This is a genomic window from Nocardia sp. NPDC059180, assembly GCF_042754945.1.
In the GTDB taxonomy this organism is placed as follows: Bacteria; Actinomycetota; Actinomycetes; order Mycobacteriales; family Mycobacteriaceae; genus Nocardia.
The window spans coordinates 1-57,671 of record NZ_JBHZBU010000005.1 but is presented as its reverse complement, the minus strand read 5'-3'; the positions used below and the strand labels follow the sequence as shown (position 1 = coordinate 57,671).

Here is a 57,671-nt window from a genome sequence, read left to right as displayed (position 1 = left end):
CGTCACCATCCCGACCCGCATGTGCACGCCGGAGAAGGTGACGGCGCTCAAACGGGTCCTGTCGAGTCATCCCGGCACCTCCGACGTGCACCTGCGCCATGTGGGTTCGCGAGATAAGACCACGCTGCTGAAACTTGATGACAGTCTGCGGGTTTCGCCGTCGTCGGCGTTGATGGGTGATCTGAAGGCGCTGCTCGGGCCTGGGTGTTTGACTGTTTAGTGCCGTCCGCCCGGGTCTCGGTGCCTGACTGCGGCCGAGGCCCGGGCGGTGGTACGTACTGCGCGAGAACCGGATTCGGGTTGGTCGCGTCAGGGCGGAGGGTAGCTCAGGAGGAGAACAGCATTCTGCCGAAGCCGCGCTGATGATGGTGATGCCCATGGCCGTAGTGCGGCGCGGGCGCACCCCATGCCGGGGCCGGTGCGGCGGGAGGGGGCGCCGGCGCCGCATAGCCCGCCTCGAGCCGGGTCAGATTCTCGAGCTCGCCATAGTCCAGGAAGATCCCCCGGCAATTACCGCACTGCTCGATGTGCACCCCGCTGCGGTTGTAAGTCTGCATCATTCCACGACATTTCGGACACTGCATTCGGGTCACGTTACCGGTTTCGGTGGTGTCATGCAGACATGACTATCTGTGCGTCCGATGGGATCGACCGCCGGTTCTCGACGATTGTGCGGCACCGGAACTCAGCCCGTCGCGGACGAGATCTGCTCGGCGATGGGGATATCGGCGATGCGCAGGCAGGCGTCGACCAGTGCCGCGTCCAGCTCGTCCAGTGGCCGTCCCGTCGCCACCACCAGGGCCGCCGCCTGGACGACGACGGCGCGAGCCGGCAGATCGAGGGTCGCCCACACGTCACCGCCGGGTGCGATGGCAGCTCCGCCCGCCGCGCGGTAGGCGGTGAGGAAGCGTGTCCAGGCGGCCGGTTCCAGGATGCCCGCGGCGTAAAAGGCGGCGGGTCGAGCCAAGTCCCATACGGGATCACCGAGACCGAGATCGTCGAGGTCGATCAGCCGCCACTCGCCGGCGCCTGTGTGGACCAGCTGACCCAGGTGGAAGTCGCCATGGACGAGTGCCGCTGGTGCGCAGACCAACTCGGGCAGACTGTCGAATGCGCGCCACACCACTGCCGCTGCGGTCGCGTCGGCGATGTGGCCCGCGTCGCGAAGTCGGCTCATCGCCCTTCGCACACGGGCCGGGCCACCGGCGGCGGGCAAGTCGCGGCAGTGGGTAACCGGTGTCGCATGCAGGGTCGCCAGCAGCTGTGCCGCCGACTCCCACGGCGCAGCATCGGGATCGTCCGGGTCGACCGGTCTGCCGTACGGCCATACCGTGATCGGCCTACCCGCTTGCGACCGCACCACCTCACCCTCGACCGGCAGCGGGCCGAGCGCCACCGAGCGCAGCTCCGGTGAACCCGCGACCCGCAGCCGAGCGCGCAGGGCGGCGAGGTCGGACTCGGCCGGGTGCGCCTTGACGACGACCTCGCCCACCCGGACCACCAGTACGTCCACTCGATCGGCGAGCACATCGGCCGGACCGGACGCGCCGACCCGCCAACCGATTTCGGTCAGCACCGCCACCAGCTCGCGAGTCTGCGCCGATCGGTCGGCATTGGTTTCCAGCACCACTGACTCCTCCCCCGACCGGTCGGCGGCTCATCGGCCGGACATTCGGCGCCGCCTACGTCCGCTGCGGCTACCACCGCCTCCGGCCGGACTGCTGATGAAGGCTACCCAGGAGCTGCGTTGCCGACGCAGGCCCCGGTAACCTGCCCACCGGATTCGAAGCCGCTCACGCTCGAGCTGATTGACGACAACCTCAGGTGCCTGCCGGCGTGTTGAGGAAAGAGACCCAGGGAATCGTGTCGCCGAGGCAGAGAGCGGTGACCTGTGTGCCGGGGACAAAGCCGCTCTCGAAAGCTAATGGCGTGGAGGCGCGGCCCACTTTCCACTGCCCCCACAGGGTGCAGTTCCAGTTCTCCGTGGCGGTCGGTTCCAGGATTATGACCTCACCCGGGTTAGGACTGGGGCCCATGATCGGCCCCGCTGACGCGGCGCCCGCACCGAGAACGACCATCGGAGCTACGGCCGCCGCAGCAATTGCCGCACGCAATGCAATCTTGTTCATGGTGTTCACCTTCTGCTGGTCCGACCGGTATCCGTGCCGGGCGAGTGTTGTTATCGATCCGGTTGGACCGTGCAATAAGGTTCATTCACCTCGAGCTCGGAAAGCTTCCCCACCAGGGTGGAATTCAGCCACACCCTTTGTTGCGGGGGTGAGGAATTCCCACCCTGCCGGGGATGCTCAGCACCCACTGGAACGGCAAGACTTTGACGAATCATCAGCGCGGTTCTCGCGCCCCGACCAAACGAAAGATTCGTCATGAAATCCCTATCGCTCCGTGCCGCTGCTCTGATCGGCGCCGTTGTCCCCGCCGCTGTGCTCCTGTCGGGAACCGCTGTGGCGGGACCTGCTGCGGCGGACAGCCAAGCGGCAGTTGTCCGAGAGGTCGACAAGACCGGATGGTATGGCGGATTCGCGATCACCGTCGACGAGGTCAGCGCGAAAGAAGCTGACAGCGGGGCGACCGAGGTCGAGGTGAAACTCGGGTATGAGAACCTCATCGGCGCAACGCTGGCCCCGCCCGACAAGGCCTACCTCGAGGTAGACGGTGGTGAGGTGGTGGACCTACGTTTCGACAGCAAGAAGATCGCCGGCTACGGCAAGGGGAAAGGCACCGCCACCGGCACTCTCGGCACCACCGATGGCTCCCTCGACGACGTCCTCGACGATGTGGTCCTGGTCTACGGCAAGACCGATGGCAACCTGACCAAGATTCCGTTCGCCCAGAAGGAGAAGGTCGAGAGCATCGAACCGAAGGGGATCTCCGTCGGCCAGACGATCGGGAGCAACCCGGTCGCGGTCACCCTGTCCAAGGCGTTTCTCTGGCCGAGTTACGAGCCGGGCGAAAAAGGTAAGTACGAACTGTGGGTCGAAACCGATCTGGCACTGAGTGCCGATTACAAGGGATACGGCTACAACGTCTACCCCAAGAATTTCACTGTGACCTCACCGTCCGGTGAAACCGACAGCGCGGACAAGCGCAGCAGCTTCTACTCCGAACTGTTGACCAACGGTGGCTCTATCGAAGGTGAATGGCTGGTATTCCTCATCGACGGGCCCGCCAAGGGCGATTACCGGTTCGACGTCGATATGAACAGCACCCCCACCTCAGACAAGAGCAAGGTGGATCTGACCACCACGATCGCGCTGTGAACTCGCCCTTGTGAGTCGCATGACGCGATAGTCCGAGACCAGATCGAGCCGTCCCACCCGGGACGGCTCGATCTGCCGTTTCCGTCCTGACCTGCACGTATGCGCGGATCTAGAATATGAGTAGCTCGCCGCCAGCTGCACTGCAGAAAGGGGGTGGACCGTGACCGGCAATGTCGCCGAGGAACCGCGGCTGATCTACACCGACGACGCAGGGCATCGCCGGGAGGTGACACTCGGCCCAGGGACGGTCCGGATCACGATCGGGCGGTCATCGCAGGCCGATATCTCGCTCGGCACCGACGGGAAGGTGTCGCGGCTGCATGCCACGGTCGAATGGTTGAGCGGGCACTGGACGATCGTCGACGACGGGCTCTCCCGCAACGGCACCTTTGTCAACGGGCATCGGCTCACCGGGCGGCACCGCTTGCAGCCGGGTGACAGCATTCGCATCGGATCGACGAGGTTGACCTACGTGGACCTGAGCCGGGCCAGTGGCGCCCACACCATCGTCTCGGCCACCATGCCGACACCGCAATCGATGACGCAAGCGCAGATGGCTGTATTGATCGCGCTGTGCAGGCCATACAAGGACAACGCCGCGTTCGCCGCTCCGGCGTCGAATCAGCAGATCGCGCAGGAGCTTTTCCTTGCCGCTGAGACGGTGAAGACGCATATGCGGGCGCTGTTCATCAAGTTCGGCGTGGAGGATCTTCCGCAGAATCAGAAGCGATTACGGTTGGCGGAGCGAGCTATGCACAGCGGGATTGTCTCCGAGCGCGATTTGTGAAACACATGGATACGGCCCCGCCGAATTATCAGCGGGGCCGTGGGTTGGCGAAGGGCTCGGGTTGTACGGCGTGGCTTGAATTCATCACCGCCGATCCGTCAGGGAAACGTTCAGACTCCTATCGCAGCTCAGAAGAACCGTGGAGTGACCACGTTGTCGGCAACGTAGGCACCGTCGCAGTACAGCTCGACGTTGATCGGAATCATCGGGAGAGCCGGATACCTCGTCGGAAGGTTGACCGGGACAGGCGCACTGAGTGGGCCGACCCGGATCTGGCAGGCTGACGGATGCGCTGGAATGCTTGCCACTGTGACGGTGTAGCCCCACGCCTCGGGGACAACGGAATACCCGATGACCCCGGCCTGAGCGGTGCCCATTCCGGCCATCAGCGCGGCCGAAGCCAGTGCGCCGCTCGCAGCCGTTGCCGCTGCCACGCGTAGTGCAGTTCTTTTCATTTTCGTTCTCCTTGACTTTCGCCCGGCGCGCGAGCACATGGCCGATCATTGATGGTGTATTCGAGGTATCCCTCGTATTTGCAATCGCCGTTCTGCGATCACTGATAATCATGTTCGAACCGGAGGTCGGAATCATCACCTGCAGGGTGGGAATCGATCACCCCATTGGCATAGCGTCACGCGATACGTCGCCCCCGCAGAGGGGGCGGGCTCATCGCTGCCCCACCGCCGCGCCGCCCGCGCGGCGAATCCACCCGATAGCCACCCATCGCACTGGTAGGGTCGCCCCGCAGCAGGCGTGATCCCATCCATGACAAGCCCTTCGAGGTGGTCGATGATGACAAGCAAGCTCGCTTTCGCCGTTCCGGCGGCTTCCGCTCTTGCCGTGGCCGCGCTGGCCGTGACGGCGGCGCCGGCGGCGGCAGTGAACGGCGGCAAGTTCCAAACCGTGTACTCGCTGACCGAAGGTCTGTGCGTCGCGCAGATCGAGGCGTCGGTGAACGGGGACGGTTATCCCGAACACGCGGCGTTCACGGTCGGGTCGACCATGTGGGGCGTCGGTGAGTGCCAGCTGCCGGTCACGCTGAACTGGCGCAATCTCGAGACCGGCGAGACGGGCAGCAAGACCCAGACGCCGCACGGACCCGGTTACTGGATGAACGACGGTAAGTCGGCGCTGTTCGCGCCGGGCATCGGGAAGTTCTCGGCGACCATCACCATCGGACCGGCGCATATCCCCGAGCCGGGGACCATCGAGTTCACCGTCGCCGAATACCAGGGCTGAGCGGCACCGGCTGCCAGGCCAACGCATGACCACCACGATCGTCGCGGTCGCGGTCACCGTCGCGGTGCTCGTGGTGGCACTGCTGATCTGGTCACGAACGCGCCGCGTCGTGACGACTCCGGCCGAGCGTGCTGTGCATTCGGCGCTGCACACCGCTTCACTAGCCGCACGGCCGTTGCGGCGCGGGCTCGATGAGAAGTCCGCAGCCGAGGCCGCACCGCATCTGCGTGCGCTGACCGGGGCGGAAGCGCTTGGGGTAGCCGATGCGGGAGCGTCGCTGCTGGCCTGGGACGGCCCCCATGCCGATCTGGCCGATCGGTTCGCGGAGGCTGCGCAGCGCGCCATGTCGGGTGAACGCCCGGTGCTCGTCGGCGGACCCGGTGGGCAGGCGCGCGCACGGGGCGGCGATCATGCCGGGCGCACGCTCATCGCGCAGCCGTTGATCATCGAGGGCACCGGTGTGGTGGGCGCGCTCGGCGTCGTCACCATCGGCACCCCGGGCCCCGGCACGCTCGGCGCCGTCGCGGAGGTCGCCCGCTATGCCTGCGGTCAGCTGGAGCTGGCCGAACTCGACGCGTCGCGGGCGCGGCTGGACCGGGCCGAGGTGCGTGCGCTGCGGGCGCAGATCAGCCCGCATTTCATCTACAACGCGCTCAACACCATCGCCTCGTTCGTGCGCACCGATCCGGCCAGGGCCCGCGAACTCATCCTCGAATTCGCCGACTTCACCCGCTACTCGTTCCGCGCCGCGGGCGAATACACGGTGCTGGCCGATGAATTGCGCAATATCGAACGCTATCTGGCGCTCGAGCGAGCCCGGTTCGGTGACGCGCTACAGGTCAGGTTGCAGATCGCGCCGGAGGTCCTCGGCGTGGTGCTGCCGTTCCTCGCGTTGCAACCGCTGGTGGAAAACGCTGTGCGCCACGGCTTGGCCGGATCATCGGAGGGCGGCACCGTCAGTATCGCGGCCGCCGATGCGGGGACCGACTGTGTGATCAGCGTCGAAGACGACGGGGCGGGCATGGATCCGGAGCTGCTACGCTCCGGTGAGCTCGACGCCGTCGAATCCGGTTCCGGCGCCACCGCTTCCAGCGAATCGGCACACGTCGGTCTCGCCAATGTGGACGACCGCCTGCGCGCGGCGTTCGGCAACGACTACGGGCTGGTGGTCGAGACCGCCCCCGGCGCGGGCACCAAGGTCAGCATGCGTGTGCCGAAATTCCGCGCCGGAATCCAAGCGTGAGCCGGCTGTGCTGAGATAACCTCGGTGCCGTCGAGGTCGGGCACCCGAGCCAATCCGACGATGTCTCGGCGCACGGGCGTCCTCGGTACGCATCGTCCGGCACGCCACGGATCGGCACTCGGACGGGCTCTGCCTGGTGCTGATCCGTCGCCTCGATCTGGCCGATCAGCAGACTGCGGCCTACAGCAGCATCCCACCCGCCCGCCGCACACTGTCTACGATGGGTGGGCTGTGATGTAGGACACCGAAAGGGGCTGGCGATGCTGCGGGTGCTGGCCGTCGACGACGAGAAGCCTGCCCTGGACGAGCTGGTCTACCTGCTGAGGGCGCAGCCGGCGGTGACCGAGATCCACGCCGCGAGTGACGCCACCAGCGCGCTGCGGCTGCTGCGGGCCAACCCGGTCGACGCGGTGTTCCTCGATATCAATATGCCGGGGCTGGACGGGATGGAACTCGCCGGAATCCTGTCGGAATTCGCCGCTCCCCCCGCGGTGGTCTTCGTGACCGCACACGATGACAAAGCTGTCGCCGCTTTCGACCTCGGCGCGGTGGACTATCTACTCAAACCGTTGCGAGAGGCGCGCCTGGCCGAGGCCGTGCGTCGCATTGCCGCCGCCCGAACCACCACCGCCACGCCCGCCGAATCCGATCCCGAATCGGCCGACACCAACGAGGTCATCCCGGTGGAACTCGGCGGGGTCACCACGCTGGTGCACCGATCCAGCGTCAGCTGGGTGGAGGCCGACGGCGACTACGCCAGACTGCACACCAGCGCCGGATCACATCTGGTCCGCATCCCGCTCTCGGCGCTCGAGGCGCGCTGGCAGGACGCCGGATTCCTGCGGGTGCACCGCTCGTATCTGGTGGCATTGCGGCAGGTGACGGGCCTGCGCACGGTCGGTAGCGGCACCGTGGTGTGCCTGCGCGGTGAAGGGGCAGCGGCGGCAGTGGAACTACCCGTCAGCCGGCGTCAGGTGCGTGAGCTCAAACAGCGCCTGGTTCGCGGCCCGCGCCAGACCTGGACCGGCCGATGACGAGCCCGCAGCCGCGCCCGCCCCGCGAACGCGTGGTGCTGGCCGAGCGGCGCGGCGCCCGCCGGGTGCACACCAGGATGGAGGTGGCCGAGCAGACCGAAATCGGCGCCGCCATGATCGGCGGGCTCATTCGCGCCCAGCTAGGGCTCGCCCTGCGCCTGGCCCTGGTGACGGTGGCGGCGCTCGGCGCGCTACCGCTGCTGTTCGGGATCGAGTCCCTGGCAGGCGCGCACGTTCTCGGCATCCGGCTACCGTGGCTGCTGCTCGGTGTCGCCGCCTATCCGGCGCTGTATGTGATCGGCCGCCTCTATGTGCGGCTGGCCGAACGCAACGAGCACGATTTCCTCGAACTGGCCGAGGACTGAGATGGCCGACGCGTCGACGGCCGGAACCTGGCTGACGGTGGCGGCGCTACTGCTCGCGGCGGCGGCCACGGTGATCATCGGCGGGTACGGGGTCCGGTTGGCGCGCACCACCTCCGACTTCCTGGTGGCTTCGCGCAGCGTTGGCCCGCGCTGGAACGCGGCGGCAGTGTCGGGTGAATACCTGTCGGCGGCTTCGTTTCTCGGTGTCGCCGGGCTGATCGCCAAGTACGGTGCCGACGCCCTGTGGTATCCGGTCGGGTTCACCGCGGGTTATGTCGGGTTGCTGCTGTTCGTCGCGGCGCCGCTGCGCCGATCGGGCGCCTACACGGTGCCCGATTTCGCCGAGTTCCGGCTCGGCTCATTGCGTTTGCGGCGGCTCGCGGCGCTGGTGGTGGTGCTGATCTGCGGGGTGTATCTGATCCCCCAGTTCCAGGGCGCGGGCCTGACGCTGCGCATCCTGCTCGGTGTTCCGGGCTGGGTGGGTGCGGTGGCGGTCGGTGCGATCGTGATCGCCAATGTGGTCGGCGGCGGCATGCGCTCCATCACGCTGGTGCAGGCCTTCCAGTACTGGCTGAAACTCACCGCGGTCGCGCTGCCCGCGCTGGTACTGCTCGGACATTTTCTCGGCGCGCAACAGCCCGTGGGCTCCCCTGCCCCGCCGACGGTCACCCAGCCCACCACCGTCGAAGTCACCACACCGGTAATCGTGCAGGTCGACGCACCGCAGCGGGTGACGATCACCGGCACGGTCGACGGCCGCAGCGTCGACGGTCCGGTCTCGCTCGGTCCCGGCGAACACGAGCTGGCCGCCGATACCCGGCTCGTGCTGGACGCGGGCGCCACAGTGCCGGTAGTCGCAGGCGCACCCGCCGACGGCGCGGCCTGGCTGCTGCCCGGCGGCGGCTTCGGCGATCCGCATCCGCTGTATCAGGTGTATTCGCTGATCATCGCCACCTTCCTCGGCACCATGGGCCTGCCGCATGTGCTGGTGCGCTTCTACACCAACCCCGACGGTCGCACCGCCCGCGCCACCGCGCTGGCCGTGATCGGGCTGGTCGGCGGGTTCTATCTGTTCCCGATCCTGCTCGGGGTGTTCGCGCGCCTGTATGTGCCGCAGCTGCTCATCACCGGCACTTCCGATGCGGCGGTGCTGCTGCTTCCGGGTTCGGTGCTCGACGGCCTGCCCGGTCAGCTGCTGGCCGCGCTGGTCGCCGCAGGCGCGATCGCGGCGTTCCTCGCGACCTCGTCCGGTCTGCTGGTCAGCATCGCGGGCGTGCTCAGCACCGATGTGCTGCGCGGGCGTATCCGTGATTTCCGTGCGGCGGCGCTGGTGGCCGGTGCGGTACCGCTCGGGCTGTCGCTGACGGTGGTCTCGCTGGACCTGTCCCGAACGGTGGGCCTGGCCTTCGCGGTCGCGGCCTCCACGCTGTGCCCGCTGCTGGTGCTCGGCATCTGGTGGCGTGGGCTCACCGCCTCCGGTGCTGTCGCCGGGCTGATCATCGGCGGGCTGGCCTCCGGCGGGGCGACCGTGGTGTCGGTGCTCGGTGGGGTGTCCGCCGAGCCGGCCGGTGGCTGGCCCGCCGCGCTGCTCGGCTATCCGGCGGCGATCAGCGTGCCGCTGGCGTTCGCGACGATGATCGCGGTCAGCATGCTGACCCGGCGTCAGGACGCGCTGACCGTGGCGCGCATCTTCGTCCGCATGCACGCGCCCGAACGCCTCGGCATGGGCGCCGATCGCGAAGGCGGGCTGTCGGCGGGCTGACCGTTCGTCGCGCCCATCCGACCGTTCACCGCACGGTCGACTACGCCTGCCGAGTGACCCAGGCCACAGCATTTTCCGCAGCTGACTCCGGTCGTAACTTCGATACACACCGTAAGCCACGTCACAGGTAGGGACCGGGTGATGACCACAACCGATACCGACGCCGCACCGCCGCGGCGCACCCCGACTCCGGAGGAATTCGTCCGGATGCAGGCCAGCCCGGAATTCCAGGAACTACGAACCCGATTGCGGCGCTTCGTGTTCCCGATGACCGCACTGTTCCTCACCTGGTACCTGGTGTACGTGCTGCTCGGCGCGTACGCGCACGACTTCATGGCCACCAGGCTGTTCGGCAATATCAATGTCGGGCTGGTACTCGGCCTCGGACAGTTCGTGTCCACCTTCGTCATCACCGGGCTCTATGTCCGGTTCGCCAACCGGGAACTCGACCCGCGTGCCGCGGCCATCCGCGAGGAACTCGAAGGGGTCAAGGCATGAACCTGCACTATCTGGCCGCCGACGCCACCGTCGGCAATCCGGTCGCCAACATCAGCATTTTCGCGCTGTTCGTCGCGGTCACCATGATCGTGGTCATTCGCGCCAGCCGCAAGAACACCACCGCCGCCGACTATTTCACCGGTGGACGTGGCTTCTCCGGCCCGCAGAACGGCATCGCCATCGCAGGCGACTACCTGTCCGCGGCCAGCTTCCTCGGTATCGCGGGCGCCATCGCCGTCTACGGCTACGACGGGTTCCTCTACTCCATCGGCTTCCTGGTGGCATGGCTGGTCGCGCTCTTGCTGGTGGCCGAAATGCTGCGCAACACCGGCAAGTTCACCATGGCCGATGTGTTGAGCTTTCGGTTGAAGCAGGGGCCGGTGCGCACCGCGGCGGCACTGACCACCCTGACTGTGTCGCTGTTCTATCTGCTGGCGCAGATGGCGGGCGCGGGCGGCCTGGTGGCGCTGCTGCTCGATATCTCCAGCAAGACCGGACAGGCCATCGTGATCGCGGTGGTCGGCGTGCTGATGATCGTCTACGTGCTCGTCGGCGGGATGAAGGGCACCACCTGGGTGCAGATCATCAAGGCGGTGCTGCTGATCACCGGCGCCGCGGTGATGACCGTCGTGGTGTTCGCCAAGTACGGGTTCGACCTGTCGGAGATCCTCGGTTCCGCGCAGGCCGCGGTGAGCGGTTCGGCCAATGACGCCGTCGCCGCACGCGATGTGCTCGCCCCCGGCGCCCAGTACGGCGGCAGCGAGATGTCGAAGCTGAACTTCCTGTCCCTCGGTCTCGCACTGGTCCTGGGTACCGCGGGTCTGCCGCATGTGCTGATGCGGTTCTACACCGTGCCAACGGCCAAGGAAGCGCGGCGTTCGGTGGTCTGGGCGATCGCTCTGATCGGCGCGTTCTACCTGTTCACCCTGGTACTCGGCTACGGCGCGGCGGCCATCGTCGGCCCGGACAAGATCCTCGCCGCGGCCGGTGGCCAGAACTCGGCGGCCCCGCTGCTGGCCTTCGAACTCGGCGGTGTGCTGCTGCTCGGTGTGATCTCCGCGGTCGCGTTCGCCACCATCCTCGCGGTGGTGGCCGGCCTGACGATCACCGCATCGGCGTCGTTCGCCCACGACATCTATGCCAGCGTGCTCAAGCGCGGCAAGGCCGATGAGGCCAGCCAGGTGCGGGTCTCGCGCTACACCGCCGTAGTGATCGGCCTGCTGGCCATCGGGCTCGGCATCCTGGCCAACGGACAGAACATCGCCTTCCTGGTGGCGCTGGCCTTCGCGGTCGCGGCGGCGGCGAACCTGCCGACCATCCTGTACTCGCTGTTCTGGCGGCGATTCAACACCACCGGCGCGTTGTGGAGCATGTACGGCGGCCTGATCTCGACCATCGTGCTGATCGTGTTCTCCCCTGCGGTATCGGGTTCCAAGTCGGCGATGATCCCCGGATCCGACTTCTCCTGGTTCCCGCTGTCCAACCCCGGCATCGTGTCCATCCCGCTGGCCTTCGCGCTCGGCATCGCCGGCACCCTCGTCGGCGGCCGCGACCGCGAGGACCCGGACAAGGCCGCCGAGATGGAGGTGCGCTCGCTGACCGGTGTGGGCGCGGAGAAGGCGGTGGTGCACTGATCACTGACCGCTCCCCGTTGTCCCCCTTGCTCATTCGTTAGGAGTTAGCGCGTTGACCACCGTCACCGTCGACCATCTCGACAGCCCCGCCGCCTACCCGCCCGCACCCGAATTCGCCGCCGACGCCAATGCCGGTGCCGCCCTGTACGACCGGGCAGCCGCGGATCGGCTCGAATTCTGGGCCGAGCAGGCCCGGCGGCTGCACTGGGACCGGCCGTGGAGTCAGGTGCTGGATTGGAGCAACGCGCCGTACGCGGAGTGGTTCGTCGGCGGCACGCTCAATGTGGCCTACAACTGCGTCGACCGGCATGTGCTCGACGGCCACGGCGAGCAGGTCGCCATCCACTGGGAGGGTGAGCCGGGCGATTCCCGGTCCATCACCTACCGGGAGCTGCTCGCGGAGGTCAGCCGTGCGGCGAACCACTTCACCGAGCTCGGGCTGGTCGCCGGTGACCGGGTGGCGATCTATATGCCGATGGTGCCGGAGGCCATCGTGGCCATGCTCGCCTGTGCACGCCTGGGCCTGACGCATTCGGTGGTGTTCGCCGGGTTCTCGCCCACCGCGCTGCGGCAGCGGGTCGACGATGCCGGTGCCCGCCTGGTGGTCACCACCGACGGGCAGTGGCGCCGCGGAACGGCGGCGCCACTGAAGGCGGCGGTGGACGAGGCGCTGGGTGCACCAGGCGATACCACGGTGGAGCACGTGCTGGTGGTGCGCCGCACCGAGATCGAGGTGCCCTGGACCGAGGGCCGCGACCTGTGGTGGCACGAAACCGTCGCCCAAGCCTCCCCCCAACACCACGCCCAAGCCTTCGACGCCGAACACCCCCTGTTCATCCTCTACACCTCCGGCACCACCGGAAAACCCAAAGGCATCCTGCACACCAGCGGCGGCTACCTCACCCAAACCGCCTACACCCACCACAACGTCTTCGACCACAAACCCGGCGCCGACGTCTACTGGTGCACCGCCGACATCGGCTGGGTCACCGGCCACAGCTACATCGTCTACGGCCCCCTCGCCAACCGCGCCACCCAAGTCGTCTACGAAGGCACCCCCAACTCCCCCGACGAGCACCGGCATTTCGAGATCATCGAAAAGTACGGCGTGACGATCTATTACACCGCACCCACCTTGATCCGCACGTTCATGAAGTGGGGCAGGCAGATTCCGGATGCGCACGATCTGTCGTCGCTGCGAGTGCTCGGTTCGGTCGGTGAGCCGATCAATCCGGAGGCGTGGCGCTGGTACCGCGAGGTCATCGGCGCGGGCAAGGCGCCCATCGTCGACACCTGGTGGCAGACCGAGACCGGGTCCATCATGATTTCGCCGCTGCCGGGCGTCACCGCGGCCAAACCCGGTGCCGCCATGACCCCGCTGCCCGGTATCTCGGCGCGCGTCGTCGATGACGACGGCACCGAACTCGACCGCGACAAGTCGGGACTGCTGGTGCTGGATCAGCCGTGGCCGTCGATGCTGCGCGGCATATGGAACGATCCGCAGCGCTTCCAGGAAACCTACTGGGACCGGTTCGGGGTCTCCGGCTGGTACTTCGCCGGAGACGGCGCCCGGCTCGACGCCGACGGTGATCTGTGGGTGCTCGGCCGGGTCGATGACGTCATGAACGTCTCCGGCCACCGCATCTCCACCGCCGAGGTGGAATCGGCCCTTGTCGCCCACGGGGCCGTCGCCGAAGCCGCCGTGGTGGGTGCCACCGACGCCACCACCGGACAGGCCATCGTCGCCTTCACCATCCTCACCGCCGAGGCAGGCGCGGCCGACGACGACCGCGCCGGATTGGTCACCCAACTGAAAGCCGAAGTTGCTCAGCAGATCAGCCCGATCGCCCGCCCCCGCGATATCCATATCGTGCCGGAGCTGCCGAAAACTCGCAGCGGCAAGATCATGCGCCGCCTGCTGCGCGACGTCGCCGAGGGCCGCGAGCTCGGCGACACCTCGACGTTGGTCGACCCGACAGTGTTCGAGTCCATAGCCCGCGGGTAATCCCCGTGCATGCGGCGGACCCGGTCCGTGAGGGGGACCGGGTCCGCCGTTGGGTATTTCGGACCGGCCGCCGCGCAGGACAACCATACCCAAGTGGACGCATGACCTGGCGCGCTCCGAGATACCTTGCGCGGAGCGGTTATTCAGAGTTGGAGTACCTTCTTGCGCATGGAGGTTTTGCTGCACCAGATCGACGCGTTCACCGACGCACCGTTCTCGGGTAATCCGGCTGCGGTGATGCCGTTACCGTCCTGGCTGCCCGATGCGCTGTTGCAACAACTGGCCGAGGAGAACAACCTCGCCGAGACGGCCTTCTACACCCCGGAGTTACCCGCTGACGTGGGGCCGCCACCCGGCGATTGGCCCGCCTTCCACCTGCGCTGGTTCACCCCGCGGGTGGAGGTGGAAATGTGCGGGCACGCGACGCTGGCGAGTGCGGCGCAGATCCTGACCGATATCCAGCCCGGCGCCGACCGGGTCAGTTTCTACACCCACAGTGGGTGGCTGCACGTCGATCGGACCGATGACGACGAGTATGTGCTCGACCTGCCCGTGGTGCCGTCGATCGAGACCGATCCCGATCCGGTGCTGGTCGCGGCGCTCGGCGTGCGGCCGGTGCGTGCGTACACCGGTGCCGATGCGGTGATCGTGGTGGCCACCGAGCAGGAGGTGCGTACCCTGCGGCCCGCGCTGGATCGGTTCCCGCCACTGCCACGCGGCGCCGTCGTCACCGCCCGCGGCGACGAGGTGGACTTCGTCTCCCGATTCTTCGGGCCCGGCGTCGGCGTCCCCGAAGACCCGGTGACCGGGTCCGCGCACGCGCAATTGGTCCCGCTGTGGAGCCGGGAGCTGGGCCGCAACCTGCTGACGGCCCGGCAGCTGTCGCGCCGCGGAGGATCGCTTCGCACCGAGCTGATCGGCGACCGAGTGCTGCTGATCGGGCGCTGTCGCCGGTATCTGGACGGGGTGGTCACATTGCCGGACGAGTGGTGAGGTAACCGCTGAGCTGCCGTGCCCGAGGTCAGAAGTCGGGGACCGGGCCGTCGTCGGGCGTCGTCGTCACGACATCGGTGGCGTCGGGTAGCAGCGGGGCGATCGCGAAAGCGCCCGCGACCGCGTCGGCGGGCAGTGCCTCGACAGCGCGGATTCCGTTCTGGGCAGCGAGGTTTCGCAGCTGATCCAGGCGGCCGCGCACGATCAGGCCGACCGCGCACGCGCATCCGGTACGCAGCCGGGCGACCGAGACTTCCGTGACCTTCCGCATGCGCTCGTCGACGTATCCGGACCGACGCAGCTGATCCAGCAGCAGCCAGGCGGCGTCCTCGGCCGACCGCAGCACCACCTCGTCACCGGCCGGGACCTGCACCGTCAACAACTGGGTCTGCACGCGTGGCAGCGGCACCTGATACAGCACCCGGCCGATCCGGAGACCACGCGCGCGTTCCGGAAGTTGTTGCGGGGTCTGATATTCGGTGAACGACACCAGCGCCCAGTGCTCATCGGAATCGGTGCCGGTCAGCGAATCCTGCGCCCGCGCCAGATAGTCCGCGACGGCCTCGCCCTGCTCCGGGCCCAGCCGATCGGTGGACACACCGTCCGAACGTTGCGGTTGCATCGCACCCACCACGATCAGCACGACCACGGCCACCGCGACGACCGCCGCAAACGCTACCCGCATCGCGCGCGTGGTCCGGAAACCGCCGCTGTCCTCGTCCGGCTCGGCGTCGAATCGGCCGGGTTCGCCGGACACCGTCAACACCTGTTCCGGGACGCCTGGCCTCGAAGACAACGCTCAGGCATTGCGCAGCACGTCGAGCGCGTTGGTCAGATCGGCCGGGTACTCGCTGGTGATCTCCAGGTACCGGCCGTCGGCCGGATGCTGGAAGCCGAGCGAGCGCGCGTGCAACCACTGCCGTTGCAGGCCGAGGCGTTCGGCCAGGCGGGGGTCGGCGCCGTAGGTGAGATCACCGCAGCAAGGGTGGCGGATCGCGGAGAAATGCACCCGGATCTGATGGGTGCGGCCGGTTTCCAGGTGGATGTCGAGCAGGCTCGCCGCCTGGAACGCCTCCACGGTGTCGTAGTGAGTGACGCTGGGGCGGCCGTCGGCGACGACCGCGAACTTCCAGTCGTTGCCACGGGCACGGCCGATCGGGGCATCGATCGTGCCGCTGCTGGGATCCGGATGCCCCTGCACCAGTGCGTGATACCGCTTGTCGACGGTCCGCTGTTTGAACGCACGCTTGAGCATCGTGTAGGCGTGCTCGGACTGCGCGACCACCATCACCCCGGACGTGCCGACATCGAGCCGGTGCACGATACCCTGACGTTCATGCGCGCCGGAGGTGGAGATGCGGTAGCCGGCCGCGGCCAGCCCGCCGACCACCGTCGGCCCGGTCCAGCCGACACCGGTGTGCGCGGCGACGCCGACCGGTTTGTCGACCGCGACGATGTCGTCGTCGGCGTAGAGGATCCGCATCCCCTCCACCGGTTCGGCCTCTATGGTGAGTTCGCGCTTCGGCTCGGGGAAGATCACCTCGAGCCAGGCGCCGGCGGTCAGCCGATCCGATTTGCCTGCGGCCACACCGTCCAGCTGCACCGAACCTTCTTCGGCCAGCGTCGCGACTGCCGTGCGCGAGAGGCCGAGCAGCCGGGAAAGGCCCGCATCGACTCGCATGCCGTCGAGCCCGTCGGGCACCGGCATGGTCCTTGTTTCCCTCATGCCGCGCTCCCCTCGCCGGCCTTCGCCGATTCGCCGTCGGTAGTGGTGTCGCTCGGGTCTGCAGCGCTGGTCGCGCCCGTCTTCGAGTCGGCGTCCTTCGCATCGCTCGACGGGCCTTTGGCACCGGGCTCGCCATCGGCGTCACGATCGACGGTTGCTGAATCGGCGGAGTCAGAGGCAACCGCCCCTGTGCCGGCGGCGTCGGACTCGTCCGAATCTTCACCGCGCCCGATGCGGTTTCCGTTGGGCTCGAACCCGAACACCGTCAACACGACGAGCAAGATCGCACCGCAGACGATGGCCGAGTCGGCGACATTGAACACCGGCCACCAGCCGACCGCGACGAAATCGACCACATGGCCCTGCAACGGCCCGGGCGATCGGAACAAACGGTCCACCAAGTTGCCGAGCGCACCGCCGAGCACCATGCCGAGGCCGATGGCCCACCACATGGAGCGCAGCGTGCGGCCGATGCGGATCACGCCGATCACCACGGCGGCCGCGACCAGCGTCAGCAGCCACGTCATGCTGGTCGCCATCGAGAACGCCGCGCCCGGATTGCGCACCAGGCTCAGCCGCGCGAAATCGCCGATGAGATACACCGGCTCGCCGGGGGTCAGCGTGGCAACCACGATGACCTTGCTGAGCAGGTCGAGCGCGAAGAGCACCGCCGCGATCACCAGCAACAGCCGCAGTCGCTGCGGTGGGCGCGCCGAGCCCTCGGGGGGCTGGTCGGCGGTGCTTGGCTCGGGTGGCCGGTCGTCACTCACGCCGACCATCATCTCTCGAGGCACGATCGGCGCTGTGCTGCGGTCACCGCATGTCCCAGCAGATCCTCAGGATCCGGGCGCCGCATGTCCCAGCTGACACTCAGGAAGCGGTCGTAGTCTGTTGCTCGTGACGGTGTTGTCTTCTCCCCACGCACCCCGGATCGCCCGTTCCGGAGTGCTGATCATGGTGCTCGCGGTCGGGTTGTCGGCGTTCGGTGTCGGTTGCAGCGACGGCGCCGAGCCGTCGTCGGAGGCCGAGGGCACCGAGCCGCTCGGCATCGGGCGTGAAGTGACGGTGCCGATCGCCGCCTCGGTGGCCACGGTCGAATCGCCGGGCAGCGAACCGCGCAGCTCGCTGCGTGCGGGTTTCCCGGACGGCACCGTGCAGGAGGTGACGCTGCGCACCGATCACCGCATCCAGCAGCAGATCAACGATCAGCCCGCGCGGGACTTCTCCAATCCGGCGCTGACCATCCCGTTGACGGCGCGCACCGGTACCGCGGGCGTCGATCTCACCCTCGGCGCCGTCACCACCCCCGATCCGTCGTTATCGCAGGCGCTGACCGCCGCCGACGGTTCGCACGCGGGCCTGGATATGAGCGAGTTCGGCGCGATCACCGCGCTGCGCCTCGCCCCCTCACCGGACACCTCCAACTCGGCGCGCGCGGCGATCGAGCAGGCGTTCTATCAGGCGGTGTACCAGTCGATCACGTTCCCGGACGAGCCCGTGGGCGTCGGCGCGGTGTGGACGGTGCGGCAGGAGGTGACCGGCGGTGTGTCACTCGATCAGGTGACCACCGCGACGTTGACCGAACGCGACGGCAACCGGCTCACCATCGACCTGACGGTCGCTCAGACACCGAAGTCACGGACCTGGAACCTGCCCAATGACGCGGGCACCCTCCAGATCGAGGACTACGCAATGACCGGTGCGGGCACCATCATCGTCGATCTCGGACTGCCACTGCCGGTGTCGGGTGCGATCGATATCGGCGGGCACCAGTCCTACCTCGATCCGCGCACCGATACGCGGCTGCGGCAGACGATCAGCACCAGGGTGTCCTGGAGCGAGTGAGGCCCCCGGTTGTCGCGATCGGTGTTGTTTGTCGGTGCCCGGGCCTAGGCTCGGAACCGTCCGACAACCGATCGAGACCCAGGAGGTCTTGCGATGTCCGATGTCTCCCCGATTCCCGAGGGTTATCCCCGCATCTGTCCCGGCCTCGCCATAGACGGCGCCGCCGAGGCGATCGAGTTCTACAAGAAGATTTTGGGCGCCACCGAGCGCATGCGCATGCCGGGCCAGGACGGCAAGATCGCCCACTGTGAACTTCAGGTCGGCGACTCCGTGCTAATGCTCGGTGATCCGGCTCCGGAACTGGACTTCCGCGATCCGAAGACCGTGGGCGGCACCCCGGTCAACTTCAACGTCTACGTGCCCGATTCCGATGCCGCCTACAACGCGGCCATCGCCGCGGGCGCCACCGCGATCAGGCCCGTGGAAACCCAGTTCTACGGCGATCGTTCGGGCACCTTCGCCGACCCGTGGGGTCACCAGTGGACGGTGGCCACCCACGTCGAAGACGTCGCCCCGGACGAAATGGAACGACGCATGGCCCAGTTCACCTGAGCGTCCCGACCGCTACGCGTGCCCTGGCTGGGGCATCCACCCTCAGCCAGGTGCCGCACGTCGCTCAGGCGGCGCCGCCGGGGGACGCGGGGATGAGCTTGTGCTCCTCATCGCGCAGTGAGGCGGTGACCCACCAGGCCGCCTCGACCAACACGATGCCCACCGCACCGCAGATCAACGCGGCGGTGGTCAGCGAAACGTTGGACGGGTCGAGCTTGAAGAACTCCCTGGTGAACGGAATGCTGAACAGCAGCAGGTAGGCCAGCACCGACGTCGCGAGCAGCACCACCTTCCACCACACGTAGGGCCGCGCCACGATGGCAAGCACCCAGACCGCGATCATGATCAGCGTGATGAGCGCGGTGGTGCCCGCCTGCACGGTCTGCTCCTCGGTGGCCTCCGGCCCCGCGTAGGCGATCAGATAGGCCACGAACGTGGCCACACCGATCACCACACCCGACGGGATCGCCAACCGCATCACCCGGCCGACGAAACCGGTGCGCGCCCGCTCGTTGTTCGGTGCCAGCGACAGGATGAACGCCGGAATGCCGATGGTGAACCAGGCGGCGATGGTGACGTGGCGCGGCAGGAACGGGTACCCGATCGGCTCGTAATCGAAGATCTGCGAGCCGATACCGGCCAGGCCGACCAGGAATGCCAGCAGCACCGAGTACACGGTCTTGGTGAGGAACAGATTCGAGACCCGCTCGATATTGCCGATCACCCGGCGGCCCTCACCCACCACATATGGCAGGGTCGCGAACTTGTTGTCCAGCAGCACGATCTGGGCCACCGCGCGGGTGGCGGGGCTACCCGAGCCCATCGCGACGCCGATATCGGCGTCCTTGAGCGCGAGCACATCGTTCACGCCGTCACCGGTCATGGCGACGGTATGCCCGCGTGATTGCAGCGCGCCGACCATGGCACGTTTCTGATCGGGGCGCACTCGGCCGAAGGTGGTCTGTTCATCGAGCACGTCGGCGAGCGCCGCACGGTCCTCCGGCAGTCCGCGCGCATCGACCGCATGGTCGCCGCCGGGCAGGTCGAGCGAGGAGGCCACCGCACCGACCGACACCGCGTTATCGCCGGAGATGACCTTGATCGACACGTTCTGGCTCGCGAAATAGTCCAGCGTCTCGCGGGCGTCCGGGCGCACCTTCTGCTCCAGCACCACCAGCGCGGCCGGAGTCACGGTGCCGGGCGCGTCCGGCGCGTCGACGGGACGGTCCCCGCGCGCGAGCAACAGGATGCGCAGCCCGGACGCGCCGAGATCCTCGGCCATCCGCGCATCCTCCGAACCAGGATCCAGCAGCACATCCGGCGCGCCGAGCAGCCAGTCACCGTGCTCGCCGTAGGAGAACCCGCTCCATTTCTTGGCCGAGGAGAACGGCGCGACCGCGGTGTACTGCCAGTTCGGCCGGTCGGGCAGTCCCTCGGCGATCGCCTGCACGCTGGCATTGGGCCGCGGATCGTCGCCGGCCATGGCGGCCAGCGCCCGGCGCACCTCGGCGTCGTCGGCCGAGCCCAGCACCTTGATATCGGCCAGGCGCATACCGTTCTCGGTCAGGGTGCCGGTCTTGTCCGCACACACCACATCGACCCGGGCCAGACCCTCGATCGCGGGCAATTCCTGCACCAGGCATTGGCGCCGGCCGAGCCGCACCACACCGACGGCGAACGCGATCGAGGTCATCAGCACCAGGCCCTCGGGGACCATCGGCACCAGCGCCGCCACCATGCCGCTGACCGCCGGCCGCCACGGCTGACCACTGGAGAACAGCTGGTTGTAGATGATCAACGCACCGGCTGGGATCAGCAGGTAGGTGATGACCTTGAGAATGGTGTTGATGCCATTGCGCAGTTCGGAATTGACCAGGGTGAATTTGCTGGCCTCCTCGGCCAGTTTGGCCGCGTAGGCATCCCGGCCGACCTTGGTGGCCCGGTAGGCACCGGATCCCGACACCACATAGCTGCCCGAGAGGACCTGCGCGCCCAGCTCCTTGTGCACCGCGTCGGCTTCACCGGTGAGCAGCGATTCGTCGACCTCGAGCAGCTCGGATTCGGTGACCTCACCATCGACCACGATCTGATCGCCGGGGCCGAGCTCGATCAGCTCGTCGAGCACCACATCCTTCGGCGCGATCTGCTCGGAACTGCCGTCGCGGCGCACCGTCGGCTTGGCCTGGCTGACGATGGCCAGCTGATCGAGGGTGCGTTTGGCGCGGATCTCCTGAATGATGCCGACCGCGCTGTTGGCGACGATGAGCAGACCGAACATGCCGTCGATCACCGACCCGGTGGCCATCACCAGCACGAACAGCACGCCGAGGATGGCGTTGATCCTGGTGAAGACATTGGCGCGGACGATGTCGCGCACCGAGCGGCTGGCCCGGTCGGGCACATCGTTGGTGCGGCCGTCACGACGGCGCTCGGCCACCTCGGCAGCGGTCAGCCCGGTCGAACGCGGCGCCTGCACGGATATCGACATGGCTGCCAGCCTAAGCGACGGCCGATCGCGCAGCCCGCCATCGGCGGTGTGCCCGGCCCGGTCGGCGCGCACCGCCGGACATGATGCGGCGGTACAGGTCAGGGCGAAGTACCGTCGGACGAGTGCGGCGGACCGAGTCGATCCCAGGTGTTGGCTTCGGTATCGGGGCGTATGCGTCCTGGGGCGCGTTCCCTGCCTTCTTCGGTCTGCTGGCCTTCGCCCCCGCCACCGAAGTGCTCGCCCAACGCATTCTGTGGACCCTGGTGGTGGTGCTGATCGTGTTGGTCGCGGTGGGCAGGCTGGGTGAGCTGCGTCAGATCTCGGCAAGCACCTGGCGTTACGCGGCGGTGGCGTCGGCGGCGATCTCGCTGAACTGGGGTGTGTACGTCTACGGCGTCATCTCCGAACAGGTCGTGCAATGCGCCCTCGGCTACTTCATCAATCCGCTGGTGACGGTGGCGTTCGGGGTGATCATCTTCCGGGAGCGGCTGGCCGGCGCGCAGTGGGTGGCACTCGGGCTCGGCGCTGCGGCGGTCGCGGTGCTCACCGTCGATTACGGCAGGCCGCCGCTCATCGCGATCACGCTGGCGTGTTCGTTCGCCATCTACGGCTTGGTCAAGAAGGTGATCCCCCTGGACGCGCTGCGCGGGGTGGCGGCCGAAGGCCTGATCGCGGCGCCGTTCGCGCTGATGTTCGTGATCGTGCTCGCCGTCACCGGACGGGGCACCTTCGGCGGTGACTTCTCCGATACCGCGCTGCTGATGTCGACCGGGCCGGTCACACTGGTCCCGTTGCTGCTGTTCGCGGTTGCCGCGCAACGGGTCCCGCTGTCGACGATGGGCCTCCTGCAATACCTCACCCCCGCTTTACAGTTGGCATGGGGCGTCGCCGTCGCCGGTGAACCGATGCCGGCCTCGCGATGGGCCGGTTTCGCACTCATCTGGGCAGCGCTGGCGGTATTCACCGTGCACGCGCTGGTCCGCGGCCGCGGACGTTCCACCCCGCCCGAACCGGCCGAACCGGCAGTCGGCGGCCCCGACCTGGGCCCGACTCCGCGCTGAGGTTCGTCAGGGCAACGATCGCTCCGGCCGCCATACCGACTGTGAAACCGCACAGAAAAGGGGCGCGACGAGCTCGTTTCGGTTAGATTCTGCGCGATTCGATCCCGGCATCGGCGGCGGGATCACCATGGAACGCACTGATATCGGAGGTCGAGACGGCTGTGAACGACGAGATCCTGGACCGGGCCGCGGGAGCACTAGTTGGCAGCGCCGCCGGTGACGCGCTAGGCGCAGGCTATGAATTCACCCATCCCGGCCCCGACTCGGAGATCGGCATGGTCGGCGGCGGCGTCTTCGACTGGGCGCCGGGCCAATGGACCGACGACACCTCGATGGCGATGGCGATCGCGCTGGCCGCCGACAAGTCCGAGGGGGGCATCGATCTGGACGAGGTGGCGGCGGGGTTCATGCGATGGTGGGATTCGCAGCCGCCGGACGTCGGGGTGCAGACCTCGAAGGTGCTCGGTGCGGGACCGGCATCCGCACGCGATATGCAAGCAGTCGCCATGTCCTTGCCCGGGCTGACCGGCGGCAACGGCTCCCTCATGCGCACCGGGCCGGTCGCGCTGGCCTTCCTCACCCGGCCGGAGGAATGCACCCGGGCGGCGGGCGCGATCGGCCTGCTCACCCATCATGACCAACAGGCCATCGAAGCCTGCAAAATGTGGAGCCATGCCATCCGGCACGCCATCCTGGAGGCGAGCTTCGACGGCGTTCGCCAGTACGCCGCAACCTGCGCCGCCGCCGACTATTGGATGCCGCTGCTCGAACAGGCCGAAACCGGGGCCCCGCAAGACTTCCCGAAGAACGGCTGGGTGGTGCACGCTTTACAGACCGCGTGGTGGGCGATCAGCACCACCGAACAGTCGGGGCCCGAACATCTTCCGCGCGCGCTGGAACAGTGTGTGCGGGCCGGCGGCGATACCGACACCACCGCCGCCATCGCCGGTGCGCTGCTCGGTGCGCGCTGGGGTGCGTCGGCGGTGCCGTCGGGGTGGCGCGAGATCTTGCACGGGTACCCGGGGTTGACCGGCGACGATCTGGTTGCGCTTGCACATCGGATCGTGCTGAAGAACGCGGGACAGCCGACACGCGCATAAACCTGGGGTCGGTGCGCGATGGCCTTGGTCGTCGGTCACCGAGCACTGTCCACCGAACCCCGGGGCGCCAAGCGGTGCCCCGGGGTTCGGGATCAGCGGCTATCGGTCGGGGTCGGCGGCATGCACGTACCAGGCGACCGAGCCCGGCGGGGTTGCGGTGGGGGCAACGCGCCGCCCTCCGCAACCGGCCTCAGTACGAGGTGATGATGTGGCCCGGCGTCCAGGTACCCGAGCGCCTGACCTGCTCGACCGAAATCCGCGCGGCTTCGGCGTCGGAGTCCATCGGGATGAACTGCTCGATCGAGCCCCAGTCCTTGTCCCAGTCGTGGTTCAGGTAGGCGGGCAAAGTCCGTGCGGTGAACAGCAGCTGGGTCCAGCCGAGCGGCCCGCCACCGTCGTGGGCCTGCCACATATTGGTGATGGAGGCGCCGCCGCGGTCGGGCAGGATCCGGTACTGCGGCAGTTCGGAGACGCCGTAGCGGGTGGGCAGATGGTTCTGGCAGGGGAAGTTCAGCCCCACCGACCAGTCCAGCAGCACCGGGGTCTGCGCGCCGAGCAGCTCATTGATCGTGGTCGTCTGCGGTACCCGCGGCGGGGTGACGGCCAGCCACTGGTCACCGCCGAGATCCTTGTCCTCGGCGACAAGGCGCACCACATCGGCGTCACCGGGCAGCTGATCCAGCGGGACGCGCACATTGCGCCACACCGGCGCGGGGCCGATATCGAGCGGCAGGATCATGCCACGCGGTGCCACGCTGCCGTCGGGCTGGGTGGCCCCGTATTCGAGTTCGAGCCGTTGGCCCGGGCGCTCCACACCGTCGGCGTCCACCGAACGGATCCGGCCCGCCACCGCGACGGCGATGATGTCGCCGCGGCTGCCGTCGACGGCAGCTGGTAGCTGATACCAGCCGGTGGTCAGTGCGGCCGGAACCTGGTCGGCGGCGCTGAAGGTACCGAGCACCGGGGTGGTGGCCGGTTCGAGTCCGAACGGCAACGGGACGCTGCTGCCGTTCACACCGCTACCGGTCGAGGTATCGGAGGTCGACCCCGCCGATGCTTGTGCATCGCGGATCTCGTCCGGATCCGAGGACACCGTATTGGCCCGGCCGGTGCTGGTTTCGACCTCCTCGGAGACCAGCACCGGGGCAACGCCGTTGGGCGTGAACCCGGCCGATTCGCTGCCCGCCAGCGCGGTGGCGGGATCACCGGAGAGCGGACGCAGCATCGACGCGTTCGGATCCGGTTCGACGAGCACATCGTCGGCGAGCCCGCAGCCGCCCGAGAAGGTCGCGGCCAGATTCGATTTCGCCAGCGAGTACGCCGGGTACTGGGAGACGGCGGCCTTGGCGAACGAGGCCACTTCGAACACCACCATCGCGGCGGCCACGATCATCAGCACCGGCACCCGGGCGAAGCGTCCGGGCACCGAATCCGGCGCCGGTTCGGTACTCGGCCGGATATGGAACCAGGCGGCCACCGCCAGTGCGAGCACCGTCAGGCCCATCAGGAACGTCGAGAGGCCGAAGCCCGCGACCGTTGGTGGCTTGTCCCACCACGGGATGCCCCACGACGACACGTACCAATAGCCGTTGGCGGCAACGAAACTCATGGCAAGGGTGAAGAAAACCGCAGCCGCGAACAACGCCCGGTTGCGCACCGGGCGCATGACCTTCGCGCTCACGGCGACAGCGGTCAGCGCCGCGGCGCAGGCAGCAAGGCCTGCGAACACGCCGAACTGGTGATTCCACTTGGTCGGCGCGAACATCATCAGCAGCATGGCCCCGAAGGTGATGCCGATGATGCGGCGCGACGGCCCGGCCGCCGTGCCGGGGATGTGCCCGCCGCGGCGCAGCATGGTGACCACACAGACCAGCAGGCACAGCAACATCAGGAACACACCGAAACGGCGCGTGAGCCAGCCGTCACCGCTGGGCTGGATCAGGTACTGATAGCGCAGGTATTCGAAGAACCAGGATTCGCCGGGACCGATCCGGTCGTGCACGTACAGCATCTCGGTGAACGCGGTGAAGGTCCGGTCGGCGAAGATCACGGTCAGCACGACCACACCGACCGCAAGCAACGGCAGCAGCTGCGCCAGGTAGCCGACGGTCTTGGCGCGATGCACGATCACCGCCGTCATGGCGCGCGCACCGGCGATCAAGGCGGCCACACAGATCACGCCCGATGGTGCGGCGGTCAAGGTCATCGCCGCGATGAGAATCGCCAGCGCCGCGGGCAGCAGCCGCCGGGTGGCGATGGCCCGCTCGACCGACGCCCAGGTGAGGATCACGCCGGTCGCCACCACGAACTCCGCGCGCAGACCGTTGTTGTAGGGCAGCCAGAACGCCAGGAACACCAGCGCCGAGGTCCAGACCGCGATCTTGCTGCCACGCACCGCCGCGCCGAGGCGCGGTATCACCTCACGGCTGATCACCCACCAGCAGACCAGCGCCGACAGCAGCACCGGCAGCCGCACCCACGTGCTGGCGACCGACACGTTCGTCATCCAGCCGATGATGTCGGTGTAGGGCGTGTAGAACGGCGCCTCGTCGACGGAGAACCAGCGGTAGTAGTTCGACATATAGCCCGAACTCTGGGCGCCGCGCGCCATCCCGAGGATATAGCCGTCGTCGGAGGTGTTGGCGCCGATGAAATGCCACACCAGCAGCGTCGCGAACACGACCCAGTCGACCGGCTTCAGCCGCCACCAGCGCGACGGCAGGAACCGCCGGGACGAGCGCCCGTCGGTGCGGTCGAGCCGGTGCAATGCCACCAGCGATACCAGCGTCGCCAGCACAGCGAGCACGATGACGACGAGCTTGATCGGGGTCGGCGACGTGGCATACCGCGAGTCGACCTCGACGTCGACGCGCATGCCCTCTGGAGCGGCGCCGGCCAAATCGCTGAAAACACCGACGACCTGCGGTCGCACATCGCGCTCGGTGACCGCGCCCGCCGGCCCCGCACCGGTCACCGCGATCTCGGACCGGGTATTCGAGACGTTGATCGCTAGTGCGCAGCCCTGGTCGCGGACCTCGGCCAGCGGCGCCGACCACAGCAGCGTGTTGCGCGAGACGGCATCGACGCGGCCGGGGCGTTCGGGCGTATCGGCGACCACCTTGAGGACGAAGCCATAGCGCTCCATATCCGCCGACTGGCGCGGAATGGTCGAGAACACGACACCGCCGGATCCGGCCAGCTGCGAGATCGCGGCGCACGGGATCTCGGCGGTCAGCCCGATCGGGGCGTAGGACACCAGCGGAGCTTCGATACTGCGCGCTGCCTCGTCCTGCGGCCAGCTGACGGTGGCCGCATCCATGCGCACCGGCAGGAACGGCACGGCAAGCGCGCACAGCGCGCCGATGAGTGCGGCGACAATGGCGACCGGCCGAGCCCAGCCACCACGATCGGGTTGCGCCGGACGGGGTTCGGTCGTCTCGCCGGGCCGCTCGCCCGCCCACACCATCGTGTCAGCCACGGAGCCCGATACTAGCGGGTAGTGCTGTGGGGCAGTCTCGGTGCCGAGAGGTGGTGCAGCACGCTATCGGCCACCAGCGCATTCAGCTGAGCCGGGTGGGAGCCGTGCACCTGCGATCGGGGGCGCGCCGTAACTCCTTGGCCGGCCCGGTGGCTGTCCGCGGCTCGCCCGGTGCCGTTGGGGCAATTCGTACGCAGACAGAGCAGCGGCCGGTGCCCATGTCGGGCAGCGGCCGCTGTTCAGTCCGGGATGCCGGTCAGGCCGCCGGGCAGGCCGGGGACGTCAATTTGACTGCGGTCAGCATGTTGCAGGCCCAGGTCTTCTCGACCTTCCACTTGCCATCCTCGGCCACGAATGGCACATTCGCCGGGTTGTCCTGTCCGCCCAGGGTGATGGTGGCCGTGGCGTTGACGGTGTCACCGTAGGGCACCACCTCGGTCACCACGATTTTGGCGCCGGACTGCTGGTAGGCCTGCGTCAGCGTGGTCGGCAGGTTCGGGTCGGCCTCAGCACCCTGAATCATGTCCAGCTTCTCTTCGTTGGGCACATTCGGGTCGAGCGCGCGCTGCAGCTGGGCGTTGAGCTCATCGACGGTGGGGACCGGCGGCAGGTCGGCGTCAGCGGCGTCGGCGGTCGTCGACTGGCTCGTGGTGGTGGACTTGGCCGGCTTGTCCGAATCCTTGTCGTCGCTACCACACGCGGTCATGGTCAGCGCGGCGGCGACGGCCAGGCCCGCGATGGCGATGCGTCCGGTCTTACGAAGCTTCAACTGCTCGTCCTTTGCGTTCGAGTGGGGTTGTGTCGTTGGCACTATGGCAGCCCCGCCCGACCGGCGACGCTGCACGAGTCACCAAGGCTACCCGCCGGTCGGACCGGCAAGCACTCGTCAGTCCAGACTCGACAGCGGATCGGCCCGGGACAAACCGGGATCCTCTGCCGCGAACGTACGCGCCGGACCCGGCCCCGTCGAGCGCGTCTCGAACCGCACCGTCACCCGCCCATGCCCCGCACCCTGCACCCAGCCGTGCCCGAAGTCCGGATGCCGCACGTCGGCCCCCGGTTGCCACGGAACGCGTTCCTGCTGGTGGAGGTCGTTGTCATGGGCGAGGGCACCGGCCGTCGACGCCTCGGCGACACCGGTCGACCCCGACCGAACCGGCGATCGGTGTGCGTCGGTCTCCCGCACCACGCCGCCCGCTGACGCCGCGAGCGGTTCGGCGGCGCGTTCGGCGCCCGGCGTTGCGGGATGCGCGGATTCGCCGCTCGGCAGCGCCGCGCCACCGACGCCGAGCTGCACCGTCTCGACCAACCGGCCAGGCAGCGCACCGACAGGCGACGCGGCGCCCTCGTCGGCAGTGGGCGAGGACCCCGTGCGGCTGTTGCGTTCGGCGGCCGTGGTGAAGACGGGCTCCTCGACAACCAGCGCATCGTCGCGAACGGCCGTTCCGAGCTCCGGCATCCGGTCCAGTTCCGGGAACAGCGATTCCTGGCGTACGTCCGACAGACCCGCGTAACCGACACCGACCAGGCGAATGGGGCCGAGTTCCTGCGGGTCGATCGCGGAGCGTTGCGCGGCGGCGGTGAGGGTGGCGAGGTCCTCGGTGGCATACGGCAGGGTGAAGGACCTGGTGACGATGCTCATATCGGACTTCTTGAGCTTGAGCACCACGGTGCGGGCGGCGCGACCGTCGCGGTCGAGGCGCCGATGCGCGGCCGCGGCCATGTCGCCGATTGCCGGGCGCAGCCGGTCCAGGGTGACGATGTCGTGTTCGAAGGTGGTTTCGGCGCTGATCTGTTTGGCCTCGGCCCGTTCGGCGACGGGCCGGTCGTCGATTCCGCGCGCCAGCCGGTGCAGCGCGGCCCCGATACTGGAGCCGAGGATCGATACCGCCTCCGCCTCCGGTAGCGCCGCGAACGCGCCGACGGTCTCGATGCCGAGCGAGCGCAGCTTGGCGTCGGCCACCGGGCCGATCCCCCACAGTTTGCGCACCGGCAGCGCGGCAAGCATCTGCTGTTGTTCGGCGGGCGAGACCACCCGGATGCCGTCGGGTTTGGCCAGTCCGGAGGCGATCTTGGCGAGCTGTTTGCCCGTGCCCGCGCCCACCGAGGCGACCAATCCGGTGCGTTCGCGCACCAGTGCCCGCAGCTCGGCACAGAATTCGTGCACTCGCGTCACCGAGGCGCCCGCCAGTTCCTCTGGCTCGCCGAACGCCTCGTCGAACGACAGCGTCTCCAGCACCGGGATGCGGTTGCGCAGCGCGTCGAACACCCGCCCGCTCACCACCCCGTACACCGCACCGCGCGGCGGCACGACCACCGCCCTCACCCCGACCAGCCGCCGGGCCTGATGCATCGGCATCGCCGACCGGGCCCCGTAGACCCGTGCCTCGTAGCTGGCTCCGGCAACAACGCCCCGTCCGCCGGTACCGCCGACGAGCACCGGCCTGCCGCGCAAGGTCGGTCGGGTGAGTTGTTCGCAGGAGGCGAAGAACGCGTCCATATCGATGTGCAATACCCACCGCCGGGAAGTGACCGCACCCGGATCGGCCGCAGGGCCGGTGGACGCGGCCGGATGCTGACCGCTCACCAGAGTTTCGCCGGCGGTTGGCTGGCCCCGGCGCGGCTTCCGCGCACCGGCCGTACGCCGACCTCGACGATCCGCGCGCGATCAGCGCACCTCGGGTCGACGTGCGCGATGGCGCTGCCGGTCCGGTCGAGCGCCGGCCCAGCGCCGATCAGGCCGGGACCCGGATGCGACGTACCGCGGTCGGTGACGGTCCCCGGACTGGCGTGCATGGCCCGGAATCTACGCGCGAGCACCGACAGATTGCGCGCATCAGGTGCATGACCCGGGGACGCCGGTCGGATGCCGGTCCGTCGCTGTGGATTGTCTGTGGATTCCCGCTCACCCCCGACTCCCACCGAAAGGCTCGTGACCAGCCCTGATTACCGCGGGCCCAACACCGGGGAACCGCCGATTCGGCCCGGGGATCGGACTCGTCGCGGGCCCGGATATGTGATGATCGGTCCATGATGATCCGCAAGGCTGTGATTCCCGCTGCCGGTATCGGTTCCCGCCTGCTACCGCTGACCAAGGCGATCCCCAAGGAGATGCTGCCGGTCGGCGACAAGCCGGTGATCGAGCACACCGTGCGTGAACTGGTCGCTTCCGGGATCACCGATATCACCATCGTGGTCAGCGGCGGCAAATCGCTCATCCAGGACCACTTCCGGCCCAATCCGGCGCTGGTGGCGCAGTTGCGCGCCGACGGGAAGACCGCCTACGCCGACGCGGTCGAGGAGGTGGGCGAGCTCTCGCGGGCCGGCCACATCACCTACCTGGACCAGCACGGCCCCTACGGCAACGGCACCCCGGTGCTCAACGCCGCCCGCGCGATGGGCGACGAGCCCATGCTGGTGCTGTGGCCCGACGACGTCTTCGTCGCCGACGTACCGCGCGCCCAGCAGCTGATCACCGCCTACGAGACCACCGGATGCCCGGTGCTGGCGCTGATGCCGATGGACCCGAACGAATCGCAACGCTACGGCGTGCCGATGGTGCACGAGGATCTCGACAACGGCCTGTTGCGCATTTCCGGGCTGATGGAGAAGCCCAAGCCGAAGGACGCGCCGTCGGCGTACGCGGCGATCGGCGGGTACGTGGTGACCCCCGGCATCATCGAGGAACTGCGCCAGCAGACCGAGCGCTGGTACACCCACCGCACCGGCGAGGTCTACCTCACCGACGCCATCAACTCCTTCGCCACCGCGCATGCCGTCTACGGGCAGGTCATCCAGGGCCGCTGGTACGACACCGGCAATCCCGCCGACTATCTGGTGGCCCAGTTCGCCTCGGCGCTGGCCCATCCCGACTACGGTCCGCGGCTGCGCCAGCTCGTCGACTGATCGCGCGCGTCACGGCATCGAGCACGGCCAGGGCCGCCGGGACCTACCCTGGCGACCCTGGCCGTCGGTGCGGTCAGAAGCGCCGGATGCTGTAGATCTCGAACTGACTCAGCGGGGCGAGCCCGACCGGGACGCCACGCCCGTAGGCGTTGAAGATCTGGCCGAATCCGGCGTAGATCCCGACATGTGAGGCGTCGGCGTTGAGGATCACCACATCGCCGGGCGACAGTGCGTACCGCGGAACGGTGGCACCCACCTCGGCCTGCTCCCAGGTGGTGCGCGGCAGCCGCACCCCGACCTGCCCGTATGCCCATTGGACCAGTGCCGAGCAGTCCCACGAATGGGGGCCCTCACTGCCCCATTCGTAGGGCTTGCCGGTTTGGGTGACGGCCGCCGCGAGCGCGCCGAGCCCGGCCGCGCTCGGCAGCGGTAGCGCGGCCGAACCGCTGGAACTGCCGGAACCGGAACCCGATCCGGAGCCCGACGACGACCCGGAGTCGCCGCTTCCGGAGGAGCTTCCGGTAGCGGGCGCAGCCACGGCGGGCCCGGCCAGCAGGGATGCCGCGAGGGCGGCGAAGCAGAAGCCGGTGATGATCCGGCGAAGTGGAGTTCTCGTCACGTGCTCGCCCTTCGGTCGGCCCGGCCGACGAGCCGCCCACCGGGACGCGTATCAGGTAGAACAATCCGTACCGATAGTCACTGCGGCACCAGTGGAATCATGTGCCCCAGCAGCAACAGCCCGATTGTGCCGCGCCGAAAATGCGCGCACCACAGGTTCAGCAAATACCCAGTGTGTGATTTGCATCACTATCCAGACGCGACGTGGTGCAGCTCGGGTGGTCGCCGACGCGACACACATACCGCCCGGCTGCTGCGCCGGCGATCCGGCGAGCTTCCGCACCCACACCGCCGCCGATGCGCCCACCCGATCTCGAAGGGGCCGTAGCCAGCAGAGACAACAGGCCCAGCCGTCGATATTTCAGGGCGCGAGCCGGTGTGGGCGGCGGAATGCACCCACCGCCCCACCGGGCTCGCTCAGGCCTTGGCGACCGAAGCGCGGACTCCGCCGACCAAATCGGCCGCGCCGGCACCCGCGGCGCCGAAGGTCAGCTCGGTAGCCAGGATTTCGCCTGCGATCAGATCACGATGGGTCTGCGCCCAGTCCTGCCGGTCGGCAGGCACCTCGAGCACCACCGTGATCCGGTCGGAGACCTCGAGCCCGAGCGACTTGCGGGTCTCCTGCAGATCGCGGATCAGGTCGCGCGCCCAGCCCTCGGCCTCCAGCTCCTCGGTGACCACCGAGTTCAGCACGACCAGGCCGGCATTGCCGGGCAGGGCCGCGGTGGACTCCGGTTCGGCCGCCACCAGGCGCTGGGTGTACTCCTCGGGCAGCAGTTCGATCCCGGCCGCGCTCACCACGCCGTCGGCATTCTCCGACCACTCACCGGCCTTGACCGCCTTGATCACCGTCTGCACGTCCTTGCCGAGACGTGGGCCCGCGGCGCGCGCGTTGACGACCAGCTCGAACCGCCCGTGCACGGCGACGTCGGTGGTCAGATCCACCTTCTTGACGTTCACTTCGTCGGCGATGATGTCGGCGTAGGGCGCCAGCCGCTCGGCGTCACCGGCGGCGATGGTCACCTCCGCCAACGGCAACCGCACCCGCAGGTTCTGGGCCTTGCGCAGGCCCAGCACCGTCGAGCACACCGTGCGCGCCTCGTCCATCGCCTCGACCAGCTCCGGATCGTGCGGCAGCTCGTCGCCTGCGGGCCAATCGGTCAGATGCACCGAACGACCACCGGTCAGCCCACGCCAGATCACCTCGGAGATCAACGGCAGCAGCGGAGCCGCCAGCCTGCTGGTCACCTCCAGCACCGTGTGCAGGGTGTCGACGGCATCGCGATCCTCTTCCCAGAACCGCGACCGCGACCGGCGCACGTACCAGTTGGTCAGCGCGTCGGCGAAGGTGCGCAGCTCATCGCAGGCACCCGCGATGTCGTAGACCTCGAGCGCCTCGGTGACCGCGTCCCTGGTCGCGGCGAGCTTGGCCAGGATGTAGCGATCGAGCACATGCGCCGAATCCGTGCGCCACACACCCGGTTTCGAGGCGTAGAGCTGCAGGAACGTCCACGCGTTCCACAGCGGGCGCAGTGCATGGCTCACGCCCTCGCGGATGCCGCGCTCGGTGACGATGAGGTTGCCGCCGCGCAGGATCGGCGAGCTCATCAGGAACCAGCGCATCGCATCGGAGCCGTCGCGGTCGAACACCTCCTTCACGTCCGGGTAGTTGCCCTTGGACTTGCTCATCTTCAGCCCGTCGTCACCGAGCACGATGCCGTGCGCGGCAACGGTTTTGAACGCCGGGCTGTCGAACAGCGCCGTGGACAGAACGTGCAGCGTGTAGAACCAGCCGCGGGTCTGGCCGTTGTACTCGACGATGAAGTCGCCAGGGAAGTGGCTGTCGAACCAGCCCTTGTTCTCGAACGGGTAGTGCACCTGCGCGTAGGGCATCGAGCCCGACTCGAACCAGCAGTCGAGCACCTCCGGCACCCGGCGCATGGTGGACTTGCCGGTCGGATCGTCCGGGTTCGGGCGGGTGAGCTCATCGATCATCGGGCGGTGCAGATCGGTGGGTCGCACCCCGAAGTCACGTTCGAGTTCGTCGAGCGAACCGTAGACGTCCAGGCGCGGATAGGCCGGATCGTCGGAGACCCACACCGGGATCGGACTGCCCCAGTACCGGTTCCGGCTGATGTTCCAGTCGCGCGCACCTTCGAGCCACTTGCCGAACTGGCCGTCGCGGATATGCTCGGGCACCCAGGTGATCTGCTTGTTCAGCTCGACCATCCGGTCACGGAACTGGGTGACCGCCACGAACCAGGACGGCACCGCCATGTAGATCAGCGGCTGACCCGAGCGCCAGCTGTGCGGGTAGGAGTGCTCGATGGTCTCGTGCCGCAGCAGCTTTCCGGCCGCCTTGAGGTCCTTGATGATCACCGGGTTGGCGTCGAAGACCATCAGGCCCTCGTACGGCGGCACCATCGAGGTGAACTTGCCGCCCGGATCCAGTGGCTGCACGATCTGGATGCCGTTGGCCGAGGCGACGTCCATGTCCTCCTCACCGAACGCGGGCGCCAGATGCACCACGCCGGTACCGGAGTCGGTGGTGACGTAGTCGGCCGCGAGCACTCGGTGCGCGTTCGGGTGGCCGACGAAGAAGTCGAACGGCGGCTCGTAGGACAGCCCGACCAGCGCGGCGCCGTCGTACTCGGCGAGCACCTCCGGCTCCTCGCCGAACTCGCGGGTGTAGTGCGAAACCCGTTCGGCGGCGAGCAGATAGCGCTTGCCGTCGGCCACCCGCAGATGCACGTACCGCACGTCGGGGTGCACCGCGACCGCCAGGTTCGACGGCAGCGTCCACGGCGTCGTGGTCCAGATCAGGGCATTGGCGCCGTCGAGGTCGTGCAGCGGATGCTCGGCCGGCACGCGCAGCACCATGTCCACAGTGACCGCCGGGTCCTGGCGCATCTTGTAGGCGTCGTCGAGGCGGGTCTCCTGGTTCGACAGCGGGGTCTGCTCGTACCAGCTGTAGGGCAGCACCCGGAAACCCTGGTAGATCAGGCCCTTGTCGTACAGCGACTTGAACGCCCACATGACCGACTCCATGAAGTCGAGATCGAGGGTCTTGTAGTCGTTGTCGAAGTCGACCCAGCGGGCCTGGCGGGTGACATAGTCGCGCCATTCCCCGGTATACCGAAGTACAGATGTTTTACACGCGGCATTGAATTCCGCGAGCCCCATAGCGTCGATCTGTGATTTGTCCGTGATACCGAGCTGCTTTTCCGCTTCGATTTCCGCGGGAAGTCCATGGCAGTCCCAGCCGAATCGCCGATCGACGCGCTTACCGCGCATCGTCTGGAAACGCGGGACCAGATCCTTCACATATCCGGTGAGCAAATGACCGTAATGTGGCAGACCGTTGGCAAACGGCGGGCCGTCGTAGAAGACGAACTCCTCGTCGCCCGAAGCGCCTGCCTGCGCACGGTTGTCGATGCTGGCGCGGAAGGTGTCGTCGGCGGCCCAGACGTCGAGCACGGCGCGTTCCAGGTCCGGGAAGGACGCACCAGGACCGGCGCCGAGGTCGACGAGGGGATATGCGCTGCTACTGGAAGTCTCGTCCGCCATCGCGGTGCGTCTCCTCGTGCCCGTGCGCCGTAGCGCAGTCTCCTCGGCACGGGGACGACTCCGGCGCCCGATGCGCCGCAACCGCGGTACCACCCCGCTTGTCCTGGCGTCCCTACCGGCGCCGGACCTCTCGTCACGAGCTGTGACGGGCTCTCCCGTTCGGTTCTAATGAGCGCGCCATGACCCCTACCGGGGGTGTACACACCGTTCTTCCGAAGACTCCCCGGTGATGGCCGGATCGACGCCGTATTCATGTTTGATTCTAACCAGTTCGGTCAAACCAGTATTTCGGATGCCGCAATGAGGCGGCCGCACGAACCGGCAAATGCTCAGCGCTTGGCATGCCTGCCCTGTGGCGGCAGGTCGTCACCTTCGGGTTTGCGCATCGACAGCGCGCTCACCAGCAACAACACAGCACCGACCACACACACCACGATGCAGCCCCACGCCCAGACCACCGAACCGGTGGTCAGTGCTGCTACCAGCAGGGCGAAGCCGATCGCGGCGAGGACAAGCGTCAAGACGAGCATGGTGACCCCCAGGGGATGCCAGGCGGCCCGACTGCGTCTGGGGTGTGGCTATTTGCCACCCTTGGCGAACGACGCGGGCGCGAGGTTGTTCGATGCGGTGTCGAAGGCCTCGCCGCCGTCGACAGGCACCGCGGAACCGCGGTTCTCCAGCTCCTCGAGCTGCGATTCCAGGTAGGACTTCAGCCGCACGCGGTATTCGCGCTCGAAGGTCTTGAGCTGCTCGATCCGGCTCTCCAGCACGCTGCGCTGCTGGGTGATGGTCGCCATGATCTCGGTGTGCTTGCGCTCGGCGTCGGCCTGCAGGGCGTCGGCCTTCTCCTTGGCCTGACGCAGCTGGTTGTCCGAGCGAGTCTGCGCGTCCGACAGCATCGCGTCCGACTTCTGGCGGGCGTCGGCGATCATCGCCTCGGACCGGGTCCGGGCATCGCCGACGAGTCGCTCGGAATTTGCCCGGGCATTCGACAGCAAACTCTCGGACTCGCTCTTGGCGTCGCTGGTGAGGCGGTCGGCCATCTCCTGGGCGAGGCTGAGGACCTTGGCAGCCTGCAGGTTCGAGTCCGCGCCCGCGGGATCCTTGGCAGCCGGCGCGGGCGCAGCAATCGGTGCCGGCGGCGCCACTGGCACCGGCGGTTTCACCGGTTCCGGCGGAGGTGCCTGCTGGACCGGCTGTTTCGCGGTGGCAACCGCCGCGCTACCGCGATTCTTCTTCGCATCGGCCAGCTCGGAATCGAGCTCGGCAACCCGCTGGCGCAGATCGGCGTTCTCCTCGATCAGGCGCGAAAGCTCCTGCTCCACGAGATCCAGGAAGGCGTCTACTTCGTCCTCGTTGTAGCCGCGCTTCCCGATCGGCGGTTTGCTGAACGCGACGTTGTGCACATCGGCGGGGGTCAGCGGCATGGAAGGATCCCTTCACGCGTCTTTTGGAGATCTAGCAGATCTGGCGAGCTGTGTCCTCGGCCCATTCTGTCACACCGGGGCTACCGGCTGCCCGAGCCTGCTCACGATCGACATCAGGATGAAGACGATGAATAGCAGGACCATTATCGACAGATCGAGCCGAATTCCCCCCAATGACACCGGTGGGATCAACCGCCTCAGGAGTTTCACCGGAGGGTCGGTGATCGTGAAGATCACCTCCAGGATGATGACCACGATGCCACTGGGGCGCCAGTCACGGGCAAAGCTACGGATGAACTCGACGATCACCCGGCTGATCAGCAACAGCCAGAAGATGAACAGCACGAAGTACAGCACCGCGAACAAGGCCACGACCTCACTCTGCCGCAAAATCGGCGTCGCGCAAAATGACCGCGCCGCGCGGTTCGACCCACATCCGACTCTCCCCCCGGTTCATGGTCCTATTTCTGGTTGTAGAAGCCTGTTTCGGCGATACGGCGGCGTTCTTCGGCCGATACGTCGACATCGGCGGGTGAGAGCAGGAACACCTTGGTCGCCACCTTGTCGAACGAGCCACGCAGCGCGAATGCCAGGCCTGCGGCGAAGTCGACCAGCCGTTTCGCATCGGCATTGCTCAGATCGACCAGGTCCATGATCACCGGGTTGCCCTCACGGAACCGCTCGCCGATGATCCGGGCCTCGCTGTAGTCACGCGGGCGCAGCGTCGTGATCTTGGACAAGGGACCTCCGTCCTCGAAGATCGCAGGACGGCGGGCGGCGACAGGATCGGGACGCATCCGCTCTTCCAGTCGCCGTTCCTCGGCCTCGGGGTCGACGGCGAGCGCGCCGCGGGTGGCACCACGCATCATCGGTGCGCCGCCGCCCGCGCGGAACCGGCCCGCACCCGCCGCGGCGTCGATGCGCGTGGGGCGGCGCGGCGCCTCGTAGCGATCCTCGCCGTAGCTCTCGGGCGTGTAGTCGTCGCGGCGCGCGGCCGGGTAGCCGGCCTGGTACGGCGACTTGTAGGCCGGTTCTTCGAACTCGGCGTCGTCGTAGCGATCGTCGGCGTAGCGGTCGGCGCCGTAGCCGGGACGGTCGGAGTACTCACGGGGACGCCGCGAGCCACGCTCGTCCATGGGCCGAGGGCCACGATCGTCGACGTAGTCGTCTTCGTAATCCTCGAGCGGAACCATGCCGAAGTAGGCCTTGAACTTGTGCAGAGTACTCATCATTCCACCTCGCTGACCCTGGCTCCGGGCACGACCACAGCGGTCTGTATCCCTCGATGGCTCATCGCCTCCCCCTTGCTGATGCTCGGCTCCGCCGTGACCACGATGGTGGCGGTGTGTATCGCTCGCTCACTTCGCTCGCTCATCCTGGTCGACCTTCCTTCGGCCCCGGTGACGCACCGGGTGTTGAAGTCTTGCTCAGCCCCTCGTCGGTCCCAGCATATGTGTCGAATGTGACTGATGAGGTTTCTTTGCTACGCCGAGGTTATCGGTCGAGCGCCCATGAGGGCGGTACCGACACGCACACACGTGGATCCGTGTCCGATCGCCGATTCCAGATCTCCCGACATTCCGGCGGACAATTCCGACGCGCCGGGGTGAGCTCCGGTCAGCTCGGCGTGTACGGCTGCCAGACGCGCGAAGGCCGCGTCCGGTTCGGCCGTCAGCGGCGGCACCGCCATCAGGCCGGACAGCCGCAATGCGGGCGCCTGCGCGATCTGATCGGCAAGTGCCGCAACAGCATCCGGAGCAACTCCGCCGCGCGCCGGGTCCTCGTCCAGGCTCACCTGGATGAGGACCTCCAGCACGCTGGTGCGCTCCCCCGCGTCCAGCGCGGCGGCGGCCCCGGCGTCAAGGGCCGTTGCCAGTCGTTCGCTGTCCACCGAGTGCACCGCGTGCGCCCACCGCGCCACGGCCTTGGCCTTGTTGCGTTGCAGCCGACCGATCATGTGCCAGCGGACATCTGGGTGCGAGGTGAGTTCGGACACCTTCGCGGCGGCTTCCTGCTCACGTGATTCACCGAACTCGCGACGGCCGAGGCTATAGAGGATCTCCACGTCCGCGGCGGGGAAGAATTTGGTGACCGGAAGCAGTCGCACCGTCGCCGGATCACGACCGGCCGCGGCGCAGGCGACATCGATGCGGTCGAGTAGTCCGGCCAGATTGGTGGCCAGTTCGGTGGTGCGGCGGTCGAGGGTCTGAGCAGTGCTCATCGGGCTCACGCGTGCGGTTCCCCTTCCTCCATCCAGATCACCCCGCCGAGCCGGCCGGTCGGCGCGCCTCGGCGGTGGCTGAACAATGTCTTGTCCTCGATCGTGCAGCGCGGGTCGACGGCGACGGCGCCGACGCCCGCGGTGGTGAGTTGACGGCGCAGCCCGGCCCGCAGGTCGAGTCCGGGTGTGCCGCGCTCGGTGGTGGTGGCACTGCCGGGAAGGTGCCGTTCCACATCGGCGCGCATCTCGGCAGGCACCTCGTACTGACGCCCGCTCGCCGCCGGCCCGAGGAAGGCGCCGATGCGGTCGATGCGGGCACCGACCGACACCATGGCGTCGAGGACGCGGGGCACGATGCCGATCCGGGCACCGATACGTCCGGCGTGCACCGCGGCGATGACCCCGGCCTCGTCATCGGAGAGCAGGATCGGCACACAGTCGGCGGTGACCACCACCAGCGCCAATCCCGGAACTGTGGTGACCAGTGCGTCGGTCGCGGGTACCGGTTCCTCGCGCGGCCCGTCGACGATCTCGACGGTGCGGCCGTGGATCTGTTCCATCCAGACCAGCCGCTGCGGCGGCAGGCCGATGGTCTCGGCCAGGCGCTCACGATTGCGGCGCACAGCCTCCGGATCGTCACCGACGTGGTCGCCGAGATTGAACGAGTCGTAGGGTGCGGCGGAGAACCCTCCGGCCCGCGTCGTCACCACCCGCCGGACAGTGCGAACCGATACCGATGTCATGCCGACGAGCTTAATCGGCATGAGCTCACACCCTGCTCAGCGCAGGGTGCCGGATGTGGTCAGCGCCGCATGAACGACGGGACGTCGACATCGTCGTCGTCATCGTCGCCGGTGTCGGGCGGCGGGGTGTGCGAGCGGCTGGTGTGCGTCGCGATCGGATCGGCTGCCGGGCGCGGCCGTTCGACATCGCGGTAGCTGGGCGCCGGGCCCCGGCTCACACTGCTCGAGGACGCGGTGGAGGTGGTCTCGGCCGGTCGCGCGCTCACCTCGCTGCCACGGCTCTGCCCGATCTCACCGGCCCGGCCCGCGCCGATGGTGCCGCGGGTGGTCGCCGCATCGAAGGTGCGCCTGGCCGGTCCGCCGCCGTCGAAGCCCGCCGCGATGACGGTGACGCGCACTTCATCGCCGAGCGAATCGTCGATGACGGTACCGAAGATGATGTTGGCCTCGATGTGGGCGGCTTCCTGCACCAGCGAGGCCGCCTCGTTGATCTCGAACAGACCCAGATCGGATCCGCCCGCGATCGAGAGCAGCACGCCGTGCGCGCCGTCCATCGATGCTTCCAGCAGCGGCGAGTTGATCGCCGCTTCGGCCGCCTTCACCGATCGGCCTTCGCCGCGCGAGGATCCGATACCCATGAGCGCGCTGCCCGCACCGGACATGACGCTCTTGACGTCGGCGAAGTCGACGTTGATCAGACCCGGGGTGGTGATCAGGTCGGTAATGCCCTGAACACCGTTGAGCAGCACCTCGTCGGCGGAGCGGAAGGCGTCCATCAGGCTCACCGCCGCGTCGCCCAGCTGCAGCAGCCGGTCGTTCGGGATGACGATCAAGGTGTCGCAGGATTCGCGCAGCATATTGATGCCGACCTCGGCCTGGTTGCCTCGCCGCTTGCCCTCGAAGGAGAACGGGCGGGTGACCACACCGATGGTCAGCGCGCCGAGCTTGCGCGCGATGCTTGCGACGACCGGTGCACCACCGGTGCCGGTGCCGCCGCCCTCGCCCGCGGTGACGAAGACCATGTCGGCACCCTTGAGCACCTCTTCGATCTCGTCCTTGTGATCCTCGGCAGCCTTGCGGCCGACCTCGGGATCGGCGCCGGCGCCGAGGCCGCGGGTGAGTTCACGACCGACGTCGAGCTTGACGTCGGCATCACTCATCAGCAGCGCCTGGGCGTCGGTGTTGACCGCGATGAACTCGACTCCCTTGAGTCCCTGTTCGATCATCCGGTTGACGGCGTTCACGCCGCCGCCGCCGATACCGACGACCTTGATCACTGCAAGGTAGTTGTGCGGGGGCGTCATGGGCTCTCGCCTTCCTTAGATCCAAAGCCTGTCGTTTTCGGATACTCGGCACCGAGCCGCGGCGGCCGGGGCGTGTCTCCCAGCGGTGCGCGATTCGAGCAAACCCTAAACCTCAACCATAGGGTTGGCGTAATGTCAAGTATCCGACTGGTGCCGAACGCTATTCGCAGCCGACGCGATCCGCGCGCAGGCGCGCCGAGACGAGAATCAGAATCTTGTGTGATCCCGCTCGTGCCGACACGCCCGACGTCGTATCGTGGTCGGTTGCCCCCCGGCGGGAATCCCGTTACCGGGATGCCTCCGGAATCTTCACCGAAAACTCGCCGGACACAAGTGGTATCGCGTCGAGTTCGATGCTCGTAGATCATTTTACCGTCACCAGGTTCGGGCTCGATACGTCGAACACCGTTCCGGGACGGGTCAGCAGCGGCTGTACCACCGCCACCTTGCGATCGGCGTCGTCCGCCCCGCCCCACAGTACCGTGCGGCCATCGCGCAGGCGCAGCGAAATATCCGAAATCGACCGCACCGCAACCTCGCCCACCTGCGAACTCAGCATCGGTGGCAGCGCGGTCATCACGGCGACCGCGGCCTGGGTGGATGGGTCGGCACCGCCGGGGTGTTCGGCCTTCAGTTCCGGCACCCCGATGGGCGGCGGCTCGATCGCGTACTCGACGCTCTCGGCGTCCAGCAGATGCGCGCCCCGTTCGCTGGTATAGAACAGCACCGGCGTGCGCTCGGTGACCGTCACCCGCACCGTCGACGGGAACGAGCGCTGCACCCGCACCGAGCTCACTTTCGGAATGCCCGCCACCCGCGCGGCCATCGCGGCGGTATCGATGCGCAGCATCGACTGACCGTCCGGAATCTCGAGTAGCTCCCGCACCCGGTCCTCCGGCACCGCGGACAAGCCATCGATCTCTACTGTGCGCACCGACAGCAGCGGCGTGAACCACGCCGCCACGAACAGCGTGACGAGCAGACACACCGCGGGCAATCCCCACAGCCGGATCCGGCGCCATCGACGCGCACCGAACAGCTCGGCCCCGGATCGCACCCGCGATCACCGCCCGAACTGCGGACGTGCGCGTAGCCCGTCGAGAATCTGGGTGCCGAGCATGGTCACATCGCCCGCACCCATGGTGATGATCACGTCGCCCGGCAGCGCCAGACCGGCCACCTGCCGTCCCACCCGGGACATATCGGGCTGGTAGTGCACCGGTTTGGTGACCGATTGAGCCACCAGTGCGCCGTTGACGCCGGGCAGCGGCTCCTCACGCGCACCGTAGACGTCGAGCACCACCACTTCGTCGGCCAGGCCGAGCGCGGCGCCGAACTCACCGGCGAACGTGGCCGTGCGACTGTAGAGGTGCGGCTGGAACACCACGATCACCCGGCCGCGGCGCGACCGCGCGCCGTCGGCGGCTTCCTGTTCGACCAGAGCCGCCGCCGCGCCGAGTACCGCACGCACCTCGGTCGGATGGTGGGCGTAGTCGTCGAAGACCCGAACGCCGTTCTCCCGGCCGACGAACTGGAACCGGCGGTGCACACCGCCGAATCCCTCCAGACCCTGGATGATCTCGTCGATATCGGCGCCCGCGGCTCGTGCGGCCAGCAGCGCGGCCAACGCGTTGAGCGCCATATGCCTGCCCGGCACCGCCAGCCGCAGGGTGCGTGGCGCGGCCTCGCCCTCGAGCTGGAATTGCGCCAGCCCGCCGACATCACGCGGCTCCCAGCTGTGCAACCGCACGCCGACCGGCACCGGGGCGTCGCTGAGATCGCCGGAGCCGTAGCCGAGTACCCGGATGCCCTTGTCGGCCAGCCGGTCGCCGATACGGCCGGCCAGCGCCAGCGAACCCGCATCGTCCAGACACACCACCAGCAGCCCGCCGGGGGCGAGGCGGTCGGCGAAATCGTCGAAGACCTGGGTGTAGGCCTCGTCGGAGCCGAAGTAATCCAGATGGTCGGATTCGATATTGGTGACCACGGCGACGTCGGGGTCGTATTGCAGCAGCGAACCGTCGCTCTCGTCGGCCTCGGCGACGAAGATGTCACCGCTGCCGTGGTGCGCGTTGGTGCCCGCCTCGTTGAGCTCGCCGCCGACGGCGAAGGACGGGTCGACCCCACAGTGCTGCAACGCCACGATCAGCATCGAGGTGGTGGAGGTCTTGCCGTGGGTCCCCGAGACCAGCAGCGTGCGATGTCCGCTCATCAGCGAGGCGAGCACGGCCGGGCGCAACAGCACCGGTATATCGCGCCGATTCGCTTCGACCAGTTCGGGATTGGTTTTGGGGATCGCCGCGTAGGTGGTGACGACAACGGTCGGGCCGCCGGGCAGCAGGTCGAGTGCGCTGGCGTCGTGGCCGATCCGCACCTGAGCGCCGCGGGCACGCAACGCGAGCACGCCGCGGCTCTCCTTGGCGTCGGATCCGGACACCGCACCACCGCGCGAGAGCAGGATCCGCGCGATCCCGGACATGCCCGCACCACCGATGCCGACCATGTGCACCCGCTCGAGCGAGGGCGGCAGCGCCGATCGCGCGTCGATGCTCGGGTCCCCGGTCATCGGCCCGCCACCCGCAGGGCGATGCGGGCAACCTCGTCGGCGGCGTCACGGTGCCCGGCGCCTGCGGCGGCGCGGCCCATCTCGGTCAGCCGTGCGGGGTCCAGGAGCAGGGGAATCACCTCATCGATCACGTAGGTCGGCGTCAGCGCGGAGTCGGCCACAATTCTGCCACCACCGGCGGCGACGACGGGCCGGGCGTTGAGCTCCTGCTCACCGTTGCCGTGTGGCAGCGGCACGTACACCGCGGGCAGCCCGACCGCGGACACCTCCGCGACCGTCATCGCGCCGGAGCGGCAGACCACCGCGTCGGCGGCGGCGTAAGCCAGATCCATCCGGGAAAGATACGGCACCGCGACATAGGGCGCCGACGGTGTGCCCGGCGGCAGGTCGAGGGTGTTCTTGGGGCCGTGTGCGTGCAGCACCGAGACACCGGCCGTGGCCAGTTCCTTCGCCGCACCCGAGACCGCGTCGTTGAGGGTGCGTGCACCCTGGGAGCCGCCGAATACCAGCAGCACCGGGCCGTCGGTGGGCAAGCCGAAGTGTTCGCGGGCCTGCGCGCGCAGCGCGGCTCGGTCGAGGGAGGTGATGGCCGCGCGGACCGGGATACCGATGACCTCGGCGCCCGCCAGCCCGGAATCCGGCACCGCGGCCAGCACCCGCGAGGCCACCCGCGCGCCGACCTTGTTCGCGATACCGGCCTTGGCGTTGGCCTCGTGCACGACCACCGGCACCGACCGACGGCGCCGCAGCGCACCGCGACCGGCGGCCAGGTAGGCCGGTAGTGCGACGTAGCCTCCGAAACCGATGATCACGTCGGCGTCGACCGCGTCGATCACGGCGCGGGCCTTGGCCACCGAGGCCCGCACCCGTCCGGGCAGGCGCAGCAGATCGGCGCTGGGCTTGCGTGGCAGCGGGACCGGTGGGATCAGTTCCAGCGGATAGCCACGGTCGGGGACCAGCGTGGTCTCGAGCCCTCGCTCGGTGCCGAGCGCGGTCACCCTGATCGACGGGTCGAGGCGACGCAGGGCATCGGCGACGGCCATGGCCGGTTCGATATGTCCCGCGGTGCCACCGCCCGCCACGATCACCGAGAGTGCCGATCCCTTCGCGCCCGCGGTGCTGCTCGCCCCGCTCACTGCGGAGTTCTCGTTCGCGGACTGGCTTGCACTCACCTGGATCTTCCTCGTTCTCTCGCGTGTGTGACCGGATAGTTCGGTTCCCAGGCGCGGGTCGCGCGCGCCGAGCTGGTGCCCCGGCTCTGGGCCGAGCGGCGGCGCGGTTCAGCTGTGCGCTGCCCACCCGAGCGTTGCTTGCGTGCGGGCGGCTGTCCACCGCGCTGCCCCGGCTTGCCGCGGGCCGCCGACCGGGCGCGGGCCGCCTCGGCCTTGGCCGGTGCGTACACCTCCGGTGTTGGCAGTCGTAGCAATCTACTGAATCGGCCGTCCTGGCCCGCGTGCAAGGCCGCGACGGCCTCGGGTTCGTGGCGGGCGGCGTTGGCGATGATGCCGAACATCAGCAGGGTGATCGCCAGCGAGGAACCACCCGCCGATACCAGCGGCAGCTGCAGGCCGGTCACCGGAAGCAGCCCGACGACGTAGCCGATATTGATCAGCGCCTGCGCGGTGATCCAGGTGGTCGCCGTCGCGGTCAGCATCCGCAGGAACGGATCGGCGGAGCGGGCGGCGATGCGCAGGCCGGTGTAGACGAACAGCGCGAACAGCCCGAGCACCAGCGCACAGCCGAGGAAACCGAGTTCCTCACCGATGATGGCGAAGATGAAGTCGTTGTGGGAGTTGGGCAGATAGTTCCATTTGGCCCGGCTCTGCCCGAGACCGCGGCCCCAGATACCGCCGTCGGCGAGGGAGAACTTCGCCTGCATGGCCTGATAGTTGGCGCCCTGCGGGTCGTCACCGGGATTGAAGAAGGCCCGCATGCGGTCGGAGCGGTAGCCCGCCGACAACGCGAGCACACCTGCCGCGATCACGCCGGAGATGGCGATCGTGACGAACAGCCGCACCGGCAATCCGCCGAACCACAGCAGCGCCGCGAGCACGATACCGACGGCGATGGTGGTGGACAGGTTCGGCTGCAACACGATCAGCAGACACACCAGCACGCCCGCGGGCACCAGCGGCACGAGGAGGTCCTTGAGGGAGGCGTGCTCGGAACGGCGCGAGGCCAGCAGATGCGCACCCCACACCACCAGCGTCACCTTGACGATCTCGGAGGGCTGAATCGAGAACACACCGAGGTCGATCCAGCGCCGGGCGCCGTTGACTCGCGAACCGATACCCGGGATCAGCACCAGCACCAGCCCGACCACCGACAGCGCGAACAGCGGAAACGACAGCTGCCGCAGCCGGCGCAGCGATAGCCGCAACGCCAGGTAGAACAGCACCGCACCGAGCGCGGCGTAGATCGCCTGCTGCACGAACAGCGAATACGCCGAACCGCCGTCGGCATAGGCCTCCACGCTCGACGCGGACAGCACCATCACCAGCCCGAGCACGGTGAGCAGGGTGGCGATGGTGACGACCAGATGGAACGACGCCAGCGGGCGCGCCAGCCAGACACCGAAACGCGTGCCCGGCCGCGGCGCCCGCGCCGGGGTCACAGCCGCCGCCCGATGTCCCCGTCTTCCAGGGTGTGCACCGCGGCGGCGAAGCTACGGCCACGATGGGTGTAATCGGCGAACATGTCCAGCGACGCCGCGGCAGGCGCGAGCAGCACGGTGTCGCCGTGGCGGGCCAATCCGGCCGCCGCGCGCACGGCCTGTGCCATCACCTCATCGGCGCCGGCTCTGCCCGAATCATCGTCACCCATGCCTGCATAGTCTCCCGAGGCCAGCTCGACCACGGGGACTTCGGGCGCGTGTCGCGCCAACGCGGACGCGATGACTTCGGCGTCGGTACCGATCAAGACGGCGGCGACGAGCCGGTCGGCGACCTCTTCGATGAGGTCCTCGACACCCGCGCCCTTGAGCTGACCGCCTGCCACCCACACCACATGCGGATGCGCCAGAATCGACGATCGCGCGGCATGCGGGTTGGTCGCCTTGGAGTCGTCGACGAATTCGACGCCACCCAGTTCACGCACGAACGCCGCGCGGTGCGGGCCGACCTTGTGCTCGACCAGGCCCTCACGCACGAACTGCGGCGCCACATCGATGGCCCTGGTCAGTGCGGCCGCGGCGAGAGCGTCGGCGACGCCGGCCGGGCCGGGTGGGCTGATCTCCTTGGTTTCGGCGAGGATCGCCGCTTTGGTGAACGCACGGTCGAGCAGCTTGCCGTCGACCACACCCAGTTCGCCGTCGGCGGGTACACCGATCCGGAAACCGACGGTGCGTTTGGCCTTGGATTTGCGGGCCAGCGACGCGGCCACCGGATCGTCGAGTCCGACGACACCGACCCGGCCGACCAGCGCGCGTGCTTTCGCGGCGGCGTAGGCGTCGAGTCCGCCGTGCCAGTCGAGGTGATCCTCGGCGACATTGAGCACGACACCGGCTTCCGGTCGCACCGATGGCGCCCAATGTAACTGGAACGACGACAGTTCCACCGCGAGCACCTGCGGTCCGGGGTTGCGGCGCAGCGCGTCCAGGATCGGCAGTCCGATATTGCCGCAGGCCACGCTGGCGATGCCGGCGGCGCGCAGGATCGAATGCACCATCGAGGTGGTGGTGGTCTTGCCATTGGTGCCGGTCACCACCAGCCATTTGCGGACTTCGCCGTAGATGCGGGCCTGATCGACCCACCAGGCGAACTCCACATCACCCCAGACCGGAATGCCCTCCGACACCGCCGAGACGAGCACCGGCGAGTCCGGGCGCCAGCCGGGACTGGTGATCACCAGTGCGAAACGGCTCCAGTCGGTGTGTTCGAGATCGGCGGAGGTGGCGACCTCGAGACCCAGTTCGGCGGCCTCGGCCAAGGCCTTGGCACCGCCGTCGGTGACCACCGGCTTGGCGCCGATGTCCTGGAGCGGCTCGATCAGCGAGCGCCCCGACACACCCCAGCCGGCCACGAGCACCTCACGGCCACGCAGGAATTCGAGCATGGGGCCCGGCGAGCGCAGGGCCCGCGGAGAATGTTCGACCATTATCAGCTCACCCGACCGCGGAAAGATATTCGCTGTAGAACAGGCCCAGTCCGACCGCGGAGGCCATCGCGGCCAGCAGCCAGAACCGGATGATCACCGTCGTCTCGGCCCATTTACTCAGCTCGAAATGATGATGGAATGGTGCCATCTTGAACAATCGGTTGCGCGTGGTCCGGAACACCGCGACCTGCAACACCACCGACGCCGCCTCCGCGACGAACAGCGCGCCGATGACGACCATCAGCAGCTCGGTGCGGGTCGTGATGGACAGGCCCGCGAGCAGACCACCCAATGCCAGCGACCCGGTATCGCCCATGAAGATCTTGGCCGGTGCGGCGTTCCACCAGAGGAAACCCATGCACGCCGCGGCGCCCGCGGCACACACCAGGGCCAGGTCCAGCGGGTCGCGCACGTTGTAGCAGCCGGTCTCGGGCTTGGTCTCGCAGGCGTGGTAGTACTGCCAGAACGTGATGATCACGTACCCGCCGAGCACCAGGCTCATCGATCCGGCGGCGAGTCCGTCGAGGCCGTCGGTGAGGTTCACCGCGTTCGACCAGGCCACCACCAGCAGGCAGACGAAGGCGAGGAACACGATCACGCCCATCGACACCGTGGTGATGTCGCGGACATAGGACAGATGCCTGCTGGCGGGGGTGAGTCCGCTGTCGCCACGGAACTGCAGCGCCAGCACGCCGAACACCACCGCGGCGGTGAGCTGGCCGATGTACTTACCCGCGGCCGTCAGACCGAGGTTGCGGCCTTTGCGGATCTTGATGAAATCGTCGACGAAGCCGACCGCACCGAGCGCTGTCGCCAACCCGAGCACCAGCAGCGCCGACGCCGACGGGCCCTCGGCGTCGTAACCGATACCGATCAGATGCGAACCGAGGTAACCGGCCCACATACCGATGATGATGGCGACCCCACCCATCGTCGGCGTCCCGCGCTTGGCCTGATGGCTGGCCGGGCCGTCGACCCGGATCTCCTGGCCGAAACCCTGCTTGGCGAACATTTTGATCAACAACGGCGTCAACAGAATCGACACCGCCAGCGCGATCCCCGCCGCGAACAGAATCTGTCTCATCGCACTGCCTCCGCGCTACCCCTGCGTCCATCCGGCCGGGTATCACCGGTCAGATGCTCGGCGACGGCCCACAGACCGACCGACTGCGACGCCTTGACCAGCACCACATCACCCGGCTCGACCGCATCGTCGAGCAGCGCGATCGCCGCGCCGATATCGGGAACGAGGACCGATTCCTCGCCCCATGAGCCTTCCATCACCGCACCCTGGTGCATCGCCCGGGAGGGCCGTCCGGTGCCGACCACGATGAGCCGATCCACATCCAGGCGGACCGCGAGCCGTCCGATGGCGTCGTGTTCGATCACCGACTCCGCACCGAGTTCGGCCATCTCACCGAGCACCGCCCAGCTACGGCGCGGGGCGTCACCGGCCTTGGACATGGTGACCAGCGCCTTGAGCGCGGCGCGCACCGAATCCGGGTTGGCGTTGTAGGAGTCGTTGACGACGGTGACGCCGTCGGCGGTGGTCCGCACGTCCATTCGGCGGGCCGAGGCCGCGCGCGCACCCGACAGGGCGGCGACGATGGTGTCGAGGTCGGCGCCGCATTCCTGGGCGACGGCCACCGCCGAGAGGGCATTGCCGACTTGATGTTCGCCGTGCACCGACAGGCGCACCTGCGCGCTGCCCGCCGGAGTATGCAGCGTGAACCCGGCCTTGGCCTCGTCGTCGAGCACGACCTCGGTGGCGCGGATATCGGCGCGCTCGGCCTGCCCGACCATGACGACCCGCGCCGAGGTCCGCGACGCCATCGCGGCCACCTGCGAATCATCGGCATTGAGCACCGCGAGACCGGTCGACGGCAGCGCCTCGACCAGTTCGCCCTTGGTCTGCGCGATCGCCTCGCGGCTACCGAACTCGCCGAGATGGGCGGTGCCGACATTGAGCACGACACCGATATTCGGCGGGGCGACCTCGGTGAGCGCGGCGATATGCCCGGGCCCACGGGCCGACAGTTCCAGAACCAGGAACCGGGTCGTGGCATCGGCGCGCAACGCCGTCCACGGATGTCCCAGTTCATTGTTGAACGAGCCGGGGGGCGCCACCACCGGACCGAGCGGCGCGAGCACCGCGGCCAGCAGATCCTTGGTGGAGGTCTTGCCGGAGGATCCGGTGACGCCGACGACGGTCAAACCGCCTGCCGCGACCAGACCTTCGACGCTGGCGCGCGCCAGCTTCGCCAGCGCCGACAGCACCGCGGCACCCGAACCGTCGGGATCGTTGGCCACCACCGCCGAATTCGCAGGCACGGTACCGGGACTCGGCGCGACCACGATCGCGGGCACACCCACCGGGCGCGCAGCCAGCACCGCAACCGCACCGGCCTCGACCGCCGTGGCCGCGTAATCGTGGCCGTCGGCGTGCTCACCGGGTAGGGCGAGGAAAATATCGCCGGAACCGATACGGCGCGAGTCGAATTCGACCGAGCCGGTCACCGTCACCTCCGGGTCCGCGACGTCGTGCAGCGTGCCGCCGACGACGTCCGCGATATCCCGCAGTGTCATCTCGATCATGAAACCGTCAAGTCCTCCGCGTCCGAACCCTGCGGACTTCGCTGCTCAATCGCCGCCGCGAGCACCTCGCGGTCGTCGAACGGGTGCTTCACCCCGTGGATCTCCTGCCCTACCTCGTGTCCTTTGCCCGCGACCAGCACCACGTCACCGGCGCGGGCCCAAGCCACTGCCGCGTCGATGGCCGCCGCCCGGTCGCCGATCTCGCGGACTTCGCCCCGTTCGGATTCCGCCACCTCGAGCGCGCCTGCGCGCAGGGCGGCGCGGATTGCCGCCGGATCCTCGGTGCGTGGATTGTCGTCGGTGATGATCAGCAGGTCCGCTCCGCGCGCACCGGCGGCGCCCATCAGTGTGCGCTTGCCCGCGTCTCGGTCGCCGCCCGCACCGACCACCACCGCGAGCCTGCCGCCCGCGGCGGACTCGGTGAGATGGGCACGCAGGGTGGCGATGACCGACTCCACCGCGGCAGGCTTGTGCGCGTAGTCGACCAGCGCGAGGAAATCCTGGCCACGTTCCACACGCTGCATCCGGCCCGGCACGTCGACGGTGGCCAGCGCGGGCCCGGCAACGGCCGCGTCGACACCGGCAGCCACACACACCGCCACCGCAAGCAGTCCGTTGGCGACGTTGTAGCGGCCCGGAAGACGCAGCCGCACATCGGTTTCGCCGTGCGGCCCGGCCGCGGTGAAATCTTGTTCGCCGCCGTGGGTGTGCACCGCGCCGGACAGCTGCCAATCGGCTGTTCCCGTCGTGGTGACGGTGATCGGGGCGGCCAGCCCGTCGGCCAGGCGCCTTCCCCATTCGTCGTCGACGCAGATCACCTGGGTGCGCGCGGCCACCGGCGACTGCGGCTCGAACAGCCTGCGCTTGGCCGCGAAGTAGTCCTCGAAGTCGGCGTGGAAATCCAGATGGTCCTGGGACAGGTTGGTGAACGCGCCCACCGCGAAACGCACGCCGTCGACCCGGCCCAGCGCCAGAGCGTGACTGGATACTTCCATCACCACCGCATCCACACCCTGCTCGACCATCAGCGCGAACATCGCGTGCAGCTGCGGGGCCTCCGGGGTGGTGAGCGCGCTCGGCACCCGGCGACCGCCGATACGGGTCTCGATGGTGCCGATGAGCGCGGTGGACAACCCGGCCGCGGCCAGCCCTGCCTCCACCAGATAGGAGGTGGTGGTCTTGCCGGAGGTCCCGGTGATGCCGACGATACGCAGCCGATCCGACGGGTGGCCGTAGATCGCCGCCGACAGCTCGCCGAGCACTTCGCGCGGACGTTCCCGCACCAGCACGGGCACGCCGAGCTCACCGGCGAGTTCGGCGCCTTCGGCATCGGTGAACACCGCCACCGCGCCGCGCTCGACGGCGGCACGGGCGAACCGTGCACCATGGGCGCGCGACCCGGGCAGAGCGGCGAACAGATCACCGGGGACGACAGCATCGGAACGCTGTTCGATACCGGTGATCGCGACACCCGACGGCAGGTCCGAGCGCGGCTCGGCGCCGGTCAGATCCAGCAGGTCGGGCAGCGGCGTCGACTTCGGCTCGGCCGGTCGTAGCGCGTGCTGGCTGGACTGCGCGGGCACAAGGGTCCTCTCTGCGATTTATGGTGCATACACCGACGACGAGTCAGGTTACCGACGTCCACTTCCACGCAGGCAACGCGGTTCACGGATTCGGGTCCGCCGCACCCGCCGCGACCCACCGTGCGGTGGGTCGCGGCAGGTCCAGCGGGTGACGGCAGCGGCACGAGCTCACGAAGCCTGGAGTACGAAGCGCCTGGTGGGCTCGGTGGACGGGGGAATGCGGTCGCGCTGCAATGCCCAGGAGGCGATGTTGTGGAACAGTGGCGCCGCGGACTGACCACCGCTGCCATCGGCGCTGCGGACCGGTTGGTCGAGCATCATTCCGATGACGTAGCGCGGGTCGTCGGCCGGCGCGATCCCGGCGAAGGTGATCCAGTACGAGGAGGTCGAATAGCAGTCGCAGGCCGGATCCACCTTCTGCGCGGTGCCGGTCTTTCCCGCGATCTGATAGCCCTCGATAGCGGCGGGTGCGCCGGTGCCCATCTGGACACCCATCGGATCGCGCTGGACCACCGACTGGAACATGGTGCGTAGCGTCTGCGCGGTCTGTGGGCTCACCACCCGCACACCCCCCGGTGTCGGCTCCTCGGTCCGGGTGCCGTCCGGCGCGATCTTCGCCCGCAGGATGCGCGGCGGGATCCGCAGGCCGTCATTGGCGATGGCCTGGTACATGCCGGTCATCTGCAGGGTCGTCATCGAAAGGCCCTGGCCGATCGGCAGGTTCGCGAACGTGCCACCGGACCACTGGTCGCGCGCGGGCAGCCGGCCGGGGCTCTCGCCGGGCAGACCGACGCCGGTGCGCTGGCCGAGCCCGAACCTGGTGAGCATATCGGCGAAGCGATCCTCACCCACTCTCTGAGCGAGCATCAGAGTGCCCACGTTGGACGACTTTCCGAAGATCCCGGTGGTGGTGTAGGGCGCGACGCCGTGGTCCCACGCATCACCGACCGTGACGCCGGACATGTGGATCTGGCCGGGCACCTGGTGCACTTCGTCCGGGGTGGTGAGCCCGTATTCGATGGCCGCGGCGGCCGTGACGATCTTGTTCACCGAGCCCGGTTCGAACGCGTGGGTCACCGACGGATTGTCCAGGGCTTCCGGTTTCCAATGTTCGGGCTCCAGTGACGGATTGAAGGTGTTGTCGTTGGCCATCGCCAGCACCTGGCCGGTTTTGGCGTCCAGCACCACCGCGGACGCCGATTTCGCGCCCGACATGTCCTTGGCCTGCTGCACCTGCTGCTGGACGTAGTACTGCAGATCCGAATCGAGGGTCAACTCGACGCCGTAGCCGTTCACGGCGGGCACGCGGTCACGCCAGCTGCCGGGAATCACGGCACCGTCGGCGCCGCGATCGTAGGTGTGCGAACCGTCGGTGCCCGCGAGCACCGAATCCATCGACGATTCCAGCCCGATCTGACCGTGCCCGTCCCAGCCGGTGGCGCCGATGACGTTGGCGGCCAGCGATCCGCCGGGGTACTCACGTGGATTCTGCGAGTCGGCACCGACTTCGCTGAACTCGACGACGATCTCGGCGGCGATCCGCGGGTCGACATTGCGGGCCAGGTACACGAACTGCTCATCGCTGTTCAGCAGCTTCAGCAGTTCCTTCTCGCTGGGACCGTTGTCACCGAGCTTGTCGTGGATGGTGGCGGCGATATCGCGCAGGCGCTGTTCGGGATCGGGCGCGGACTCGTCCTTCGCCTTCGCCTCGGCCAGATCCTTGCGCACCTTGACGGGCTGGAAGTGCAGCTCCTTCGCGGTGACGGTGAACGCGAGGGCCTTGCCGTTGCGATCGGTGATCGGCCCGCGCATGGCCTCGTCGACCCAGTGCGCGGTGCGCTGACTGGCCGCCTGCGCCGACAGACCGGGCGCGGAAATGCTCTGCACCCACAACAATTGGATCGCGACGACGGCGAGTGCGCCGAACATCGCGATCCGCCCCACCCCCAACCGCATCCGGACCGGCCGGTCCAGCTGTGGCGCCGATCCGCGTCTTCTCACCGGCCCGCGACGCGAACGCTTCGCGGGTCCGGGCCGCCTCATCGTGCGGCCTCCCCCGAGGTCGGCCGTGCGGTGGGAGCGACGCCCGGCTGACCGGGGGCGTTCTCGATGAGAGCCGGCGCTGCGGGCGCGGATTCGGCGGGGACCGGAGCGGCGGCGGGTTGTGCTGCGTCCACCGATCCGGGGATCTGCGCACCCTGGGTACCCGCAGCGACCGGAGCCTGCGCGGGCGCGCCCGCCGTGGCCCCTCCGGCCGTCCGCTGGGTGCTCGACAGTGCGGCGTCAGCGCCCGGAGGCCGAGCAGCGGCGGGCGCACCTGGCGCACCCTGGGTGTCGGCTGTGGGAGCGACTGCCGGCTGACCACCAGGGGTGGTAGCGGAGTTCGGCGTCGACGCCGCGACCGCGCTCCCCGCGGGTGCGGGAACCGGGACTTCGACTGCGGATTGCCTGCTGCCCGCGGCAGGAGCGCCGATAGCTTCCGGTGCGGGGGCAGACGCCGCGACCTGCCCCGAAATCTGCGCCGGGGCGGGTGTCGCCGCGGGTCCGGGAGCGGAAGCGGGAGATGCAGCAGGTGTCGGTGCAGGGGCGGGCGCCGCAGCAGCAGGAGCATCCGCCGCCGGAGCGGGCGCGGCGGCCGGAGCAGGCGCCGGACCGGCCGCCGGATCGGCGGGCACTGGTGCAGGGGCAGGCCCGGGAGCAGATGCTGGGGCGGCTGCGGGGGCCGGAGCAGGCGGCGGTGCCACCGCCTCAGGAGCCGGCGCCGGTGCGCCTGCCTCAGGGGCGGGCGCGGGTGGCGCCGGGGCCGGAGCAACCTCTGCCGGGGGAACCGACGCCGCGGCCGGGGCAGGGCCTGCGGCCGGATCAGCGGGTGCGGGGGCCGGATCGGCGGGTGCGGGGCCCGGGGCGCCGGCCGGTGCCCCGGCGGGAGCGGGTGCGGGGGCCGGAACCCCCGCAGGCGCGGGAGCCGCTGGGCCCGCCGGATCCGGGGCCACATTTGCGGCCGGCGCGGGGTTCGGCTCGCCCGCTGCCGGCACAGCGCCGTTCGGCGCCGGGTTCGGCGCGCCCGGGGCAGGTGTCATCCCCGCACCGACCGGCGGCGCGGCATTGATCTCGGCGCCGCCGGGCCGTTCGGACGCAGCTCGTGGCGCGGTGGTGACCGGGACGACCCGCTCGCCCTGGCTCTGCGGCGCGCCAGGGCGATCCGAGGCCCGGGTCGGCGGCGGGTTCAGCGGTGGCACGGGTGCGCCCTCGGCAGGCTTCGGATCGCCGATCACGGTGACGGTGCCGTCGGGGGCGACCACCAGACGGGCAGGGTCCTTGGCCGGGATCATGCCGAGTTCCCTGGCGCGCGCGGCGAGTTCGGGCGCCGAATCGGCAGCCTCCACCTCACGTTGCAGGGCGGCCCGCTCGTCGGCCAGGGTCTGGTTCAGTTTCCTGGCGTCACTGAGCAGGTAGCTGTCCTCGGCGGCACGGGTGGTGAGCAGCAGGGTCAGCGCGAGTCCGCAGGCGAGCATGGCGAGGATCGCCGCGACGAACGGGATGCGGGTTGCCATGATCGAGGTACTCGGCAGCACCGCGTCGGGGCCGGTGGCACCTTTGGCGCGCAGCTTGCGGCGGGCATAGGCGCGTTGCGCCGCACCCGATTTCACCCGTTCGGCGGCCTGCACTCGACGGGCGATCCGCCCGGGCTCGGCGACGGCCCGTGTCCGCACGCTCACGATGCGTCCTCCTTCGCATGACCGGGCCGCTGTCCGTGCTCAGACGGGCTGCCGCCTCCGGCTGCCGACCCGCTGCTGCGGCCGGCTTCCGGTTTCCCCACGAAAGGCTGCTCGAGCGTCGTGGTAGCCGTGCTCATGCAACCTCCTGAATCCGTTCTGCCGCACGCATCCGTACCGGGGCCGCGCGCGGGTTCTCCTCGATCTCGTGTTCGGTGGCCTGTTCGGCGCCGCGGGTGAGCAGCCGGAATTCCGGCCCCATCCCCGGCAGTTCGACCGGAAGGCCGACCGGTGTGCGCGAGGCGGCGCGTTGCGCCAGTTCGTGTTTGACGACGCGATCCTCGAGCGATTGGTAGGACATGACGACGATGCGCCCGCCGACGCGCAGCGAGTTCAGCGCCGCGGGCAGCGCGGCCCGCAGCGACTCCAGCTCCCCGTTGACCTCGATCCGCAGCGCCTGGAAGGTGCGTTTGGCCGGATGGCCGCCGGTGCGCCTGGTCGCCGCGGGGATGGCGTCGTAGAGCAGCTCGACCAGCTGTGCGCTGGTGGTGAACGGCCGCTGCTGTCGGCGCCGCACGATTTCGCTGGCGATCCGGCCCGCGAAGCGTTCCTCCCCATACGTTTTCAGGATCCGCGCCAGGTCGCCGTGACTGTAGGTATTGAGCACGTCGGCGGCGGTGGGGCCGGTGGTGGGGTCCATCCGCATGTCCAGCGGCGCGTCCACCGAGTAGGCGAAACCGCGGTCGGTCTCGTCCAACTGCATGGACGAGACACCGAGATCCATCAGGATGGCGCTGACCGAGCCGATGGTGGACAGTCCCGCTTCGGTCAGTGCGTCGGCGATGCCGTCGTATCGGGTGTGCACCAGCGTGATTCGGTCCTCGAACGGCCGCAGGCGCTCGCCCGCCAGTTCGAGCGCGTTGGTGTCGCGGTCGAGCCCGACGAGATGGATGCCGGGGTAGGTGCGCAGGAAATGTTCGGCGTGACCGCCCAATCCGAGTGTCGCGTCGACGTAGACGGCGCCGGGTTCGCCGAGGGCTGGGCCAAGGAGTTCGTCGGCGCGCTCGAGCAGAACGGGGACATGGCGCGGGCCGTGCTGTTCACGGTTCACCTCGACCTCCCGGATCTTGCCTCGCTTCGTCACGCACCGATATCGGGTCGCCTTGTTCCACAGTGTTTTCGGCGAACACTGCGGGTTTTGCTCTGGGGTGATTGCTGTGGGCAGCGAATGCTGCGGGATTCGGACCGGATGTCGGTGACGAATGCCCCGTGGTCTCTGACCGAAGCGGCACCTGGCGTCGGGGAAGTACGTCAGGGTCCGCGTCCGGGCAGAGGCCGCGTGGCACTCGTTCGGGGCTAGAAGATCCCGCCCAGCGACTCGTCTCTCGCTTGTGCGTAGTCCTCCTCGTGTTCGGCGAGGTAGGACTCCCACGCCTGCTTATCCCATATTTCGAGGAAGTCGACCGAACCGATCACCACGCAATCCCGTGACAGGTTGGCGTAGCGACGATGGTCGACCGACAGCACGATCCGGCCCTGGGCGTCCGGACGTTGTTCGTCCGTGCCTGCCGCGAGAGCCCGGACGAATGCCCGTGCCTGCGGATTGCTTCGAGACGCCGCAGCGGCCCGCCGCGCGAGCGCGGTGAACTCTTCTCTGGGATACACGGCAAGGCTGTGGTCTTGACCCTTCGTGACCATCAACCCTCCCGCCAGATCGTCTCGAAACTTCGCAGGCAACGTGAGTCGCCCTTTGTCGTCCAGTCGAGGTGTGTAGGTACCGAGAAACATCTCGACACCTCCTACCGGACCACCTCGAACGCGCATGGCCGGAACTCGCTCCGGCCGAGCGCCTTACGGCCTCTCCTGTAGTGCGCGCTCCACATTACCCCACTTTCCCCCACTTTCAATCGAAACACGGGGTGATCTGGCTCCCCGCTTCGGCGATTCCGCAGGTCATCCCAGCTATCACTGTGTGGAAGAACTTTTCGGGTGCTCCACCTCCCCGCGCGCGTCCAATCCAGCGCGGCCCGACAACAACCAGCAAACGCCCAGGTACACCCCGTACCAGCGGCCGGTGGGGGAAGGTGGGGCGCCATTGTGGGGCGAGGTGGGGCTCAGCGGACCGGCGTGGCCCGTGCCGACCAGTCGGCACGACACGCCGCCGGCGACAAGGGGTATGGACAGACGAACGAACGGCGGTGCGGCACCCGGAAAACCAAACACCCCCCCCCAAACTGCAAAA

50 protein-coding genes and 1 pseudogene (1 of these 51 running past the window's edge) are annotated in these 57,671 nt (G+C 68.4%); 17 read left to right on the top strand and 34 right to left on the bottom strand.

Annotated features, from left to right (window positions below; translation table 11 throughout):
• Positions 1–220 carry the final stretch of a DNA polymerase III subunit alpha gene (dnaE, locus tag ACFXNW_RS17465; RefSeq protein WP_379418727.1) on the top strand. Its footprint begins 3,341 nt before the window's first position, so only the last 220 of its 3,561 coding nucleotides appear in the window; the start codon falls outside the window, past its left edge; it ends in the stop codon at positions 218–220.
• Between the two features lie 106 nt (positions 221–326).
• On the opposite strand, the gene ACFXNW_RS17460 is transcribed toward dnaE, so the two are convergent.
• From ACFXNW_RS17460 to ACFXNW_RS17450, 3 genes are all read right to left on the bottom strand, one after another.
• The gene (locus tag ACFXNW_RS17460) at positions 327–584 is read right to left on the bottom strand and encodes a zf-TFIIB domain-containing protein (protein WP_379418726.1); all 258 of its coding nucleotides are present in this window, start codon (positions 582–584) and stop codon (positions 327–329) included.
• A 101-nt stretch (positions 585–685) separates the two neighbouring features.
• The gene (locus tag ACFXNW_RS17455; RefSeq protein WP_379418725.1) at positions 686–1,627 is read right to left on the bottom strand and encodes a phosphotransferase; all 942 of its coding nucleotides are present in this window, start codon (positions 1,625–1,627) and stop codon (positions 686–688) included.
• 193 nt (positions 1,628–1,820) lie between these two features.
• Entirely contained in the window at positions 1,821–2,129 is a 309-nt protein-coding gene (locus tag ACFXNW_RS17450) for a hypothetical protein (protein WP_379418724.1), read from the bottom strand.
• Between the two features lie 255 nt (positions 2,130–2,384).
• Here ACFXNW_RS17450 and ACFXNW_RS17445 point away from each other — a divergent pair, with 255 nt between their 5' ends.
• Both ACFXNW_RS17445 and ACFXNW_RS17440 read left to right on the top strand, forming a co-directional pair.
• On the top strand, positions 2,385–3,278 hold the full coding sequence (locus ACFXNW_RS17445) for a hypothetical protein (protein ID WP_379418723.1): 894 nt from the start codon (positions 2,385–2,387) through the stop codon (positions 3,276–3,278).
• A 160-nt stretch (positions 3,279–3,438) separates the two neighbouring features.
• Positions 3,439–4,065: an FHA domain-containing protein gene (locus tag ACFXNW_RS17440; protein WP_379418722.1), complete on the top strand. Its 627-nt coding sequence runs from the start codon at positions 3,439–3,441 to the stop codon at positions 4,063–4,065.
• A gap of 128 nt (positions 4,066–4,193) precedes the next feature.
• On the opposite strand, the gene ACFXNW_RS17435 is transcribed toward ACFXNW_RS17440, so the two are convergent.
• Complete coding sequence (locus ACFXNW_RS17435; RefSeq protein ID WP_379418721.1) at positions 4,194–4,520, bottom strand: hypothetical protein; 327 nt, start codon at positions 4,518–4,520, stop codon at positions 4,194–4,196.
• Between the two features lie 337 nt (positions 4,521–4,857).
• Between ACFXNW_RS17435 and ACFXNW_RS17430 the strand changes: the two genes are divergently transcribed.
• The 9 genes from ACFXNW_RS17430 (at position 4,858) to ACFXNW_RS17390 (ending at position 14,838) form a co-directional block, all read left to right on the top strand.
• Positions 4,858–5,304, top strand: a complete 447-nt coding sequence (locus ACFXNW_RS17430; protein WP_379418720.1) for a hypothetical protein — start codon at positions 4,858–4,860, stop codon at positions 5,302–5,304.
• A gap of 25 nt (positions 5,305–5,329) precedes the next feature.
• Positions 5,330–6,547, top strand: coding sequence for a sensor histidine kinase (locus tag ACFXNW_RS17425; RefSeq protein ID WP_379418719.1), 1,218 nt, complete (start codon positions 5,330–5,332; stop codon positions 6,545–6,547).
• 260 nt (positions 6,548–6,807) lie between these two features.
• Entirely contained in the window at positions 6,808–7,581 is a 774-nt protein-coding gene (locus ACFXNW_RS17420; protein WP_379418718.1) for a LytR/AlgR family response regulator transcription factor, read from the top strand.
• Positions 7,578–7,946 (top strand): hypothetical protein, encoded by a 369-nt coding sequence (locus tag ACFXNW_RS17415; RefSeq protein ID WP_379418717.1) that lies wholly within the window; start codon positions 7,578–7,580, stop codon positions 7,944–7,946. The genes ACFXNW_RS17420 and ACFXNW_RS17415 overlap by 4 nt, the downstream gene beginning before the upstream one ends.
• Before the next feature lies 1 nt (position 7,947).
• Entirely contained in the window at positions 7,948–9,708 is a 1,761-nt protein-coding gene (locus ACFXNW_RS17410; protein WP_379418716.1) for a cation acetate symporter, read from the top strand.
• 141 nt (positions 9,709–9,849) lie between these two features.
• The gene (locus tag ACFXNW_RS17405; protein ID WP_379418715.1) at positions 9,850–10,206 is read left to right on the top strand and encodes a DUF485 domain-containing protein; all 357 of its coding nucleotides are present in this window, start codon (positions 9,850–9,852) and stop codon (positions 10,204–10,206) included.
• Positions 10,203–11,840: a cation acetate symporter gene (locus ACFXNW_RS17400; RefSeq protein WP_379418714.1), complete on the top strand. Its 1,638-nt coding sequence runs from the start codon at positions 10,203–10,205 to the stop codon at positions 11,838–11,840. Before ACFXNW_RS17405 ends, ACFXNW_RS17400 begins: the two co-directional genes overlap by 4 nt.
• A gap of 52 nt (positions 11,841–11,892) precedes the next feature.
• Positions 11,893–13,845 (top strand): acetate--CoA ligase, encoded by a 1,953-nt coding sequence (gene acs, locus ACFXNW_RS17395; RefSeq protein ID WP_379418713.1) that lies wholly within the window; start codon positions 11,893–11,895, stop codon positions 13,843–13,845.
• Between the two features lie 168 nt (positions 13,846–14,013).
• Positions 14,014–14,838 carry a PhzF family phenazine biosynthesis protein gene (locus tag ACFXNW_RS17390; protein WP_379418712.1) on the top strand — a complete coding sequence of 275 codons (825 nt, stop codon included), beginning with the start codon at positions 14,014–14,016 and terminating at the stop codon, positions 14,836–14,838.
• Positions 14,839–14,866: 28 nt separating this feature from the next.
• On the opposite strand, the gene ACFXNW_RS17385 is transcribed toward ACFXNW_RS17390, so the two are convergent.
• The 3 genes and pseudogenes from ACFXNW_RS17385 to lspA all read right to left on the bottom strand — a co-directional run.
• Positions 14,867–15,595, bottom strand: coding sequence for a hypothetical protein (locus ACFXNW_RS17385; RefSeq protein ID WP_379418711.1), 729 nt, complete (start codon positions 15,593–15,595; stop codon positions 14,867–14,869).
• Positions 15,596–15,637: 42 nt separating this feature from the next.
• Positions 15,638–16,564: an RluA family pseudouridine synthase gene (locus tag ACFXNW_RS17380; protein WP_379418710.1), complete on the bottom strand. Its 927-nt coding sequence runs from the start codon at positions 16,562–16,564 to the stop codon at positions 15,638–15,640.
• 227 nt (positions 16,565–16,791) lie between these two features.
• A pseudogene (gene lspA / locus ACFXNW_RS17375) lies at positions 16,792–17,346 on the bottom strand (signal peptidase II); the annotation flags it as partial.
• Between the two features lie 172 nt (positions 17,347–17,518).
• On the opposite strand from lspA, the gene ACFXNW_RS17370 reads away from it, so the two are divergent.
• Positions 17,519–18,409, top strand: a complete 891-nt coding sequence (locus ACFXNW_RS17370) for a hypothetical protein (protein WP_379419079.1) — start codon at positions 17,519–17,521, stop codon at positions 18,407–18,409.
• A 93-nt stretch (positions 18,410–18,502) separates the two neighbouring features.
• Complete coding sequence (locus tag ACFXNW_RS17365) at positions 18,503–18,961, top strand: VOC family protein (protein WP_379418709.1); 459 nt, start codon at positions 18,503–18,505, stop codon at positions 18,959–18,961.
• A gap of 64 nt (positions 18,962–19,025) precedes the next feature.
• Here ACFXNW_RS17365 and ACFXNW_RS17360 read toward each other — a convergent pair whose 3' ends face one another.
• Positions 19,026–21,449 carry an HAD-IC family P-type ATPase gene (locus ACFXNW_RS17360; protein WP_379418708.1) on the bottom strand — a complete coding sequence of 808 codons (2,424 nt, stop codon included), beginning with the start codon at positions 21,447–21,449 and terminating at the stop codon, positions 19,026–19,028.
• Positions 21,450–21,532: 83 nt separating this feature from the next.
• Between ACFXNW_RS17360 and rarD the strand changes: the two genes are divergently transcribed.
• Together rarD and ACFXNW_RS17350 are read left to right on the top strand one after the other, a co-directional pair.
• Positions 21,533–22,510, top strand: coding sequence for an EamA family transporter RarD (gene rarD, locus ACFXNW_RS17355; protein WP_379418707.1), 978 nt, complete (start codon positions 21,533–21,535; stop codon positions 22,508–22,510).
• Positions 22,511–22,671: 161 nt separating this feature from the next.
• Entirely contained in the window at positions 22,672–23,610 is a 939-nt protein-coding gene (locus ACFXNW_RS17350; protein WP_379418706.1) for an ADP-ribosylglycohydrolase family protein, read from the top strand.
• 190 nt (positions 23,611–23,800) lie between these two features.
• Here ACFXNW_RS17350 and ACFXNW_RS17345 read toward each other — a convergent pair whose 3' ends face one another.
• The 4 genes from ACFXNW_RS17345 to ACFXNW_RS17330 form a co-directional block, all read right to left on the bottom strand.
• Positions 23,801–27,076: an arabinosyltransferase domain-containing protein gene (locus tag ACFXNW_RS17345; protein ID WP_379419078.1), complete on the bottom strand. Its 3,276-nt coding sequence runs from the start codon at positions 27,074–27,076 to the stop codon at positions 23,801–23,803.
• A gap of 268 nt (positions 27,077–27,344) precedes the next feature.
• Positions 27,345–27,857: a hypothetical protein gene (locus tag ACFXNW_RS17340; RefSeq protein WP_379418705.1), complete on the bottom strand. Its 513-nt coding sequence runs from the start codon at positions 27,855–27,857 to the stop codon at positions 27,345–27,347.
• 117 nt (positions 27,858–27,974) lie between these two features.
• Positions 27,975–29,675, bottom strand: coding sequence for a DNA polymerase IV (locus ACFXNW_RS17335; protein ID WP_379418704.1), 1,701 nt, complete (start codon positions 29,673–29,675; stop codon positions 27,975–27,977).
• Positions 29,672–29,884 carry a hypothetical protein gene (locus ACFXNW_RS17330; RefSeq protein ID WP_379418703.1) on the bottom strand — a complete coding sequence of 71 codons (213 nt, stop codon included), beginning with the start codon at positions 29,882–29,884 and terminating at the stop codon, positions 29,672–29,674. Before ACFXNW_RS17330 ends, ACFXNW_RS17335 begins: the two co-directional genes overlap by 4 nt.
• Before the next feature lie 234 nt (positions 29,885–30,118).
• On the opposite strand from ACFXNW_RS17330, the gene ACFXNW_RS17325 reads away from it, so the two are divergent.
• Positions 30,119–30,994 (top strand): UTP--glucose-1-phosphate uridylyltransferase, encoded by an 876-nt coding sequence (locus tag ACFXNW_RS17325; protein WP_379418702.1) that lies wholly within the window; start codon positions 30,119–30,121, stop codon positions 30,992–30,994.
• A 73-nt stretch (positions 30,995–31,067) separates the two neighbouring features.
• On the opposite strand, the gene ACFXNW_RS17320 is transcribed toward ACFXNW_RS17325, so the two are convergent.
• The 22 genes from ACFXNW_RS17320 to mraZ all read right to left on the bottom strand — a co-directional run bounded on the left by ACFXNW_RS17320 (position 31,068) and on the right by mraZ (position 57,217).
• Positions 31,068–31,613, bottom strand: a complete 546-nt coding sequence (locus tag ACFXNW_RS17320) for a C40 family peptidase (protein WP_379418701.1) — start codon at positions 31,611–31,613, stop codon at positions 31,068–31,070.
• Positions 31,614–32,029: 416 nt separating this feature from the next.
• A complete protein-coding gene (ileS, locus tag ACFXNW_RS17315; RefSeq protein WP_379418700.1) occupies positions 32,030–35,179 on the bottom strand; it encodes an isoleucine--tRNA ligase in 3,150 nt (1,049 codons plus the stop codon).
• Between the two features lie 329 nt (positions 35,180–35,508).
• A complete protein-coding gene (locus ACFXNW_RS17310) occupies positions 35,509–35,709 on the bottom strand; it encodes a hypothetical protein (RefSeq protein WP_379418699.1) in 201 nt (66 codons plus the stop codon).
• Between the two features lie 48 nt (positions 35,710–35,757).
• Positions 35,758–36,606 carry a DivIVA domain-containing protein gene (locus tag ACFXNW_RS17305; protein WP_379418698.1) on the bottom strand — a complete coding sequence of 283 codons (849 nt, stop codon included), beginning with the start codon at positions 36,604–36,606 and terminating at the stop codon, positions 35,758–35,760.
• A gap of 69 nt (positions 36,607–36,675) precedes the next feature.
• Positions 36,676–36,978, bottom strand: coding sequence for a YggT family protein (locus ACFXNW_RS17300; RefSeq protein WP_163825257.1), 303 nt, complete (start codon positions 36,976–36,978; stop codon positions 36,676–36,678).
• 89 nt (positions 36,979–37,067) lie between these two features.
• The gene (locus ACFXNW_RS17295) at positions 37,068–37,835 is read right to left on the bottom strand and encodes a cell division protein SepF (RefSeq protein ID WP_379418697.1); all 768 of its coding nucleotides are present in this window, start codon (positions 37,833–37,835) and stop codon (positions 37,068–37,070) included.
• The gene (locus ACFXNW_RS17290) at positions 37,835–37,981 is read right to left on the bottom strand and encodes a hypothetical protein (RefSeq protein WP_379418696.1); all 147 of its coding nucleotides are present in this window, start codon (positions 37,979–37,981) and stop codon (positions 37,835–37,837) included. The genes ACFXNW_RS17295 and ACFXNW_RS17290 overlap by 1 nt, the downstream gene beginning before the upstream one ends.
• Positions 37,982–38,089: 108 nt before the next feature.
• The gene (locus tag ACFXNW_RS17285) at positions 38,090–38,827 is read right to left on the bottom strand and encodes a YggS family pyridoxal phosphate-dependent enzyme (protein WP_379418695.1); all 738 of its coding nucleotides are present in this window, start codon (positions 38,825–38,827) and stop codon (positions 38,090–38,092) included.
• A gap of 5 nt (positions 38,828–38,832) precedes the next feature.
• Entirely contained in the window at positions 38,833–39,570 is a 738-nt protein-coding gene (pgeF, locus tag ACFXNW_RS17280) for a peptidoglycan editing factor PgeF (protein ID WP_379418694.1), read from the bottom strand.
• A 59-nt stretch (positions 39,571–39,629) separates the two neighbouring features.
• Positions 39,630–40,874 (bottom strand): cell division protein FtsZ, encoded by a 1,245-nt coding sequence (ftsZ, locus tag ACFXNW_RS17275; RefSeq protein ID WP_379418693.1) that lies wholly within the window; start codon positions 40,872–40,874, stop codon positions 39,630–39,632.
• A gap of 364 nt (positions 40,875–41,238) precedes the next feature.
• Positions 41,239–41,931 carry a cell division protein FtsQ/DivIB gene (locus ACFXNW_RS17270; RefSeq protein ID WP_379418692.1) on the bottom strand — a complete coding sequence of 231 codons (693 nt, stop codon included), beginning with the start codon at positions 41,929–41,931 and terminating at the stop codon, positions 41,239–41,241.
• Between the two features lie 6 nt (positions 41,932–41,937).
• A complete protein-coding gene (murC, locus tag ACFXNW_RS17265) occupies positions 41,938–43,440 on the bottom strand; it encodes a UDP-N-acetylmuramate--L-alanine ligase (protein ID WP_379418691.1) in 1,503 nt (500 codons plus the stop codon).
• Positions 43,437–44,483: a glycosyltransferase gene (locus ACFXNW_RS17260; RefSeq protein ID WP_379419077.1), complete on the bottom strand. Its 1,047-nt coding sequence runs from the start codon at positions 44,481–44,483 to the stop codon at positions 43,437–43,439. The genes murC and ACFXNW_RS17260 overlap by 4 nt, the downstream gene beginning before the upstream one ends.
• A gap of 125 nt (positions 44,484–44,608) precedes the next feature.
• Positions 44,609–46,054, bottom strand: a complete 1,446-nt coding sequence (ftsW, locus tag ACFXNW_RS17255) for a putative lipid II flippase FtsW (protein ID WP_379418690.1) — start codon at positions 46,052–46,054, stop codon at positions 44,609–44,611.
• Positions 46,051–47,493: a UDP-N-acetylmuramoyl-L-alanine--D-glutamate ligase gene (murD, locus tag ACFXNW_RS17250; RefSeq protein ID WP_379419076.1), complete on the bottom strand. Its 1,443-nt coding sequence runs from the start codon at positions 47,491–47,493 to the stop codon at positions 46,051–46,053. The genes ftsW and murD overlap by 4 nt, the downstream gene beginning before the upstream one ends.
• A gap of 49 nt (positions 47,494–47,542) precedes the next feature.
• Positions 47,543–48,619, bottom strand: a complete 1,077-nt coding sequence (gene mraY, locus ACFXNW_RS17245) for a phospho-N-acetylmuramoyl-pentapeptide-transferase (protein WP_014350122.1) — start codon at positions 48,617–48,619, stop codon at positions 47,543–47,545.
• A complete protein-coding gene (murF, locus tag ACFXNW_RS17240; RefSeq protein ID WP_379418689.1) occupies positions 48,616–50,130 on the bottom strand; it encodes a UDP-N-acetylmuramoyl-tripeptide--D-alanyl-D-alanine ligase in 1,515 nt (504 codons plus the stop codon). Before murF ends, mraY begins: the two co-directional genes overlap by 4 nt.
• Positions 50,127–51,713, bottom strand: coding sequence for a UDP-N-acetylmuramoyl-L-alanyl-D-glutamate--2,6-diaminopimelate ligase (locus ACFXNW_RS17235; RefSeq protein WP_379418688.1), 1,587 nt, complete (start codon positions 51,711–51,713; stop codon positions 50,127–50,129). Before ACFXNW_RS17235 ends, murF begins: the two co-directional genes overlap by 4 nt.
• 168 nt (positions 51,714–51,881) lie before the next feature.
• A complete protein-coding gene (locus ACFXNW_RS17230) occupies positions 51,882–53,756 on the bottom strand; it encodes a peptidoglycan D,D-transpeptidase FtsI family protein (RefSeq protein WP_379418687.1) in 1,875 nt (624 codons plus the stop codon).
• Positions 53,753–55,432, bottom strand: coding sequence for a hypothetical protein (locus tag ACFXNW_RS17225; protein ID WP_379418686.1), 1,680 nt, complete (start codon positions 55,430–55,432; stop codon positions 53,753–53,755). The genes ACFXNW_RS17230 and ACFXNW_RS17225 overlap by 4 nt, the downstream gene beginning before the upstream one ends.
• 133 nt (positions 55,433–55,565) lie before the next feature.
• Positions 55,566–56,540 carry a 16S rRNA (cytosine(1402)-N(4))-methyltransferase RsmH gene (gene rsmH / locus ACFXNW_RS17220; protein ID WP_379419075.1) on the bottom strand — a complete coding sequence of 325 codons (975 nt, stop codon included), beginning with the start codon at positions 56,538–56,540 and terminating at the stop codon, positions 55,566–55,568.
• A gap of 245 nt (positions 56,541–56,785) precedes the next feature.
• Positions 56,786–57,217, bottom strand: a complete 432-nt coding sequence (gene mraZ, locus ACFXNW_RS17215) for a division/cell wall cluster transcriptional repressor MraZ (protein ID WP_379418685.1) — start codon at positions 57,215–57,217, stop codon at positions 56,786–56,788.
• Between the last annotated feature and the right edge of the window lie 454 nt (positions 57,218–57,671).

What these genes read in the sequence shown, in the direction of transcription:
- ACFXNW_RS17460 (WP_379418726.1), bottom strand. Translation starts at nt 584, where the DNA reads ATGCAGTGTCCGAAATGTCGTGGAATGATGCAGACTTACAACCGCAGC.
- ACFXNW_RS17450 (WP_379418724.1), bottom strand. Translation starts at nt 2,129, where the DNA reads ATGAACAAGATTGCATTGCGTGCGGCAATTGCTGCGGCGGCCGTAGCT.
- ACFXNW_RS17445 (WP_379418723.1), top strand. Translation starts at nt 2,385, where the DNA reads ATGAAATCCCTATCGCTCCGTGCCGCTGCTCTGATCGGCGCCGTTGTC.
- ACFXNW_RS17435 (WP_379418721.1), bottom strand. Translation starts at nt 4,520, where the DNA reads ATGAAAAGAACTGCACTACGCGTGGCAGCGGCAACGGCTGCGAGCGGC.
- ACFXNW_RS17430 (WP_379418720.1), top strand. Translation starts at nt 4,858, where the DNA reads ATGACAAGCAAGCTCGCTTTCGCCGTTCCGGCGGCTTCCGCTCTTGCC.
- ACFXNW_RS17425 (WP_379418719.1), top strand. Translation starts at nt 5,330, where the DNA reads ATGACCACCACGATCGTCGCGGTCGCGGTCACCGTCGCGGTGCTCGTG.
- ACFXNW_RS17420 (WP_379418718.1), top strand. Translation starts at nt 6,808, where the DNA reads ATGCTGCGGGTGCTGGCCGTCGACGACGAGAAGCCTGCCCTGGACGAG.
- ACFXNW_RS17415 (WP_379418717.1), top strand. Translation starts at nt 7,578, where the DNA reads ATGACGAGCCCGCAGCCGCGCCCGCCCCGCGAACGCGTGGTGCTGGCC.
- ACFXNW_RS17410 (WP_379418716.1), top strand. Translation starts at nt 7,948, where the DNA reads ATGGCCGACGCGTCGACGGCCGGAACCTGGCTGACGGTGGCGGCGCTA.
- ACFXNW_RS17405 (WP_379418715.1), top strand. Translation starts at nt 9,850, where the DNA reads ATGACCACAACCGATACCGACGCCGCACCGCCGCGGCGCACCCCGACT.
- ACFXNW_RS17400 (WP_379418714.1), top strand. Translation starts at nt 10,203, where the DNA reads ATGAACCTGCACTATCTGGCCGCCGACGCCACCGTCGGCAATCCGGTC.
- ACFXNW_RS17390 (WP_379418712.1), top strand. Translation starts at nt 14,014, where the DNA reads ATGGAGGTTTTGCTGCACCAGATCGACGCGTTCACCGACGCACCGTTC.
- ACFXNW_RS17380 (WP_379418710.1), bottom strand. Translation starts at nt 16,564, where the DNA reads ATGAGGGAAACAAGGACCATGCCGGTGCCCGACGGGCTCGACGGCATG.
- ACFXNW_RS17370 (WP_379419079.1), top strand. Translation starts at nt 17,519, where the DNA reads ATGGTGCTCGCGGTCGGGTTGTCGGCGTTCGGTGTCGGTTGCAGCGAC.
- ACFXNW_RS17365 (WP_379418709.1), top strand. Translation starts at nt 18,503, where the DNA reads ATGTCCGATGTCTCCCCGATTCCCGAGGGTTATCCCCGCATCTGTCCC.
- ACFXNW_RS17360 (WP_379418708.1), bottom strand. Translation starts at nt 21,449, where the DNA reads ATGTCGATATCCGTGCAGGCGCCGCGTTCGACCGGGCTGACCGCTGCC.
- rarD (WP_379418707.1), top strand. Translation starts at nt 21,533, where the DNA reads ATGCGGCGGTACAGGTCAGGGCGAAGTACCGTCGGACGAGTGCGGCGG.
- ACFXNW_RS17345 (WP_379419078.1), bottom strand. Translation starts at nt 27,076, where the DNA reads ATGGTGTGGGCGGGCGAGCGGCCCGGCGAGACGACCGAACCCCGTCCG.
- ACFXNW_RS17330 (WP_379418703.1), bottom strand. Translation starts at nt 29,884, where the DNA reads ATGCACGCCAGTCCGGGGACCGTCACCGACCGCGGTACGTCGCATCCG.
- ACFXNW_RS17325 (WP_379418702.1), top strand. Translation starts at nt 30,119, where the DNA reads ATGATGATCCGCAAGGCTGTGATTCCCGCTGCCGGTATCGGTTCCCGC.
- ileS (WP_379418700.1), bottom strand. Translation starts at nt 35,179, where the DNA reads ATGGCGGACGAGACTTCCAGTAGCAGCGCATATCCCCTCGTCGACCTC.
- ACFXNW_RS17310 (WP_379418699.1), bottom strand. Translation starts at nt 35,709, where the DNA reads ATGCTCGTCTTGACGCTTGTCCTCGCCGCGATCGGCTTCGCCCTGCTG.
- ACFXNW_RS17305 (WP_379418698.1), bottom strand. Translation starts at nt 36,606, where the DNA reads ATGCCGCTGACCCCCGCCGATGTGCACAACGTCGCGTTCAGCAAACCG.
- ACFXNW_RS17295 (WP_379418697.1), bottom strand. Translation starts at nt 37,835, where the DNA reads ATGAGTACTCTGCACAAGTTCAAGGCCTACTTCGGCATGGTTCCGCTC.
- ACFXNW_RS17290 (WP_379418696.1), bottom strand. Translation starts at nt 37,981, where the DNA reads ATGAGCGAGCGAAGTGAGCGAGCGATACACACCGCCACCATCGTGGTC.
- ACFXNW_RS17285 (WP_379418695.1), bottom strand. Translation starts at nt 38,827, where the DNA reads ATGAGCACTGCTCAGACCCTCGACCGCCGCACCACCGAACTGGCCACC.
- pgeF (WP_379418694.1), bottom strand. Translation starts at nt 39,570, where the DNA reads ATGACATCGGTATCGGTTCGCACTGTCCGGCGGGTGGTGACGACGCGG.
- ftsZ (WP_379418693.1), bottom strand. Translation starts at nt 40,874, where the DNA reads ATGACGCCCCCGCACAACTACCTTGCAGTGATCAAGGTCGTCGGTATC.
- murC (WP_379418691.1), bottom strand. Translation starts at nt 43,440, where the DNA reads ATGACCGGGGACCCGAGCATCGACGCGCGATCGGCGCTGCCGCCCTCG.
- ACFXNW_RS17260 (WP_379419077.1), bottom strand. Translation starts at nt 44,483, where the DNA reads ATGGCCGTCGCCGATGCCCTGCGTCGCCTCGACCCGTCGATCAGGGTG.
- murD (WP_379419076.1), bottom strand. Translation starts at nt 47,493, where the DNA reads ATGCTCGAATTCCTGCGTGGCCGTGAGGTGCTCGTGGCCGGCTGGGGT.
- mraY (WP_014350122.1), bottom strand. Translation starts at nt 48,619, where the DNA reads ATGAGACAGATTCTGTTCGCGGCGGGGATCGCGCTGGCGGTGTCGATT.
- murF (WP_379418689.1), bottom strand. Translation starts at nt 50,130, where the DNA reads ATGATCGAGATGACACTGCGGGATATCGCGGACGTCGTCGGCGGCACG.
- ACFXNW_RS17230 (WP_379418687.1), bottom strand. Translation starts at nt 53,756, where the DNA reads ATGAGGCGGCCCGGACCCGCGAAGCGTTCGCGTCGCGGGCCGGTGAGA.
- mraZ (WP_379418685.1), bottom strand. Translation starts at nt 57,217, where the DNA reads ATGTTTCTCGGTACCTACACACCTCGACTGGACGACAAAGGGCGACTC.